50 protein-coding genes, 1 tRNA gene and 1 pseudogene (1 of these 52 running past the window's edge) are annotated in these 57413 nt (G+C 62.4%); 31 read left to right on the top strand and 21 right to left on the bottom strand.

Features of this window, described 5'->3' with window-relative positions; genetic code table 11:
• Window positions 1-1078 carry the 5' portion of a glycolate oxidase subunit GlcE gene (glcE, locus tag L867_RS0109975; protein ID WP_028736746.1) on the bottom strand. Its footprint begins 134 nt before the window's first position, so 1078 of the gene's 1212 nt are visible here — the first part of the coding sequence; the start codon lies at window positions 1076-1078; its stop codon lies beyond the left edge, outside the window.
• Window positions 1079-1394: 316 nt separating this feature from the next.
• Window positions 1395-2834 (bottom strand): FAD-linked oxidase C-terminal domain-containing protein, encoded by a 1440-nt coding sequence (locus L867_RS0109970; RefSeq protein WP_028736745.1) that lies wholly within the window; start codon window positions 2832-2834, stop codon window positions 1395-1397.
• A 141-nt stretch (window positions 2835-2975) separates the two neighbouring features.
• On the opposite strand from L867_RS0109970, the gene L867_RS0109965 reads away from it, so the two are divergent.
• The gene (locus tag L867_RS0109965) at window positions 2976-3872 is read left to right on the top strand and encodes a LysR family transcriptional regulator (protein WP_028736744.1); all 897 of its coding nucleotides are present in this window, start codon (window positions 2976-2978) and stop codon (window positions 3870-3872) included.
• A gap of 9 nt (window positions 3873-3881) precedes the next feature.
• On the opposite strand, the gene L867_RS0109960 is transcribed toward L867_RS0109965, so the two are convergent.
• Entirely contained in the window at window positions 3882-5291 is a 1410-nt protein-coding gene (locus L867_RS0109960; protein ID WP_028736743.1) for a DUF6880 family protein, read from the bottom strand.
• Window positions 5292-5456: 165 nt separating this feature from the next.
• On the opposite strand from L867_RS0109960, the gene L867_RS0109955 reads away from it, so the two are divergent.
• From L867_RS0109955 to L867_RS24985, 4 genes are all read left to right on the top strand, one after another.
• Window positions 5457-5711 carry a type II toxin-antitoxin system HicA family toxin gene (locus tag L867_RS0109955; protein WP_028736742.1) on the top strand — a complete coding sequence of 85 codons (255 nt, stop codon included), beginning with the start codon at window positions 5457-5459 and terminating at the stop codon, window positions 5709-5711.
• On the top strand, window positions 5708-6043 hold the full coding sequence (locus L867_RS0109950; RefSeq protein ID WP_028736741.1) for a type II toxin-antitoxin system HicB family antitoxin: 336 nt from the start codon (window positions 5708-5710) through the stop codon (window positions 6041-6043). Before L867_RS0109955 ends, L867_RS0109950 begins: the two co-directional genes overlap by 4 nt.
• Before the next feature lie 63 nt (window positions 6044-6106).
• Window positions 6107-6364 (top strand): ribbon-helix-helix domain-containing protein, encoded by a 258-nt coding sequence (locus tag L867_RS0109945; protein ID WP_028736740.1) that lies wholly within the window; start codon window positions 6107-6109, stop codon window positions 6362-6364.
• Window positions 6365-6367: 3 nt separating this feature from the next.
• The gene (locus tag L867_RS24985; protein WP_051438914.1) at window positions 6368-6694 is read left to right on the top strand and encodes a type II toxin-antitoxin system RelE/ParE family toxin; all 327 of its coding nucleotides are present in this window, start codon (window positions 6368-6370) and stop codon (window positions 6692-6694) included.
• Here L867_RS24985 and L867_RS0109935 read toward each other — a convergent pair.
• On the bottom strand, window positions 6666-7937 hold the full coding sequence (locus tag L867_RS0109935) for a DUF3422 family protein (protein WP_028736739.1): 1272 nt from the start codon (window positions 7935-7937) through the stop codon (window positions 6666-6668). The two genes, L867_RS24985 and L867_RS0109935, sit on opposite strands and share 29 nt — an antisense overlap.
• 304 nt (window positions 7938-8241) lie before the next feature.
• Between L867_RS0109935 and L867_RS0109930 the strand changes: the two genes are divergently transcribed.
• The 12 genes from L867_RS0109930 (at window position 8242) to L867_RS0109875 (ending at window position 20654) form a co-directional block, all read left to right on the top strand.
• Window positions 8242-8922, top strand: a complete 681-nt coding sequence (locus L867_RS0109930; protein WP_028736738.1) for a hypothetical protein — start codon at window positions 8242-8244, stop codon at window positions 8920-8922.
• A gap of 124 nt (window positions 8923-9046) precedes the next feature.
• Window positions 9047-9889, top strand: coding sequence for a FadR/GntR family transcriptional regulator (locus L867_RS0109925; protein WP_028736737.1), 843 nt, complete (start codon window positions 9047-9049; stop codon window positions 9887-9889).
• Window positions 9886-10659 (top strand): (Fe-S)-binding protein, encoded by a 774-nt coding sequence (locus L867_RS0109920; RefSeq protein ID WP_028736736.1) that lies wholly within the window; start codon window positions 9886-9888, stop codon window positions 10657-10659. The genes L867_RS0109925 and L867_RS0109920 overlap by 4 nt, the downstream gene beginning before the upstream one ends.
• Before the next feature lie 13 nt (window positions 10660-10672).
• A complete protein-coding gene (locus L867_RS0109915) occupies window positions 10673-12103 on the top strand; it encodes a LutB/LldF family L-lactate oxidation iron-sulfur protein (RefSeq protein ID WP_028736735.1) in 1431 nt (476 codons plus the stop codon).
• Between the two features lie 2 nt (window positions 12104-12105).
• Entirely contained in the window at window positions 12106-12789 is a 684-nt protein-coding gene (locus L867_RS0109910) for a LutC/YkgG family protein (protein ID WP_037173064.1), read from the top strand.
• Window positions 12790-12927: 138 nt separating this feature from the next.
• A complete protein-coding gene (locus tag L867_RS0109905; protein ID WP_028736733.1) occupies window positions 12928-14265 on the top strand; it encodes a glycosyltransferase family 4 protein in 1338 nt (445 codons plus the stop codon).
• Window positions 14247-15017, top strand: a complete 771-nt coding sequence (locus L867_RS0109900; protein WP_037173062.1) for an HAD-IIB family hydrolase — start codon at window positions 14247-14249, stop codon at window positions 15015-15017. Before L867_RS0109905 ends, L867_RS0109900 begins: the two co-directional genes overlap by 19 nt.
• Window positions 15018-15163: 146 nt before the next feature.
• Window positions 15164-15673: an NUDIX hydrolase gene (locus tag L867_RS0109895; RefSeq protein WP_181141532.1), complete on the top strand. Its 510-nt coding sequence runs from the start codon at window positions 15164-15166 to the stop codon at window positions 15671-15673.
• A gap of 134 nt (window positions 15674-15807) precedes the next feature.
• A complete protein-coding gene (locus L867_RS0109890; RefSeq protein WP_028736730.1) occupies window positions 15808-17313 on the top strand; it encodes an inorganic phosphate transporter in 1506 nt (501 codons plus the stop codon).
• A gap of 13 nt (window positions 17314-17326) precedes the next feature.
• Window positions 17327-18064 (top strand): 16S rRNA (uracil(1498)-N(3))-methyltransferase, encoded by a 738-nt coding sequence (locus L867_RS0109885; protein ID WP_028736729.1) that lies wholly within the window; start codon window positions 17327-17329, stop codon window positions 18062-18064.
• A gap of 164 nt (window positions 18065-18228) precedes the next feature.
• On the top strand, window positions 18229-19602 hold the full coding sequence (locus tag L867_RS0109880) for a glutamate--cysteine ligase (RefSeq protein ID WP_028736728.1): 1374 nt from the start codon (window positions 18229-18231) through the stop codon (window positions 19600-19602).
• A gap of 149 nt (window positions 19603-19751) precedes the next feature.
• Entirely contained in the window at window positions 19752-20654 is a 903-nt protein-coding gene (locus L867_RS0109875) for a DUF937 domain-containing protein (protein WP_028736727.1), read from the top strand.
• Window positions 20655-20721: 67 nt separating this feature from the next.
• Here the strand turns inward: L867_RS0109875 and L867_RS24980 are convergent, their stop codons facing one another.
• Together L867_RS24980 and L867_RS0109865 are read right to left on the bottom strand one after the other, a co-directional pair.
• Entirely contained in the window at window positions 20722-23199 is a 2478-nt protein-coding gene (locus L867_RS24980) for a methyl-accepting chemotaxis protein (RefSeq protein WP_051438913.1), read from the bottom strand.
• A 211-nt stretch (window positions 23200-23410) separates the two neighbouring features.
• Complete coding sequence (locus tag L867_RS0109865) at window positions 23411-23710, bottom strand: DUF1127 domain-containing protein (protein ID WP_028736726.1); 300 nt, start codon at window positions 23708-23710, stop codon at window positions 23411-23413.
• Between the two features lie 197 nt (window positions 23711-23907).
• Between L867_RS0109865 and L867_RS0109860 the strand changes: the two genes are divergently transcribed.
• A complete protein-coding gene (locus L867_RS0109860; RefSeq protein WP_028736725.1) occupies window positions 23908-24861 on the top strand; it encodes a LysR substrate-binding domain-containing protein in 954 nt (317 codons plus the stop codon).
• A 29-nt stretch (window positions 24862-24890) separates the two neighbouring features.
• Here L867_RS0109860 and L867_RS0109855 read toward each other — a convergent pair whose 3' ends face one another.
• Complete coding sequence (locus L867_RS0109855) at window positions 24891-25517, bottom strand: TetR/AcrR family transcriptional regulator (protein WP_028736724.1); 627 nt, start codon at window positions 25515-25517, stop codon at window positions 24891-24893.
• Between the two features lie 208 nt (window positions 25518-25725).
• Window positions 25726-27897, bottom strand: a complete 2172-nt coding sequence (katG, locus tag L867_RS0109850) for a catalase/peroxidase HPI (protein WP_028736723.1) — start codon at window positions 27895-27897, stop codon at window positions 25726-25728.
• 108 nt (window positions 27898-28005) lie between these two features.
• Between katG and L867_RS24975 the strand changes: the two genes are divergently transcribed.
• Entirely contained in the window at window positions 28006-28950 is a 945-nt protein-coding gene (locus L867_RS24975) for a hydrogen peroxide-inducible genes activator (RefSeq protein ID WP_051438912.1), read from the top strand.
• Window positions 28951-29163: 213 nt separating this feature from the next.
• Here L867_RS24975 and adhP read toward each other — a convergent pair whose 3' ends face one another.
• The 4 genes from adhP to guaB all read right to left on the bottom strand — a co-directional run bounded on the left by adhP (window position 29164) and on the right by guaB (window position 33429).
• Window positions 29164-30189, bottom strand: coding sequence for an alcohol dehydrogenase AdhP (adhP, locus tag L867_RS0109840; RefSeq protein ID WP_028736722.1), 1026 nt, complete (start codon window positions 30187-30189; stop codon window positions 29164-29166).
• A 189-nt stretch (window positions 30190-30378) separates the two neighbouring features.
• Entirely contained in the window at window positions 30379-31254 is an 876-nt protein-coding gene (locus L867_RS0109835) for a dienelactone hydrolase family protein (protein WP_028736721.1), read from the bottom strand.
• 100 nt (window positions 31255-31354) lie between these two features.
• A complete protein-coding gene (locus tag L867_RS0109830) occupies window positions 31355-31912 on the bottom strand; it encodes a hypothetical protein (protein WP_028736720.1) in 558 nt (185 codons plus the stop codon).
• A 26-nt stretch (window positions 31913-31938) separates the two neighbouring features.
• Window positions 31939-33429 (bottom strand): IMP dehydrogenase, encoded by a 1491-nt coding sequence (gene guaB, locus L867_RS0109825; protein WP_028736719.1) that lies wholly within the window; start codon window positions 33427-33429, stop codon window positions 31939-31941.
• A gap of 285 nt (window positions 33430-33714) precedes the next feature.
• On the opposite strand from guaB, the gene L867_RS24970 reads away from it, so the two are divergent.
• Window positions 33715-34026: an ATPase inhibitor subunit zeta gene (locus L867_RS24970; RefSeq protein WP_037173058.1), complete on the top strand. Its 312-nt coding sequence runs from the start codon at window positions 33715-33717 to the stop codon at window positions 34024-34026.
• Between the two features lie 60 nt (window positions 34027-34086).
• On the opposite strand, the gene L867_RS0109815 is transcribed toward L867_RS24970, so the two are convergent.
• Window positions 34087-35070: an MBL fold metallo-hydrolase gene (locus tag L867_RS0109815; protein ID WP_028736718.1), complete on the bottom strand. Its 984-nt coding sequence runs from the start codon at window positions 35068-35070 to the stop codon at window positions 34087-34089.
• A gap of 252 nt (window positions 35071-35322) precedes the next feature.
• On the opposite strand from L867_RS0109815, the gene L867_RS0109810 reads away from it, so the two are divergent.
• Entirely contained in the window at window positions 35323-36732 is a 1410-nt protein-coding gene (locus tag L867_RS0109810) for a DHA2 family efflux MFS transporter permease subunit (protein WP_028736717.1), read from the top strand.
• Between the two features lie 3 nt (window positions 36733-36735).
• On the opposite strand, the gene L867_RS0109805 is transcribed toward L867_RS0109810, so the two are convergent.
• Genes L867_RS0109805 through L867_RS0109795 form a run of 3 tightly spaced genes read right to left on the bottom strand, consistent with a single transcriptional unit; the run spans window position 36736 to window position 39474 of the window.
• Window positions 36736-37119: a VOC family protein gene (locus tag L867_RS0109805; protein ID WP_028736716.1), complete on the bottom strand. Its 384-nt coding sequence runs from the start codon at window positions 37117-37119 to the stop codon at window positions 36736-36738.
• Between the two features lie 25 nt (window positions 37120-37144).
• Window positions 37145-37915: an RlmE family RNA methyltransferase gene (locus L867_RS0109800; protein ID WP_028736715.1), complete on the bottom strand. Its 771-nt coding sequence runs from the start codon at window positions 37913-37915 to the stop codon at window positions 37145-37147.
• Window positions 37916-37917: 2 nt separating this feature from the next.
• A complete protein-coding gene (locus tag L867_RS0109795) occupies window positions 37918-39474 on the bottom strand; it encodes a Ppx/GppA phosphatase family protein (protein ID WP_028736714.1) in 1557 nt (518 codons plus the stop codon).
• Window positions 39475-39790: 316 nt separating this feature from the next.
• Between L867_RS0109795 and L867_RS0109790 the strand changes: the two genes are divergently transcribed.
• A tRNA-Gln gene (locus tag L867_RS0109790) sits at window positions 39791-39864 on the top strand.
• Window positions 39865-40079: 215 nt separating this feature from the next.
• On the opposite strand, the gene L867_RS0109785 is transcribed toward L867_RS0109790, so the two are convergent.
• From L867_RS0109785 to L867_RS0109770, 4 genes are all read right to left on the bottom strand, one after another.
• Window positions 40080-41831: a recombinase family protein gene (locus L867_RS0109785; protein WP_028736713.1), complete on the bottom strand. Its 1752-nt coding sequence runs from the start codon at window positions 41829-41831 to the stop codon at window positions 40080-40082.
• Entirely contained in the window at window positions 41828-42286 is a 459-nt protein-coding gene (locus L867_RS0109780) for a DUF2924 domain-containing protein (protein WP_232363916.1), read from the bottom strand. The genes L867_RS0109785 and L867_RS0109780 overlap by 4 nt, the downstream gene beginning before the upstream one ends.
• Entirely contained in the window at window positions 42283-42633 is a 351-nt protein-coding gene (locus L867_RS24965) for a DUF3489 domain-containing protein (protein WP_084638511.1), read from the bottom strand. The genes L867_RS0109780 and L867_RS24965 overlap by 4 nt, the downstream gene beginning before the upstream one ends.
• Before the next feature lie 301 nt (window positions 42634-42934).
• The gene (locus L867_RS0109770) at window positions 42935-43489 is read right to left on the bottom strand and encodes a hypothetical protein (RefSeq protein WP_028736711.1); all 555 of its coding nucleotides are present in this window, start codon (window positions 43487-43489) and stop codon (window positions 42935-42937) included.
• Window positions 43490-43755: 266 nt separating this feature from the next.
• Between L867_RS0109770 and L867_RS26800 the strand changes: the two genes are divergently transcribed.
• The 9 genes and pseudogenes from L867_RS26800 to L867_RS24955 form a co-directional block, all read left to right on the top strand.
• The gene (locus tag L867_RS26800) at window positions 43756-44202 is read left to right on the top strand and encodes a very short patch repair endonuclease (RefSeq protein WP_332308395.1); all 447 of its coding nucleotides are present in this window, start codon (window positions 43756-43758) and stop codon (window positions 44200-44202) included.
• Window positions 44199-45677 (top strand): DNA cytosine methyltransferase, encoded by a 1479-nt coding sequence (locus L867_RS24960; RefSeq protein ID WP_051438939.1) that lies wholly within the window; start codon window positions 44199-44201, stop codon window positions 45675-45677. The genes L867_RS26800 and L867_RS24960 overlap by 4 nt, the downstream gene beginning before the upstream one ends.
• A 51-nt stretch (window positions 45678-45728) precedes the next feature.
• A complete protein-coding gene (locus L867_RS0109755) occupies window positions 45729-47204 on the top strand; it encodes an ATP-binding protein (protein ID WP_232363914.1) in 1476 nt (491 codons plus the stop codon).
• On the top strand, window positions 47201-49954 hold the full coding sequence (locus tag L867_RS0109750) for a Z1 domain-containing protein (RefSeq protein WP_028736709.1): 2754 nt from the start codon (window positions 47201-47203) through the stop codon (window positions 49952-49954). Before L867_RS0109755 ends, L867_RS0109750 begins: the two co-directional genes overlap by 4 nt.
• Entirely contained in the window at window positions 49951-50925 is a 975-nt protein-coding gene (locus L867_RS0109745; RefSeq protein WP_028736708.1) for a PD-(D/E)XK motif protein, read from the top strand. Before L867_RS0109750 ends, L867_RS0109745 begins: the two co-directional genes overlap by 4 nt.
• Window positions 50925-53021, top strand: coding sequence for an AIPR family protein (locus tag L867_RS0109740; protein ID WP_028736707.1), 2097 nt, complete (start codon window positions 50925-50927; stop codon window positions 53019-53021). The genes L867_RS0109745 and L867_RS0109740 overlap by 1 nt, the downstream gene beginning before the upstream one ends.
• Complete coding sequence (locus L867_RS0109735; RefSeq protein WP_028736706.1) at window positions 53018-53851, top strand: hypothetical protein; 834 nt, start codon at window positions 53018-53020, stop codon at window positions 53849-53851. Before L867_RS0109740 ends, L867_RS0109735 begins: the two co-directional genes overlap by 4 nt.
• Window positions 53848-56583: a hypothetical protein gene (locus L867_RS0109730; RefSeq protein WP_028736705.1), complete on the top strand. Its 2736-nt coding sequence runs from the start codon at window positions 53848-53850 to the stop codon at window positions 56581-56583. Before L867_RS0109735 ends, L867_RS0109730 begins: the two co-directional genes overlap by 4 nt.
• Window positions 56584-56799: 216 nt before the next feature.
• A pseudogene (locus L867_RS24955) lies at window positions 56800-57093 on the top strand (IS21 family transposase); the annotation flags it as partial.
• A gap of 17 nt (window positions 57094-57110) precedes the next feature.
• On the opposite strand, the gene L867_RS26795 reads toward L867_RS24955, so the two are convergent.
• Window positions 57111-57413: integrase core domain-containing protein (locus L867_RS26795; RefSeq protein WP_156951558.1), on the bottom strand; the 303-nt coding region annotated here is incomplete at its 5' end.

The following is a 57413-nucleotide window of genomic DNA, read 5'->3' as shown; positions in this document are numbered from 1 at the left end:
CGTCCGTCGCCCGCACCAGCGTGGCGTGTCCGCCGCCTGCGGCCTTGATGTAACGCCGCAGCAGTTCGGCTTCCGGATCGCCTTCGAGACGCATCCACACCAGTCCGCCCTGCCAGTCGTAGAAAGCGTCGATGCCGGCTTCCAGGCGAAGGGCGGCGACCAGCTTCCAGCCCTCGGACGGGGCGACCGAGACGCGCCAGAGCGGCCGCATCGTGCCGTCGGCGTAAGGGTGGACATCGCGGATCTCGCGCCAGAGCGCCAGCGTGTCGGCGTTTTCCAGCCGGGAGACGGGTCCGAACACCGCCATGGCGGATGCCAGCGTTTCGGAGCGAACGGCAACGGAGGCCTCCAGCCCTTCGAGGCGGAGCACGGTGGCAGAACCGTCCGGCAGGCTTCCACCAAGGAAACGGCCACGCACGCTCTCCGGCAGGTGGGCGGCGCCCGATACCTCGACCGACATCGCCATCGCCGCCGCCATGGCGCGGACCGCCTGCTCGTCCTCGAGTCCGGAGAGCACGATGGTGACCGCCGTCTTCGGCGCCGGCAAGACCTTGAAGGTCACTTCGGTCAGGAAACCGAGCGTGCCGTAGGAGCCGGCCAGGACCTTGACCAGATCGAGGCCGGTGACGTTCTTCATCACCCGCCCGCCAGCCTTGACGATTTCGCCATGGCCGTTGACGAAGCGCACGCCGAGCAGATGATCGCGAGCGGCACCGGCGGCGAAGCGGCGCGGCCCCGACGCGTTGACGGCAAAGAGGCCGCCGATGGTCGGCTCGCCTAATGTGCCCATCATGCCGCGATGATCCGGCGGCTCGAAGGCGAGCGACTGGCCGTTGACGGCCACCGCCGCCGCAATCTCGGCGGCCGGTGTGCCGGCGCGGGCGGTCAGCACCATTTCGGCCGGGTTGTAGGCGACGATGCCGGACAGGCCGGAGGAGTTAAGCGCGGTCGCATTGGCGGTCAGGGCATTGCCGAACCCGGCGCGCGTTCCGCCACCGGAGATGGCAAGCGGCGCGGAGCGTTCCGCGTGATCGCGGATGAGGTCCGCGGCTTCGGCTTCGGTTACCGGGGTCAGCATGTGGCGCCCCCGATTCGAAGGGCGAGTTTGGCGCACCCACCTGCTGCTGTCCGGATACGCCCGGCGTCGCGTGCCTGGATACCCCCCTCTGCCCTGCCGGGCATCTCCCCCTCAAGGGGGGAGATCGGGTGCGTTTGGCCTCTCGCCTTGATTTTCACGTTTCTGACGGACCCTGATTGTGGCGCACTCGTGCGCTTGCCGGAGATCGGGCGATAACCGCTTTTCGATCTCCCCCCTTGAGGGGGAGATGCCCGGCAGGGCAGAGGGGGGTAGGCGACCGTCGTCACGAAGAACATTGGCAGGCTTGCAGAATCTGTCACGCGGCCGTCCTCCCATCGAGCGGAAACACCTTGGAGGGATTCAGCGTCCAATTCGGATCGAAGGCGGCGCGCACCGCCATCTGCTGGGCGAGATCGGCCTCGGCATATTGATGGCGCATCAGGTCGCGCTTCTCGATGCCGACGCCGTGTTCGCCGGTCAGGCAGCCGCCGGCGTCGACGCAGAGCTTGAGGATCTCCATGCCCGCCGCTTCCGCCTTGGCCGCGTCTTCCGGGTCGTTGATGTTGTAGAGGATCAGCGGGTGCATATTGCCGTCGCCGGCGTGGAAGACATTGGCGACGCGCAGGCCGAAGCGGTCGGTGATCTCCGAGGTCTTCTTCAAAACATAGGCCAGCTGGCTCAAGGGCACGGTGCCGTCCATGCAGATATAGTCGGCGATGCGGCCGGTCGCGCCGAAGGCCGATTTTCGGCCCTTCCAGATCAGCGCCGATTCCATCGCCGACTGGCTTTCGCGCACGGTCTTGACGCCATGGCGCTTGGCGATCTCGACGATCGAGGCGAGCATGGCTTCCATCTCGGCCTCGGAGCCCTCGACCTCAATGATGAGCAAGGCTTCGACGTCGAGCGGATAGCCCGCATGGGCAAACGCCTCGCAGATCTCGATCGCCGGCTTGTCCATGAATTCGATGGCGACCGGCACGATGCCGGCGCCAATGACATCGGCGACGCAGGAACCGGCCGATTCAGCGCTGTCGAAGCCGAACAGCACGGGGCGCGCGCCTTCGGGCTTGGCGATCAGGCGCACGGTGGCCTCCGTGATGACGCCGAGCTGGCCTTCGGAACCGCAGACGAGGCCCAGCAGGTCGTAGCCGGCGCTGTCGAGCGCCTTGCCGCCCAGCTCGATCACAGTACCATCCACCAGCACCAGCTTGACGCCGAGCAGGTTGTTGGTGGTGACGCCGTATTTCAGGCAGTGGGCGCCGCCCGAGTTCATGCCGATATTGCCGCCGATCGTGCAGGCGAGCTGCGAGCTGGGATCGGGCGCGTAGAAGAATCCATCGCCGCCTACGGCATCGGAGATGGAGAGGTTGGTAACACCCGCCTGGACGGTGGCGCAGCGATTGGCATAATCAATATCGATGATCTTCGTCATCGCCGAGAGGCCGAGCACGACCGCATCTTCCTGCGGAATGGCGCCGCCCGACAGCGAGGTGCCGGCGCCGCGCGGCACGACCGGGATATTGTACTTGTGACAGTATTTCAGCACTGCCGCGACCTGGGCCGTGGTTTCCGGCAGGACGACCGCGAGCGGCCGACGGCGATAGGCGATGAAGCCGTCGGTTTCGAAGGGAACGAGTTCGATCGGTTCGTGCACCAGCCGCTCGGGCGGCACGAGTTCCGCGAGGTCGGCGACGATCTCCTTGCGGCGCGACAGGATCGCGGCATTCGGCTCCAGAAATTGGATGGCTTCGGACATGGATCCCTCCCCTGGCTCAGGCCATTTCGGCATACACCGCGCAGCCGCCGCCATCAATTGGTATTCTTTCTTTACCACTTCAACCAAAGTCGCGCAAATGCTATGGACTTATGACAAAATCGGAAGGAGTGGATTCGGCCCATGACCAATCTCGGCGACCTCGAAGTCTTTGTGCGGGTGATCGCGGTCGGCAGCATGTCGACGGCGGCGCGGGATCTCGGGCTCTCGCCGGCCGTCGTGTCGAAGCGCATCAAGCGGCTGGAGGACCGGCTCGGCACGCGGCTCCTGCAACGCACCACCCGGCAAATCTCGCTGACCGAAGCCGGACAGGGGTTTCACGAGCGGGTGATTGCCGTTCTTGCCGGGCTGGAAGAGGCGGAAGCCTATGCCTCGGGGCGTTCTTCGGAAGTGGCGGGCACGTTGAAGGTCTCGGCGCCCACCTCTTTCGGCCGGCTGCATATCGCGCCGCATCTGAAGACGTTCATGGAGGCCCATCCGGATCTCACCATCCATCTGGTGCTGTCGGACGAATTCACCGACATTGTCGGCGGCGGCTTCGACCTTGCCATCCGCATTGCCGAACTGATGGATTCGACGCTGGTGGCCCGGCGTCTGGCACCTGTGCGCCGCATCCTCTGCGCCTCGCCGGACTATATCGCCAGCCACGGCGCGCCGGAAACGATCGAGGACCTGAAACGGCATCACTGCCTGCCGGCGCACAACTACGATGCCTGGAAGCTCGAAGGTCCGCAGGGCACACTCAGCGTCCGCCCCGACGGCATGCTGATCACCAATTCGAGCGAGGTCATCCGCGAGGCGGTGATCGCAGGGCTCGGCATCGCGTTGCGCTCGACCTGGGACATCGGCCCTGAACTGAAGACGGGCAAGCTGGTGCAGGTGCTGCCGGCCTATGAGGGCTCGCGCAATGTCTCGCTCTCGGCGGTCTATCCGAGCCGCCAGTTCCTGCCGGCCAAGGTGCGCCTGTTCATCGATTTTCTTGCCGACCTCTACGGTCCCGTTCCCTATTGGGAACGTTGAGCCTGCGGATCACCGCAGGGCTTCAGGCACATTGCTCCAGAAGCCGAACTTCTTCGGATGGGTGCGGCGCAGATCGGCGAGGAAATCGTCATGATGCTGGAGGCGGGCGTCAGCCGGCAGATGCGGCACGAGACGGACCAGTTCGTCGAGGTAGCGCGCCGCATGCGGATAGGCGACGCCGATGCCGCGGCGCAGGATGTCGTTGATCAGCACCCGGTAGAGCACGGTCGCGGCCAGCGGCTGCTGGTCGGCCAGGGCCTCGGCCGCCGGCGCGAGATCCTCGTAGTAGCGGCCTTCCCAATCGTCGCGGTGGCGCAGCACAAGCGCCGCGGCGCGATCGAGCCGCGGCCAGGTCACGAAGAAGTCGAGCGCGCCGTAGATGTCCTCGGCATCCTCGACCAGGGCGAAGGCCCGGTCCATTTCGTCGAATTCGGCGAAATCGTCGAGCTTCGACAGATAGAGCTTGAGGATCGCCGGATCGAGCGTCTCGACAAATTCCCGCCAGCGCAGTTCCTGGGCATCGCCGCGCCGTTTCAGCTTGTCGAGGATTTCGGCTTCCAGCATGCGGCGTTCCCGGGCCCCATATTCCGGGCCGACGGAGGTCAGCTCGCCGCCAACGGCCAAAAGCCGCATGCCGGTCGGGCGGCGGCGCACCCATTCCAGCGCCTCTTCATGGCGGCCGGCGCGCTGGAGCAGAGCCGCGACCGTCAGCGTATCGCGGCGGTTCTCCGCCTTGCCCTCTTCGAGCGCCACATAGGCGTCGACGTCGCCCTGGCGGAGCGCGATCGCCTGGAGGAGATCGAGCGCGCCGAGCTTGCCCGGCTCCTTCGGCATGGCCTCGGCGAGCAAAGCCTTCCACGCCGTCGCGGCGGGGGTGCCGATTACGCCGGTCAGTTCATGCAGGAAGCCCGTGTGCTCGCCATAACGGTCGCGCCGGCGCAGCGTCTCGAACTGCGGCACCAGCGGCACCTGGTCCTGCGCGTTCAGGGAGCGGATCAGCTCGGCCGCCGCCGCTTCGGCGTCGTCGAACACCTTCCACAGGCGGGCATTGTCGGACACCAGCCGCGCCGAGATGGGGAAGCGCAGGGCGAGGAAACGCAGGATGCGCTCCGCGCCGCCCGCCGCATCGACGCCGCCGAGTTCGGAGAGAATGGTGCGCACCATACCGGCGAATTCGATGGCGAGATCCTTGGCGCGGGCATTGTTGATCCGCGTCTTCGCCTGCTCGTGCGTGTCCAGCCGGCGGTCGATCAGCCGCGCCATTTCCGCCGGGCCTGCCTCGCCGGCCAAGGCCGCCTCAAGCCTAGCCTTCAGGGCCTTGTTGGCCGAGGCTTCCTCCAGCAGGATCTCGACCAGCTTGTCGAGGCCAAGGCCGCTCAAGCCTTTCTTGTCGAGTTTCGCACGTTTCTGCCGGGTCATTCCATTTCGCTTGTGCCGTTCATTGCCTTCAGTCGCTTATATCAGGCGGACGGTTACCGCGGGCAAGGGGATTTCGCGCACCCCGTGACCAGATCCCCCATGTGGAGGCGCGTCGCGCTTTTCACGACATTGAAAACAGTACCATATTATGGTATCAACTCGATCATGAAGCGGAAGCACCGCGCCACACTCGAACAGATCTTCTCCCGTCCGGTCAGCGGTTCCATCCGTTGGGCGGACATCGAAGCACTGTTCATTGCGCTCGGCGGCGAAGTCACAGAACGGGAAGGCTCCCGCGTCGGTGTCTTCCTGTTCGACCAGATCCGAGTGTTCCACCGCCCCCATCCCTCGCCCGATACCGACAAGGGCGCGGTGGCCAGTATCCGCAAGTGGCTTGAAGAGAATGGAATTGTACCATGAACAACATCATCGAGATCGAAGGCCTGAAGGCGGTCGTATCGCTCGATCCGGAACTCGGACTGCTGCGGGGCGAATTTCTCGGCCTGAACGGCGGGGCCGATTTCTATGCCGACAGCATCGACAGGCTTCGGCAGGAAGGCGCGACCTCCCTTAAGATATTCTTGGAGATGTGTGCGGAGAAAGGCATTACCCCCTACCGCCAGTTCTCCGGCAAGTTCAATGTCCGCCTCGATCCGAAGCTTCACGAGGCCGCCGTGCTGGCAGCGCGCGCCGAACAGAAGAGCCTCAATGAATGGATCTCCGGCGTCATCGAGGACGCGGCCGGGCACTAAGAACAGCGACGCCATTTGCACTCCGCACGATCTCGCCCTAATCTGCGCGACAGGAGAAAGCCCATGACCGTCACCGTATCGCTGAGCGCTGAACTGGAGGACTTCGTCGCAAAGAAAGTGGCCTCCGGTGAGTTCGCCTCGCCAGGCGACGTCCTTACGGCGGCTCTCGGACTGCTTCAGGAGCGCGACAATCTGGACGCTCTTTCGACGGAAACGCTCAAGCGTGCGTGGACGGAAGGCATTGCCAGCGGAGATTTTCGGCCGCTTGATCTGGCTGCCCTGAAAGCCGAAGCGCGTAGACAGCATCAATCCAAGAGTTAGGCGATGACGCGCATCCTCTGGTCGTCAAAAGCCCGGAGCGATGTGTCGGACATCTGGCTATGGCTTGCCGAAACCGCAAGTCCGGCAATCGCAGATGACAAACTGGACCGGATCGCGGAGCGGGTCTCTGTGCTGGCCACCCATCCGTTGCTCGGCCCGGTCCGCAAGGACATTGCGGATAACGCCCGGATGCTCGTCTGCGACCGCTGGCTCGTTCTCTATCTCATCGCGGACGATGGGAATGTCCACGTCGTCAGGGTTGTCGATGGCGCACGCGATCCGGCGACAAGCAGCGAGGACTTCAATGCCCCTCGCCGTGGCTCTTCCTGATCCGCCTCACCACCCACCAGACGCCCAGCACGGCCAGCGGCACGGATAGCCCGGTGATCACCGCCGGGTCGACCGGCAGGAGGTCGTGGCTGATGGCCTTTGCGCCATAACCGATCAGCCCGACGATGTAATAGGAGATCGCCGCGACCGAGAGGCCCTCGACCGTCTGCTGCAGGCGCAGCTGCATTTCGGCGCGGCGGTTCATGGTCGTGAGCAGGTCGGAATTCTGCCTCTCCAGCTCGACATCGATCCAGCTTCGAACGAGGCCGGTCGCGCGTGACAGCTTGCGCGACAGGTTGGCCAGCCGCTCCTCGACCGACTGGCAGGTGCGCATGGCCGGCGCGAGGCGCCGTTCAAGGAACGACCCCAGCATTTCGTAGCCGGGCTTCGGTGCCTCATCGAGCGCCTTGATGCGCTCGCGCACGATGCCGTCATAGGCGCGGCTTGCGCCGAAACGGTAAAGGCTGAGCGCCGCATTGGCCTCGAGTTCGGCGGCGAGGCGGGTCAGTTCCGCCAACATGGTGTCCGCTTCCGCGCGCGCGTGGGCCTTCATGCGCTGGGTGACGGCCGTCAAGCCGTCCTCGATCCGGCGGATGTCCGGCGAGAGCGTCTGCGCCAGCGGCAGGCCGAGCATGGCGAGCGTGCGATAGGTCTCGATGTCGAGCAGGCGCTGCACCAGTGCGCCCCGCCCTGCCTCGGAAAGACTGCGGTCGACGACGAGAATGCGGGTCAGCCCGTCGCCGTCCTGGCGGAAATCGGTGAGCACGGTCGCCTGGCCGTTCTTGACGTCGCTGTAGCAGAGGCTCGTCAGATCGAAGAGCTGCATCGCCGCCTCGATCTCCGGGCCGTCGCGGCGGATCTCCAGCCGGATGCCCGACATCAGCGGACCCGGCGCGGAAAAGCCGTCGCCGAAGGGGTGAACGAGGATTTCGCCGCCGAAGGTATCCGGCAGCGGGCCGTCCCAGAACCAGGTGGAGAATTCGGTGTGGCGCTCCCAGCGCAGCGTGCCCTGCCCCCAGGGCATGGCATGGTGGCGGGCATTACGATCGGGCACGGCCACGCCGCGGGATCGTGACAGTTCGGCAAGCGCACTGTGATGCACGGCCGACCCGCCGTCCATCATGAAGGCCAGTTGCACGATCACGCGTTCCGATTTCACCAGCGCATAGGGCCGCGCGTGGATCTCCCCCAGCGCCAAAGCCCGCTCCGGCGACACCGGAAATGCGAAACTACCCTTCCCCATCAAGCCAGTCTCCCTTGTACCATGCCTGCCTTCCTAGCAAATGCGCGGAGCGAGCGGCAGGGGGCCAGTTTGATGCAGGGAGCAAAGATGGCAAGCGATTGCGCCACCGCGGAAAAACCAGTGCGCAAAAGTCATACATTAAAACATAGTAATGTATGTATTTATGCGTTGTTGGCGAAGACGAAGTCGACAAGAATGAATCTCGAGCACGCAATCGCCATCGCCCCCGGGGTCGAACGGCGCGTTGGTGCGAACAGCGATATCGGCAGCACCTGTCCCGCCTGCCGAACAATGGAGAGATCCCATGAAGCGACTTGTTCCGGCAACCCTGCTTGCCCTTGCGATCGGCCTGCCCGCCTTTGCCGGCGAGGTCGGCGACTTCGAAACGAAATTGCGCGCCGCCTATGGCGACTACCGCACGGCCCTGTTCACCACCAACATGGGCAAGGCCCCGGAATCGACGGCCTCGCTCGGCAAATTCGCCAAGGCCTGGTCCGCACTTTCCGCCGAGCCCGCGCCGCCGCAATATGCGGATGATGGCAAATACGCCGAAACGCTGGCGGCCGTGAGCAAGATCACCGAAGCCGCGACCGCCGAAGTCGCGGCCGGGGAGCTTCCCAAGGCACATGGTACGCTGGAAGGTATTCGCGACCAGATCGGCGACCTGCATATCCGCAACGACATCTACAGCTTCTCCGACCGGATGAACGCCTATCATGCCCGCATGGAAGAAGTGATCGCGCTCGATCCGGCAGACGCCGCCGGCGTGCATGCAGAATCAGCCGTGCTGAAATACCTGCTCAGCGTCATTGTCGCCCATCCGCCGAAGGAGGCGGATCAGAGCTACAAGGAACTGCTCGGCGCCGTAGAGGCAAGCGTGGCGAAGCTGGAAGACGCCTCCAGGAGCGGCGATGCCGCAGCAATCAAGGCTGCCATCGGCGGGCTGAAGGCTCCCTATTCCAAGCTGTTCCTCAAGTTCGGCTGAACGCGGCGACCGGGGCGGCTTGCCCCGCGCACCGCGCCCGTTTCGCGACTGACGAAACGCAACTGGACAAATTAATTGACCAATCCCTCGGCGACTTGCTAAAAAGCCGCCGAGGGAGAATGTCGTGACGGACAAGGACGAAGGGCTTTTCGCCCAGATCAGCCACAGCCGCACCGCGAGCGAAGTGGTTCAGCAGATCGAAATGCTGATCCTCGACGGGGTCTTGCGCGACGGAGACCGGCTGCCCGGCGAACGCGATCTCGCCCAGGATCTCGACGTATCCCGCCCGATCGTTCGCGAAGCACTCAAGGAACTCGAAGCCCGCGGCCTGCTGGTTTCGCACCATGGGGGCGGCACCTATGTCGCCGACATCATCGGCCAGGTCTTTTCCAAGCCGATCACCGAACTGATTTCCCGCCATGCCCGCGCCACGCGCGACTATCTGGAATATCGCCGCGAACTCGAGGGGCTCACCGCCGAGCTTGCCGCGAAGCGCGCCACCGACACCGACCGGGCACTGCTTTCGCGCATCGTCGACGACATGAAGCGGGCACACGAGAGCGGCAATCCTGAAGAGGAGCTGACGGCCGACGTCGAGTTCCACAATGTGATCGGCGAAGCGGCCCACAACATCATCCTGCTGCACACCATGCGCGCCTGCTATCGCCTTCTGTCGGAAGGCATCTTCTTCAACCGCAAGGCCGTATTCGCGCTTGCCAATGCGCGCGAACGCCTGCTGGAGCAGCATCTGGCCATCCATGCGACGATCCTTTCGGGCGACGGCGATGCGGCCAAGCGTGCCGCCCAGGCGCATATCGATTTCGTCATGCAGGCGGTCGAGGAATCTGCCCGCGCCGACGAATGGGGCCGGGTGGCGAAGCTTCGGCTCATCCGCCGCGACAACAATCCCCAAGGCTCACGAACCTCCCGCGGCAGCGGCCCGGACAAGACGGAGACATCCCGATGACTGCACCTCGATCGCGTCCGCGCGTCGGCCTGTTCGCCACCTGTCTGGTCGATCTGTTCCGCCCGAGCGTCGGATTTTCCGCCGCAAAGCTGATCGAGGATGCGGGCTGCGAGGTGCATGTGCCGATGGCACAGACCTGCTGCGGCCAGCCGGCCTATAATTCCGGCGACCGCAAGGATACCCGCGCACTGGCGATCCAGGTGATCGAACTGTTCGAGGGCTATGACTATGTCGTCGCGCCCTCCGGCTCGTGCGCCGCCATGCTGAAGCACCATTATCCGGAAGTCTTCAAGGGCGACGTCAAATGGGAGGAGCGCTGTCGGCGCTTCTCGGACAAGGTGTTCGAGCTCGTTTCCTTCCTGACCGACGTGATGTTCGTGCCCAAGGTGGACGCGGCCTTCGAAGGCAGCGTCACCTATCACGACAGCTGTTCGGGGCTTCGCGAACTCGGTATCGAGAAGCAGCCGCGCAAGCTGCTGGCGACCGTCGAGGGGCTGGAGCTCAAGGAAATGGCCGGCAGCGACGTCTGCTGCGGTTTCGGCGGCACCTTCTGCGTCAAGTATTCCGATATTTCGGGCACGATCGTTTCCAAGAAGACGGCGAACATCACCGCGACCGGCGCCGACATGCTGCTCGCCGGCGACATGGGCTGTCTGATGAACATGGCCGGCAAGCTGAAGCGCGAAGGTTCGACCGTCGAGGTCCGCCACGTCGCCGAGGTTCTGGCCGGCATGACCGACAGCAAGCCGATCGCCGGCTCGGCCAAGTGAGGGATTGAGAGCCATGCAGTTCACCTCCCCGCAGTTCAAGGTCAACGCCGCCCGCGCACTGCACGACCCGCAGCTGCAGAAGGCCCTGCAGAATGTCGAGAAGGGCTTCATCGCCAAGCGCGCGGCCGCGGCCGCGGCGCTACCGGAATTCGATGCCCTGCGCGACAATGCCCGCGACATCAAGAACCATACGCTCGCCCATCTCGACCTTTATCTGGAAGCCTATGAGCAGAAGGTCACGGCGGCCGGCGGGCATGTGCACTGGGCGGAAAGCGCCGAGGATGCGCGCCGCATCGTCATGGACATCTGCCGCAGGGTGAAGGCGAAGACCGTCACCAAGGGCAAGTCGATGATCACCGAGGAGATCAACCTCAACGAATTCCTCGAAGCCCAGGGCGTGGAGCCGGTCGAGACCGACCTTGGCGAATATATCATCCAGCTGCGCGGCGAGCATCCGAGCCACATCATCGCCCCGGCGGTGCATCTCAACAAAGAACAGGTGGAGGAGGATTTTCGCCGCGTCCACACCCATCTCGACGTCGATCGCGACCTGACGGCACCGGAATCGCTGCTGTCGGAAGCGCGCGAGGTGCTGCGCAAGCGCTATTTCCAGGCCGATGTCGGGATCACCGGCGCCAATTTCCTGATCGCCGAAACCGGCTCCTCGGTGATCGTCACCAACGAGGGCAATGGCGATCTTACCCAGACGCTCGGCAAGGTGCATGTCGTGGTCGCCTCGATCGAAAAGATCGTGCCGACGCTGGAGGACTGTTCGCAGATCCTGCGCCTGCTCGCCCGCTCGGCGACCGGCCAGGACATGTCGGTCTACACCACGTTTTCGACCGGCCCGAAGCGGGTGGAGGATCCGGACGGTCCGGACGAATACCATGTGGTCCTGCTCGACAACGGCCGCACCTCGATGCTCGGCACGGAATTCCAGGAGATGCTGCGCTGCATCCGCTGCGGCGCCTGCATGAACCATTGTCCGGTCTATCACGCGGTCGGCGGCCATGCCTATGGTTCGGTCTATCCGGGGCCGATGGGCGCGGTGCTGACGCCGTCGCTGTTCGGCGTTGAGCAGTCGGCCCACCTGCCGAACGCCTCGACCTTCTGCGGCCGCTGCGAAAGCGTCTGCCCGATGCACATTCCCTTGCCGAAGATGATGCGGCACTGGCGCGAGCGGGAGTTCGAGCGGCACCTGACGCCGGCTTCCGCCCGCTACGGCCTCTCCGTCTGGGCCTTCTTCGCCAGGCGGCCGAAGCTCTACCGCATGGCAACCTCGCTCGCGGCCTCGATGCTGTCGCTGATCGGCGGCGCGAACAAGCGGATCCCGGCGCTGCCGCTCGCCGGCGGCTGGACGAAGTATCGCGACCTGCCGGCGCCCGAAGGCCAGACCTTCACCCAGGCCTGGGCGGCGCGCCAGGCAAAACGGCAGGGAGCATGACCATGGACGGCAGAACCGCTATTCTCTCGAAGATCCGTGCTTCGCTGAAGGCTCCCACCGCCGACGACGAACGACACGCGGCCGTTGCCGCCCGGCTTGCCCAGACGCCCAAGGGCATCATCCCGGCGCGTGGCCAGTTGCCGGCGGAAGAGCGCCTCCAGCTGTTCCGCGCCATGGCGGAGAAATACAACGCGACGACCGAACGGATCGAGGAGATCAACGCCCTGCCCGCCGCGGTGTCCGCTTATCTGATGGGCCGCAATCTGCCGGCCGCGATCCGTATCGGCGCCGATCCCCGCCTGGCCGCAGCGCCGTGGTCGGCGGAGGCGACGCTGGAAATCCGCCACGGTGCATCCGATGGCGAAGATCTCGCCGCGGTCAGCCATGCCTTCGGCGCCGTGGCCGAGACAGGTACGCTCGCGGTGCTCTCCGGCCCCGACAATCCGGTGACACTCAACTTCCTGCCCGAGCACCATATCGTCGTCCTTGCCGCCGACGAGATCGCCGGCGACATGGAGACCATCTGGGCGCGGCTTCGCGCAGCGCAAGGCCCGGCCATGCCGCGCACGGTGAATTTCATCACCGGACCGTCCCGCTCGGCCGACATCGAGCAGACCCTGCTGCTCGGCGCACATGGTCCCAGGGCGCTGCACATCGTCATCGTCGGCGCTGCTCAGACGCATTGACCCCGGCTTCCGGCGGCGCCCCCACGGGCGCCGAACGGCTCTCACATCAACAATGGGGTTCTCCTCTTGGGGAACAATCCCAGTTCCGGCTCGTTTGCCCACAGCACGTCCGGAATGAAATTTGTATTGTGAGAGATTATGACAAGCTACATCGATGTGAACGCGGCGCCGCGGATCGCGCTCGTCTCCACCCATGGCTATGTCGCCGCCCAGCCGCCGCTGGGGGCTGCCGACACCGGCGGTCAGGTCGTCTATGTCATCGAACTGGCAAAGAAACTGGCCCAGCTCGGCCACAAGATCGACATCTATACGCGTCGTTTCGAGGACCAGCCGGAAATCGACGAGGTCGACGCAGACGTTCGGGTCATCCGCATTCCCTGCGGCGGCCGGGACTTCATCCCGAAGGAGTATCTCCATCGGCATCTCAACGAATGGAACGAGAAGGCGCTGCGCTACATCAAGCGCGAAGGTCTCTCCTATCTCTTCATCAACAGCCACTACTGGGACGCCGGCGTCGCCGGACAGCGGCTCTCCGAGGCGCTCAGCATTCCGCATATCCACACGCCGCATTCGCTCGGCCTATGGAAAAAGCGGCAGATGGAGACCGACTATCCCGAGCGCGCCGACAGGTTCGAAGCGGAATTCAACTTCAAGGAACGCATCCAGCACGAGCTGATCGTCTACCGCAGCTGTCAGCTGGTGGTCGCGACGACGCCGATCCAGCTCGACATGCTGATCGACGACTACGGGCTCAGCCGCAATCGCGTGCACATGATCCCGCCCGGCTATGATGACAACCGCTTCTATCCGGTGTCGGAAGCCTCGCGTCAGATGGTGCGCCAGCGGCTGGGCTTCGAGGGCAAGGTGGTGCTGGCGCTCGGCCGGCTTGCCACCAACAAGGGCTACGATCTCTTGATCGACGGCTTTTCCGTGCTGGCCAGCCGCGTGCCCGACGCCCGGTTGCGCCTCGCGCTCGGCGGCGAAAACCTCGACGCGCAGGAACAGGGCATTCTCGACGGGCTGAAGAAGCAGGTGGCCGATCTGGACCTAGCCGATCGCGTCGACTTTACCGGTTTCGTCCCGGACGAGGAACTGCCGGACTATTACCGCGCCGCCGATCTCTTCGTGCTGTCGAGCCGCTACGAACCCTTCGGCATGACGGCGATCGAGGCGATGGCGAGCGGCACGCCGACGATCGTCACCATCCATGGCGGGCTGTTCCGCGCCGTCAGCTACGGACGGCACGCGCTCTATGCCGATCCCTTCGACAAGGAGGATCTGGGCATCACCATGATGAAGCCCTTCCGCCATCCGCGCCTGAGGGACCGACTGTCGCGCATGGGCGCCCACAAGGCGCGCAGCCTGTTCACCTGGACAGGTATCGCCCAGCAGCTGGTGGCGCTGGTCGAGGGCCGGCCGGCGGCACAGGCGCTCGAGGAGGCCGATTGGGCGGAACCATGGAACGACGGCGATTGAAGCCGGTGCGGCTGTTCTCCTCCGACCTCGACGGGACGCTCGCGGGCAATCGCGACGCCTCCCGGCGGTTCGCGGCGTTCTGGCAAGGGCTCGCCCCGGAGACGCGGCCGCTGCTCGTCTATAACAGCGGCCGACTGGTCGACGACATCCTGTCCTTCATCGTCGAGGAAGGCCTACCGCCCGCCGACCTGGTCATCGGTGGGGTCGGCACGATGATGGCCGGCGATGCGCTCGACGGATTGCAGGCGGAATATGCCGATTTCATCGGCGGCAGCTACGACGCGGCGAGCATAGCGAACCTTGTCAGCGACTTTCCCGGGATCGAACCGCAACCGGACCGCTACCAGCACGATCACAAGTCGAGCTGGTATCTGCACAGCGCCACCACGGAGCGGCTTTCGGCGCTGGAACAGCGGATCGCGGGCGGGGAGATGCGGGTCAAGATCGTCTATTCGAGCGATCGCGATCTGGATATTCTCCCGGCCAATGCCGACAAGGGCAATGCCCTCGTCTGGCTCTGCGGCAAGCTCGGCGTGCCGCTGGACGAAGTTGTGGTTGCGGGTGACACGGGCAATGATACGGACATGTTCCTGCTCGACGGGGTGCGCGGCATCATTCCCGCCAACGGCCGTGACGAACTCAGGCGGCGCTTTTCAGAGGATGGCCGGGTCTACCAGGCGAGAGGAAAAGAGGCCGACGGAGTGATCGAAGGCCTGCGCCATTGGCTTGGGAACAGCGCTGGGCCGGCCTGACCAAAATTAGGTGTATCCGTCGAAATGCTTGACGAAAGGGCATGGGCTCACAAAATTGCCGGGAATGCAGCGCTGTCGTGCATAGACTGATTGATTGTCAGCGAATCAGAGTAAGCTTACCCAGAAAGAACGGGGTGTTTCCAACCTTGAGCATGATGAGCCGGATAGCGTCCGACGTACAATTGATGCTGCGGCGCCCGCCCCGCCAGCAATACGCGGCGCTGTGCTTTCGCAAACGCAAGAAGCAGCTCGCACCCGAGGTTCTGCTCGTCACCAGCCGCGACACCGGTCGGTGGGTCATCCCCAAGGGCTGGCCGATGCCCGGCAAGAAGTCGCATGCCGTCGCGGAACGCGAAGCCTACGAGGAGGCCGGCGTGAAGGGCAATGTTTCGCGCGAGCCGCTCGGCTACTACACCTATCACAAGGGACTGAGCGACGGGCTGAAGGTCACCTGCCGCGTTCAGGTCCATGCCCTTGAGGTGAAGGAACTGCTGAAGGACTTCCCGGAAAAGGGAACCCGCCGGCTGGAATGGGTGAGCTGCGAGGAGGCCGCGGCCCGTGTGCAGGAACCGGAACTCAAGGTGCTGTTCCATGCCTTCGCCCAGAAGCTGATGAATGGCTCGGCCACGCCCAGCCCACTGCCCGAATCCCCCTAGTTCCGCGGGACTTCGCGCGCTTCCGTCTTGAATGCCGTGGCCATTGGCCCTAAACGGATTTGGCTTCAACGCCTACCGATGATGAAACCCTTGGCTCGACGGCCGCGCCTGTCGCAGCAGGAGACGCCGCCGTCATGGCAAAACCGCCACCGACCCTCGTCAAGCCGACGCTCGACAAGGACCTGGACAAGATCGCCTATGCCGAGGCCGCGGCGCAGCAGGTCTGGCGCGGAGCGCTTCCGGTCGGCATCGGGCTGATCTTTCTCATCCTGGCAACCCTGTTTGCCGGCTTCTATGTCGTCGACCAGCCAGGCGCCATCGTCATCATCGCGGCTGCGGCGGTCGGCGCCTACATGGCGATGAACATCGGCGCCAACGACGTGACCAACAATGTCGGCGCGGCCGTCGGCGCGCGGGCGATTTCGATGTCCGGCGCGCTGGTGATCGCCGCCATCTTCGAGATCGCCGGGGCGCTGATCGCCGGCGGCGACGTGATCGAGACCATTTCGGAAGGCATCCTCGATCCGGGTATCGCGACCTATCCGGCAGTGTTTTCGCTCGCCATGATGGCGGCGCTGCTCGCCTCGGCGCTCTGGGTCAACTTCGCGACCTGGACCAATTCGCCCGTCTCGACCACCCATTCGATCGTCGGCGCCGTCATGGGTGCCGGCATTGCGGCCGGTGGCCTCTCGTCGGTCAACTGGAGCGTCATGGCCGGCATCACGGTCAGCTGGATGGTATCGCCGCTCCTCGGCGGCGCGGTCGCCGCCCTCATCCTCTATTTCATCAAGGACTTCATCGTCTATCGCGCCGACAAGATCGCCGCCGCGCGGCGTTGGGTACCGGTGCTGATCGCGGTGATGGCCGGCTCCTTTGCCAGCTACCTCACCATGAAGGGCATCGGCCAGGTGTTCGATGTCGGCATGCGGACGGCCATGCTGAGCGGTCTTGCGATCGGGCTCCTGGCCTGGCTCGCGTGCATCCCGCTGATCCGCCGGCAGTCGGAAGGGCTGGAGAACCGCAACCAGTCGCTGCGCATACTGTTTCGTCTTCCGCTCGTCTTTTCGGCCGCGCTGCTGTCCTTTGCCCATGGCGCCAACGACGTCGCCAATGCGATCGGGCCGCTTGCCGCCATCGTGCATGCGGCGCGGGCGGAGACCGTCGGCGCGATGGTCGACGCGCCGAACTGGGTGACCATCATCGGCGCGCTCGGCATTTCCGCCGGCCTCCTGCTGTTCGGCCCCAAGTTGATCCGCCTCGTCGGCTCGCAGATCACCAAGCTCAATCCGATGCGCGCCTTCAGCGTCGCGCTCTCCGCCGCCGTGACCGTGATCATCGCCTCCTGGTTCGGGCTTCCTGTCAGTTCGACCCATATCGCGGTGGGCGCCGTGTTCGGCGTCGGCTTCTTCCGCGAATGGTACACGCGCAATTCGAAGCGGCGCATCGCCTATATGCGCATGAAGGCGGACCACTGGGAGATCGAGGACACGCGCGAGCGCAATCCCGACGAACTGCGCCGCCGCTATCTCGTGCGCCGTTCGCATTTCATGACGATCGTCGCGGCCTGGGTCATAACCGTACCGGCATCGGCAGGGCTTGCAGCGCTGCTCTACTGGGTTATGTATCTGCTCTTCCTCTGAAGCGGACACGGACATGCGCGCGAATTACCGGATGCAAAGGCTTTATGTCGAGGCCGATCTCGGCCTGGAAAAGGGCGTCGAGGCCAGCCCCGAACAGTTCAACTACCTCGCCAACGTGCTGCGTCTCGCAGAGGGTGCGGAAATCCTCGTCTTCAACGGCCGCGACGGCGAGTGGAAGGCGACGCTTACCTTTCCGAGCCGCAAGAAGATCCTGCTGACCCCGGTCGAACTGACGCGCCCGCAGCCGGAGGATTGCGACCTGCAATTCCTGTTCGCCCCGCTCAAGGTCGGCCGGATGGACTATCTCATGCAGAAGGCGGTCGAGATGGGCGCCGGCCTTTTGCAGCCGGTGATGACCCAGCACGTGCAGGGCAAGATCACCAGCCTGGAGCGGCTGCAGGCCAATGCGGTCGAGGCGGCGGAGCAATGCGGCGTGCTGGCGATCCCGAAGGTCGCAACCGCGCAGAAGCTCAGGGACCTGCTCGAAGGCTGGTCCCCGGAGCGGCGCATCATCTTCTGCGACGAGGACAGCGAGACGCAGAACCCACTGCCGGCGCTGTCGCGCATCGAGGAGCGGCGGCTCGCCCTCCTGGTCGGGCCCGAGGGCGGCTTTTCCGACGAGGAACGTCTTCTCTTGCGCTCCCTGCCCTTCGTCACGGCCATCCCGCTCGGACCCCGTATCCTCAGGGCCGACACGGCCGCCGTGGCGGCGCTCGCCGTCGTTCAGGCAGCGATCGGCGACTGGCACTAGAAGCCCCTTCGCGTCCATTGAGACATTGGTCGGAAACTCGCGCAGACGGCATTTTTTTGACCGGCTTTTAAGAGATTTTCACTTGCGCCGCCCCAAAATCCGGTCCAATCACCTTGCCTTATGGGCCGGTGCGCGTGCCGGCGACGCCAAACAAGGTTTGATCCATGGCTCGTGATACCACCGACGATACGCCTCTCGCTTCCGTTTCTCAGATGGCGGACTACCTTGCAGGTGGTTGCAAGCCGAAAGAGGCGTTCCGTATCGGTACCGAGCACGAGAAATTTGCCTTCTTCCGCGCCGACAACAGCCCCGTTCCCTATTTCGGCGAGGCCGGCATCCAGGCACTGCTGCTCGGCATGCAGGTCAGGACCGGCTGGGATCCGATCATGGACGGCGACAACATCATCGGGCTTGCGGAAGCGCACGGCATGGGCGCGATCTCGATCGAACCGGGCGGGCAGTTCGAGCTGTCGGGCGCACCGGTCGAAACGCTGCACGACACCTGCCGGGAATCGAACCAGCATCTGGCAACCGTGCGCGAAGTGGCGGAGCCGATGGGCATCCGCTTCCTCGGCATCGGCGGCAGCCCGAAATGGACGCTCGACGAGACGCCGCGCATGCCGAAATCTCGCTACGAGATCATGACACGCTACATGCCGAAGGTCGGCAGCCATGGCCTCGACATGATGTACCGTACCTGCACGATCCAGGTGAATCTCGACTTCTCCTCCGAGGCCGACATGCGCCGCAAGATGCGGGTCGGCATGAAGCTGCAGCCGCTCGCCACCGCCCTCTTCGCCGCCTCGCCGTTTACCGAGGGCAAGCCGAATGGTCTCCTGTCCTGGCGCGGCGAGATCTGGCGCGACACCGACAATGCCCGTGCGGGCATCCTGCCCTTCACGCTCGACGACGATTTCGGCTTTACCGACTATGTCGAATGGGCGCTCGACGTGCCGATGTATTTCATCGTGCGGGACGGCCGCTATCACGACTGCACCCACGTCACCTTCCGCCAGTTCATGGCGGGTGCGCTGAAGGGCGAGATCGCCGCCTGGGAACCCACGCTCGGCGACTGGACCAACCATCTGTCGACGCTGTTTCCCGACGTCCGGCTGAAGCGCTTCCTCGAAATGCGCGGCGCCGACGGCGGACCGTGGCGGCGCATCTGCGCGCTGCCCGCCTTCTGGGTCGGCCTGCTCTATGACGACGCCGCACTTGAGGCCGCTGATCAGCTGACGCGCGCGTGGAGTTTCGCCGAGGTCAATGCACTTCGCGATGCCGTGCCGGCCAAGGGCCTGAAGGCCGAGATCGCCGGACGAAGCCTGCTCGACGTGGCCCGGGACGTCGTTTCCCTGTCCCGCCAGGGGCTTGTCAGCCGCGCCCGCCTCAATGGAGAAGGTCAGGACGAGAGCGTCTTCCTCGGTCCGCTCGACGAGGTGGTGGCAAAGCGGACGACGCTCGCCGACGATCTGCTTTCGCTCTACCACGGCCGGTGGGACGGCAAGGTCGAGCCGGTCTTCGACGAATACCAGTACTGACAGGCAGCGGCGCCGCTTCGGTCGCGCCGCTGCCGCCTGCTTCTCGTCCGTGGCAACCTGGCATCCTACACGGGAAAAACCGGTTTGCGCCTGCACTTTTCCGGCTATAGTGCGTCGAACTGCTTTGCGAGCACGGGGAAAGGACGCCGATGTTGCCACTTTTTGACATGATGCTGCGGGCACAGAACGGAACGGCCATGGAGGCGATGGCCAGCCAGTTCAACCTGGCGCAGGAACAGGCGACGAAGGCCATGGCCGCGCTGATGCCGGCCTTTTCCTCCGGGTTCAAGCGCAACTCCGCCAACCCTTATGACTTTTCCTCCCTGATCGGCACCATGGCCTCGGGCAGCTACGCCAAGTATTTCGAGGACATGAACAAGGCTTTTACGCCGCAGGGCATTGCCGACGGCAACCAGGTTCTTGAAAAGCTGTTCGGCTCCAAGGAAGTGTCGCGCGCGATTGCCGCCCAGGCTGCCCAGTTCACCGGTGTCGGCCAGGAAGTGCTGAAGCAGATGCTGCCGGTCATGGCCGACGCGATCATGGGCGGGCTGTTCAAGCAGACCACCGGTCAGATGGCCGATGCCAATCCCTTCGCCGGGACGCCGATGGGCGCGATGATGCAGCAGTGGCTGGAAAGCACCGGCTTCCAGCCCAAGCCGGCACCGAAGCAGCCGAACTTCTTCGACAATCCTTTCACCAAGGCCTTCCAGGACATGATGGGCGCCGCCCAGAAGCCGCAGGCGCCGCAAGGTGGCAATCCGCTCTTCGACAATCCCTTCGCCAAGGCCTTCCAGGACATGATGGCCAATACCTATGGCACGCAGGCGGCGGGTGCGCCTGCCGCCGCCAAGGATGCCCCGAAGGCCGAGGCGGACGCCGCGCCGGCGGCCAAGGTGAGCGAACTGATGAACGTCATGTTCGACAGCGGGCTGGAGGTTCAGAAGAACTACCAGAAGAGCATGGAACAGATCTTCGACAGCTACCTGTCCGCCAATGGGCAGAAGAAGACACAGCCGGCACCGGATGCCGCGCCGGAAGAGCCGAAGGCCTGAGCCAAAGCTCAACAGATACAGAAAGGGCGACCCACGGCCGCCCTTTTTCATTCCTGTCGGTGGCTTCTCAGAACTCTTCCCAGTTTTCGTCGCCCTTGGCCTTGGCCGGCGGCGCGGACTTCGAAAAGCCGGTCGACAGCTTGTCGAGCAGGGCCTTGGCCGGAGAGGAGAACGCCCGGTTGCCCGGCCCGGCCGGAGCGACGCGCGGCGGAAGCGGCTTGACCGGCTTTGCCGGAGCGACCGGGGCGAAGGTGCGATCGGCCATGGAGAAGCTCTTGTCGCGCATGTCGGCGAAACGCTCCGTCACCGAGGCCATACCCTTTTCGACGGTGAACTGTCCGACGAGACCGGCCAGCGTCTCCGCATCGTGGGTGAGCGCGGTCATTTCGGCATTGGTCTGCTCGGCCGCGCGGGCGTTCTGCTGCGTCACGTCCTCCATGCGCGCAACCGCCGCGGTGACCTCCTTGAGGCCGGTCGACTGTTCGCGGGCGGCGCCGGCGATCGAGTGGATGTGATCGCCGATCTGCACCACCTGACCGGCGATCGAGGAGAGGACCTCGCCTGTCTGCTTCACGAGACCGACGCCGTTCGCGACTTCCTCGCCGGACTTGGTGATCAGCGACTTGATGTCCTTTGCGGCATTGGCCGAACGTTGGGCCAGTTCGCGCACTTCCTGGGCAACGACGGCAAAACCCTTGCCGGCCTCGCCCGCACGCGCGGCCTCGACACCGGCGTTGAGCGCCAGCAGGTTCGTCTGGAAGGCGATCTCGTCGATCACGTTGATGATCTTGGAAATCTCGCTCGAAGCATTCTCGATCCGTTCCATTGCGTTGACGGCGCCGCCGACGATCTCGCCGGAGCGGTCGGAATTGGTGCGCGCCTCGCGCGCCAGCTGCGATGCGGTCTCCGCTCTCTCGGTCGAATGACGGATGGCATCCATGATCTGCCGGACGGCGGTCGACGTCTGGACCAGCACGGCGGCCTGCTGTTCGGTGCGTTTGGAAAGATCCGAGGTCGAGGAACTGACCTTGCCGCTCTTCTGGTTGATGTCGGAGACACTGCCGTGCACGACCGCGATCGTATGTGACAGGCGCTCGAGCGAGGCATTGAAGTCGACGCGCAGCCGGTCGAGACCGCTGGCGAAAGGCTTGTCGATCGTCGCCGTCAGGTCGCCGCCGGCCAGACGCTGAAGAGCGGCGCCCAGCGTCTCGACGGTTTCGGTGAGGCGTTCCTGCTCGGCGGCCTTCTCGGCGTCGCGCTCGCGGCGCTCGTCCTCGCTGGTCGAACGGCGATGTTCGGTTTCGGCTTCCAGTTCGCGCTTGTCGATCTCGGCGCGGCGGAACACTGCGACGGAGCGCGCCATATCGCCGATTTCGTCCTGGCGAGCCTCGCCCTCGAGCACGATCGCGGTATTGCCTCCGGCCAGTTCTTCCATCGAGTTGACAAGGCGGGAAATCGGCCCGGTCAGCGTGCGCGAATAGACGACGGCAACGGCCGAGCCGAGCACGATCAGCAGCAGGCCAAAGCCCACCGACGTCAACGCGTTGTTGACGAGGTCAGCGTTCACCTCGTCCTCGGCAATCAGAGCGATGACGGCAAACTGGGCTCCGCCGAAGCTCAGCGGCGAAGCTGCGGCAAAGCTCTGCATCTCACGATAGCCGGAAATCTCGCCGAGGGCCTCGCGGCCGGCAATCGCTTCGGCGACCAGCGGCGTGTCGATCCTGACGGCCAGGGCATCGTTCGCGCTTGTATGAACACTGTCATTGACGACCTGGCCGGTGGTGCTGACGAGAATGGTCTCGCCGGTCATGCCCAGGCCCTTCTTGTTCGCATAGAGCGTATTGAAGCGGTCGTTGGGAAGCTGGTAGGCGAGCACGCCGATCGTCCGGCCGTTCTGCATGATCGGCGTGGCGACGAAGGAGGCCGCAGCGCCCTTGGACGGTGCATAGGATTCGAATTCCGACATGGACACTGCGCCGCCTTCGGCCTTCAGTGCCTTCTGGAACACGTTGGCAAGACCGGTGTCCTTGTGAGGGCCGTTCAAGAGATTCGTGCCGTAGTCCCGCTCCTTCATCACCGTATAGACAATGGTGCCGGTCGGGTTGATCAGGAAAACGTCGTAGTAGCCCTGCGCCTGCAGATGCTTGAGAAATGTGGAGTGGTACTGCTTGTGGGCCCGGTCGTAGGCGTCCTTCTTGGCTGTTTCGAGCTTGTACTTCTCGCCCTCGGCATTGGGATTGCCGTCGATGTAGCGTGCGTGCAGTTCCTTGACCGGATCGTCGCCGAGGAAGTTCATGGCACCCGTGAAACCGTAAAGTGCCTGCTGGGTGGTGAAGCTCGATGCCAGCGACGACATGTCGAGCCTGATGCTGTCGAGATAGCCCCTCGCCTCGTTGCGCCGGCCGTCGGCCGTCGCCTCCAGCTTCTGGTAGACCTGGTCGGTCAGGATGCGGCTCTCAAGATAGAAGTTGATCGCCATCGAGGCGCTCAGGGAGACGAAGGCGAAAAGGGCCGCCGCTAGCGGCAGCTTCCTGGAAATGCGCATGTTAAAGGCTCCGCGGAAAATCCGAATGGCTGCTTTGCCCGCCATGGTTCCAGAACAGGGTTAGCATCCCGTTACTGACCCGCAGCTAGCCTGTGGATAGCGATCGATTTCCGACGCCTTGGGCCAAAAAAATGCCCGGCATGGCGGACCATGACCGGGCAAGAGGCAGGGTTTATTGGCTATCACCCTGCGGGGATGGGAAACGTTCGGCTCAATCGAGCGCCAGTCCGCGCAGCGCGCGCCGCGAACGGTTGCGGGCCGAGCGCGACAGATGCAGCGAAGGATCGTCCGCAAAGCCGGAGGACTGCAAGGCCTGATCGACATCGGAACGGCTAAGGCCGATGTCCCTCAGCTGGAAGTCGTCGAGATCGGCAAGGCGGTTCGCGGCACGTCGGTTGCGGATGGCACGCCAGACGGACTTCACGCGCGTGGTCGCGGCAACGAGACGGGTAAGAAGTCCCAGCCGCTGCTCGGCGATATCGAGTTCGATCATCCGTTCGGTCGTGCGCATGGCTTTGTCCTTTCGATTGGCACGAGTCTGAGCTGCCCTTGCCGCATGGCGGAAAGGGGTCAACCGGGTCTGGCCGGCAATGCCCAGGGGCACGGTCGGTGTCTGCTGATTTGCAGCCTCACAATGCGGAAACGGTATTGATCAGTCCAACGAATGTTTCTAATAGTTAGCATCAATCGTTCTTATGGATGTATCTCATGTCGGCGCCCCTCGATATCGATCAGCTCCAGACCTTCGTCGCCATTGTCGACACAGGCAGTTTCACCAAAGCCGCCGGACGGGTGTTCAAAACCCAGTCGGCCGTGTCGATGCAGATGCGAAGGCTGGAAGAACGCATCGGCAAGCAGCTGTTCATCAAGGACGGCCGCGGCAACCGCCTGTCGGCCGAGGGCGACAAGCTGCTCAACTACGCGCGGCGCATCATCCGGTTGAATTCGGAGGCGATCGCCGCCTTTGACGACAACCGCCTGGAAGGCACGCTCAGGATCGGCACGCCGGACGACTATGCCGACCGTTATATGCCGGAGATCATCGGCCGCTTCGCCAAGACCCACCCGAATGTCGAACTCTATATCGTCTGCGAACCGTCGGTCGACCTGGCGGAAAAGATGGCGAAGGGCGAACTCGACATTGCGCTGGTCACCCACAATCCGCAGCTCCGAACCTCGGACGTGGTGCGCACTGAGCCGCTCTGCTGGGTCGGCTCCGCCAACCATCCGCTGAAGGATGACGCGCCGGTGCCGCTTGCGGTCGGCCGCAGGGATTGCCAATGGCGCCAGATGGCCTGTTCGGCGCTCGACGCCGACGGACGCGACTACCAGATCCTGTTCACCAGCTGGTCGTCGACGGTCGTCGCGGCCGCCGTGCTCGCCGGCATGGCCGTCTCGGTCCTGCCGGAATCGGCGCTGAGGACCGGCATGAAGGTGCTGACGCAGAATGACGGCTTCCCGCCGTTGCCGCCGGTGCAGATCGGGCTGATGAAGCGTCCGGGGCTTTCCACCTCGCTGATGAACGCGATCACTGACCATATTTCGGCCTGCCTCGACAACATCACGCCGAACACCGTCGAAGACGACCTGGAGAACGACGTGAAGACCCTGCCGCGCTATTATCCGCGCATGCGGGCCGGCAACATGATGCCGGGCTGGTAGACGTTGGAGAATGTCGCGGAACGCGGCGCTCAGTCGGTGAACATCGTCTTCTGCACGTTCTTCTTCCATTCATCGAGTATCCGGCGCGCAGTCGCCTCGTCCTCGATCATGGCGCGCCGGACCACCGCCCCGGTCAGGTAGACAAAGAGCATCACACGGCGCTCGAGGTCGATCGTGCTGCCCTTGGGCAGCAGCGGGCGGAAGATTGCGCACAGGACCGATGTCAGTCTGTTCTGGTGATCGATGTTGAGACGCTGCAGGTCCGGGTCGGAGATCGCGGCCAGCCAGACCGGCAGATAGATCGGATCGTTGCGGAAGGTGGTATAGAACGTGTCGACGGCCATGCCCAGCAGGGCCTCGGCCTCCGCAAGGGAGGTAGCGGCAGAAAACACGCGCAGCGCACCGCTTTCGACGCGTTCGGTGTGGCGATCGTGAAGCGCCCTGACAACGGCGGCGCGCTCGGGGAAGAACTGATAGAGCGATCCGATCGGTACGCCGGCTCGCGCGGCTAGATCCGTCATCTTCAGATTGCCGACGCCGTCCTGGGCAATCAGCTCGACAGCGGCTTCCATGATTGCATCCAGACGCTGAATGCTCCGTTCCTGCTGCGGCTTCTTGCGCAATTGCAGGCGCCCATTCGACTTCTTGGTACTCATAACACCCGTCCCAGGCTTTGGTAAAAGCCTTCAGTGCACCGACTCGGTACATCTAGACGCTGTTTTAGTTCCTTTGTTTTAAAAGGAAAGATCGTCTTTTAACGATACCTGAAAAAGCCGGGAGGGACCGGAACGTGAGCATCGTTCCGGTCCCTCCCGTCACATCGTTTGGTCGGAGATCCATCGAGCTGGATCGCCCCGGCCCTGTTCAGGCGATGTCGAAGCGGTCTGCGTTCATGACCTTGGTCCAGGCAGCAACGAAATCCTTCACGAACTTTTCCTTGCTGTCGTCCTGGGCGTAGACTTCCGCATAGGCACGCAGGATCGAGTTCGAACCGAGTACAAGATCGACGCGGGTCGCCGTATACTTGGTCGCTCCGCTCTTGCGGTCGCGGATGTCGTAGCTGTTGCTGCCGGTCGGGACCCAAGAATAGGCCATGTCCGTGAGTGTGGCGAAGAAGTCGTTGGTCAGCGCCCCGACACGGTCGGTAAACACGCCGTGCGCTGTGCCGCCGTAGTTGGTGCCCAGCACGCGCATGCCGCCGATGAGGACGGTCAGTTCCGGAGCGGTGAGCCCCATCAGCTGAGCGCGGTCGAGCAGCATTTCCTCGGGGCTGACGACATAGTCCTTCTTCTGCCAGTTGCGGAAACCGTCGGCGAGCGGCTCGAGCACGGCAAAGCTGTCCGCGTCGGTCTGCTCGGCGGTGGCGTCGCCACGGCCCGGGGCGAAGGGCACGGCGATATCGAAACCCGCGGCCTTCGCCGCCAGTTCGACGCCGACATTGCCGGCCAGGACGATGACGTCGGCAAGACTTGCGCCGGTTTCTGAGGCAATGCCTTGAAGAACCGTCAGAACCTTGGCGAGGCGGGCGGGCTCATTGCCTTCCCAGTCCTTCTGCGGGGCGAGGCGAATGCGGGCACCGTTTGCACCGCCGCGCTTGTCGGAACCGCGGAAGGTGCGGGCGCTGTCCCAGGCGGTTGCCACCATCTCGCCGGTGGTCAGGCCGCTGTTGATGATCTTGGCCTTGACCGCGACGACGTCGTAGTCGGTGCGGCCGGCAGGGATCGGATCCTGCCAGATCAGGTCCTCGGCCGGAACGTCCGGGCCGAAATAGCGGGACTTCGGGCCGACGTCGCGATGGGTCAGCTTGAACCAGGCGCGGGCGAAGGCATCCGAGAAAGCGTTAAAGTCGTCCTTGAACTTCAGCGAAATCTCACGGTAGATCGGGTCGACCTTCAATGCCATGTCCGCATCGGTCATCATCGGCATGACGCGGATCGAGGCATCCTCGACATCGACCGGCTTGTCCTCCTCGGCGATGGTGATCGGCGCCCACTGGGACGCCCCGGCAGGGCTGTGGGTCAGCGTCCATTCATGCTTGAACAGCATCTCGAAGAAGCCGTTGTCCCACTTGGTCGGCTCCGCGGTCCAGGCGCCCTCGATGCCGGAGACGACGGTGTCGCGGCCGATGCCCCGACCCTTGGTGTTCATCCAGCCGAGACCCTGGAATTCCGGGGCTGCAGCCTCAGGGTCGGCGCTGAGATTGGCAGCGCTGCCATTGCCGTGGGATTTGCCGATGGTGTGGCCGCCGGCGGTGAGCGCCACGGTTTCCTCGTCGTTCATGCCCATGCGGGCGAAGGTTTCACGCATCTGGGCAGCCGTTGCCAGCGGATCGGACTTGCCGTTGACGCCTTCCGGGTTGACGTAGATCAGACCCATCTGCACGGCAGCGAGCGGGTTTTCCAGCGTGTCCGGCTTGGTCACGTCACCGTAGCGGCCGTCACTCGGCGCCAGCCATTCCTTTTCGTCACCCCAATAGGTGTCCTTTTCCGGGTGCCAGATATCCTCGCGCCCGAAGGCGAAGCCGAAGGTCTTCAGGCCGGCGACGTCGTAGGCCATGGTGCCGGCGAGCGCGATCAGGTCGGCCCAGGAGATCTTGTTGCCGTACTTCTTCTTGATCGGCCACAGCAGACGGCGGCCCTTGTCGGTGTTGACATTGTCCGGCCAGGAATTGAGCGGCGCGAAACGCTGGTTGCCGGAATTGGCGCCGCCACGGCCGTCGGTGACGCGGTAGGAACCAGCGGCGTGCCAGGTGACGCGGGCCATCATGCCGACATAGGAACCCCAGTCGGCGGGCCACCATTCCTGGCTGTCGAGCATCAGCGCGCGAAGATCGGCCTTTAGCGCCACGACGTCGAGCTTCTTCAGCTCTTCACGGTAGTTGAAGTTCGGGCCCAGCGGGTTCGTCTTGGTGTCATGCTGATGCAGGATGTCGAGGTTCAGCGCATTCGGCCACCAATCCATGACAGACTTGCCCATGGCGGTATTGCCACCGTGCATTACCGGACATTTGCCGGTCGATTTCACGTGCTCATTCATACTGACCTCCTGTTTTTCGTAAAAACGAGTGAACTGGCGCCACCATCGGCCATAAGGTCCATAATTTCCAATTGTATTTAATTGGATTATCGATAGGCTAAGCCTATCATGATTAGCATCCGTCAACTGCGTTATTTCGAGGCGCTCGCCACCACGCTGCACTTCGGCAAGGCGGCCGAAATGGTGCATATCAGCCAGCCCGCGCTCTCCGCGCAGATCATGGAAATGGAGAAACATCTCGGCGTGAGGCTGGTCGAACGCACCCGCTCCAGCACGCTCCTGACCGACAAGGGCCAGGAAGTGTTGAGCCACGCGCGCACCGTTCTGGCCGCGGTGGATCGGCTGGAGGAAGCGGCCCGGCGGTCGTCCGGTACTCTGGAGGGGCTGCTGAGGCTCGGCATCATTCCCACCGTCGCGCCCTATCTCGTGCCGAAGATGGTGCCGTATCTGAGGCGCGAACATCCGCTGATCGAGATCGAGTTGAAGGAAGCCGTGACCGACCGGCTGCTCGGCGACCTGGCCGAGGGGCGGCTTGATGCGATCATCGCAGCCATCCCGATCGAAATGGACAGCGTCGTGGCGAAGAGCCTGTTCGTCGACCGCTTCTACATGGCGATGTCGGCCAATGACAGCGATGTGCTGCTCTCCCCGATGACGGAGACAGAGGTCGACCCCGACCGGCTGCTGCTGCTGGAGGAGGGCCATTGCCTGCGCGAGCAGGCGCTTTCCGTCTGCAAGACGGCGAGCAAGCGGAGCCTGGTCAATTTCGGCGCCACCTCGATGACCACGCTTCTGCAGATGGTGTCGAACGACATGGGCATGACGCTGATCCCCGAACTGGCGATCGAGACGGAAACGGCGCGCACGCCGATCCGTATCGTCCCCTTCGCCGACCCCGCGCCGTCCCGCGAGATCGGCCTCGTCTGGCGCCGGTCCAGCCCGCGGCGGGCGGATATGGAGGCGCTGGCGGAAGCGATCATCGCCAGCCGCGAAAGGGCAAGCGCGCGCCAACCTGCGGACCAGTTAACAAGAGCAGCCGCATCCAGCCTTTAAAGCCCCGGAGGAAGGTCGCCGGGTCGCCTTCAAAGGCGCGTTCAGCGCGAGAAATCCGGCAATGCCTGTTATAAGAATTTCGCGGTTTTCTTATAACGCGGCGAGCGTTTATCCGCCCACCTGGACCGAGGACCAGCCTTGAGGCACTAAAATACCAAAGGGCGGCGCGGAAATCCGCGCCGCCCTTTGTCCTTGATGGGACGATCCTGTCGATCAGGCCAGATCAAGCACGATGCGGCCGTCGATCTTGCCCTCTTCCATGCGATGGAAGATGGCGTTGATGTTCTCGATCTTGTCCCAGGAGAAGTGCGCGGCGACCTTGCCTTCGCCGGCGAAGACGAGCGATTCCTCGAGATCCTGGCGGGTGCCGACGATCGAGCCACGCACCGTGATGCGCTTCAGCACGGTCTCGAACACCGGCAGCGAGATGAAGCCCGGCGGCAGGCCGACCAGAGCCATGGTGCCCTTGGAGCGCAGGAAACCATAGGCCTGTTCCATCGCCTTCGGCGAGACAGCGGTGACGAGCGCGCCATGCACGCCGCCGGTCGCCTTCTGCACCTGTTCGATGGCGTCCTTGGCGGTGCCGTTGACGACCATGTCGGCGCCGAGATCCGTGGCGAGCTTCAGCTTGTCTTCATGGATGTCGGCGGCAACCACGTGCATGCCCATGGCCTTGGCATACTGCACGGCCATGTGGCCGAGACCGCCGATGCCGGAGATGACCACCCATTCGCCGGGGCGCACTTCGGTTTCCTTCAGGCCCTTGTAGACCGTGACGCCGGCGCAGAGCACGGGAGCCGCGGCGCCGAATTCCAGATTGTCCGGCAGGCGGCCGACGAAATCGGGATCGGCAAGGCCATACTGGGCAAAGGTGCCATTGACCGAATAGCCGGTGTTCTGCTGGCTGCCGCAAAGCGTTTCCCAGCCGGTGCGGCAGGGCGAGCAGCAGCCGCAGGCGGTGTGCAGCCACGGAACGCCGACACGGTCGCCTTCCTTGATGCGCGAGACGCCGGCGCCGAGCTTGGCGACGTAGCCGACGCCCTCATGGCCGGGGATGAAGGGTGGGTTGGGCTTAACCGGCCAGTCGCCGTTGGCGGCGTGCAGGTCGGTGTGGCAGACGCCGGTCGCCTCATACTTGACCAGGATCTGGCCCGGACCCGGCTCCGGGATAGCCCATTCCTCGATGGTGAGCGGCTTGCCGAATTCCCGGACGACGGCAGCTTTCATCATTTCAGCCATTCTGATCTCCTCTGCTGATCCCAAAACGCAAGGCGACGGGTGCAACCCCAAAACCGCCGGTTTCGCGCGCAGAATACACACGAAGGACGAAGTGGATTTGACGCGCATCAATTCCAGAAACGCTATACGTCGACTGGCGTCGCAGTATTGCGACACCTCACAGGGGCGGAACGTGCTGCGCTGCGGCGCTCAGCCGAGGTTTTTCTTGAGGAATGCGACGGTGCGCGACCAGGCGAGATCGGCGGCCGCCTTGTCGTAGCGGGCAGCCGATGTATCGTTGTTGAAGGCATGATTGACGCCGTCATAAACGAAGATCTCGAAGGTCTTGCCGTTCTTTTCCAGTGCTGCCTTGTAGGCGTCGATGCCGGCATTGATGCGCTCGTCGAGGCCGGCATAGTGCAGCAGCAGCGGCGCCTTGATCTTCGGCACATCCTCGGCGGGCACCTGGGAGCCATAGTAGGCGACGCCGGCGCCAAGCTCCGGCGAGGCGACCGCCATGCGGTTGACCATGCCGCCGCCCCAGCAGAAGCCGATCGCGCCGACGTTGCCGTTGACCTTCTCATGGGCGGCCAGGAAGACCCGCGTCGCCTCGCCGTTGGCAACCGTCGCGCCCATGTCGAGGGTCGAGAACATTTCGCGCGCCTTGTCCTCATTTTCGGGCGTACCGCCCTGCGGCGAGAGGAAATCGGGCGCGAGCGCCGCGAAGCCTTCCAGCGCCATGCGCCGCGCAACGTCGCGGATATGCGGATTGAGACCGCGGTTCTCGTGGATGACGATCACGCCGGGCAGCTTTCCCGCCCCATCCTTCGGCACCACGAGATAGCCCTTCATCTCGCCGCCCGCACCCGGATAGGTGATGTCCCCGGCCGCCAGCCGCGCATCCATTTCCTCGACCACGGCGGCCCTGGCGCTGCTGGCCGCCAGCATCGGCGCGATCACAGCGGCAGCCGCGCCGGAGCCGGCCAGCAGGCTGAGTTTTTCCATGAAGCGACGCCGATCGAGCGTCAGATGGGTGTATTCGTCATAGGCGTTGATCATCGCCTGGGTGATCTTCGGCGTTTCCATGATGACCTCCATTCCGCAACACGACGCCCACCGCATGCTCGCGGGGGCAACCGTCAGGAAAGATAGGCCAACTTGCCGTGCGCACGGCAACACAAGTCCGTTATCCGCGCGTGACCGGCGGTTTGAACAGGGCAAGCCGGAGCACGAGGATGACGGAAACGGCGAGGAACAGGAGCTTAACGCGCGTCATCCAGGGAAGAAGCTCGGGAAGCAGCGCCGACAGCGTCGGTCCGGGTGTCGCCGGCGGGAAGTAGAGAAGAAAGCTTGCATTCTCGGCATAGTCGACGATGCCATAGGCGATCGGCAAGAGGCAGAGCAGCCGCGCATGGCGGACCTCGAGGCGCCGGCCATAGAGCACGGCGCCGGGCGCGTAACCACGAAAGAGCAGGCAGAGCGAAAGCGTCAGCACGAACGGCAGGACGAGGTCCGGGCCGAGATACATCAGCTGGAGAAGGTCGCGGGCATCGGCCCGCGCCGGATCGGCGAGCGCCGCCTGAAGGCCCAGCACCGCATCGGTCTCATAGCCGGACAGCCGGGCATCGAGGAAGCTCCCTGCCCCGCTTAAGCGCTGGAACTCCGGATCGAGCCCGAGGAACATCCAGGCGAGAAGGGCGCCCGAGAGGGCGAGCAGCAGCAAGATCACCTTGTTCGTTCCCATGTGCCGCTCCCCCGCATCGGCCTATCTCATGCACCGCCCGGATAGTTCGGGCTTTCGCGGGTGATCGTCACGCCATGCGGATGGCTTTCGCGCAGGCCCGCGCCGGAAATGCGCACGAAGGTCGCCTTTTCCTGGAAGTCCTTGATGTCCTTGCCGCCAACATAACCCATGGCGGCCTTGAGACCGCCGGCGAGCTGGTGCAGCACCGACGAGACGGGCCCCTTGTAGGGAACCTGGCCTTCGATGCCTTCCGGCACGAGCTTCAGGGTATCGCGCACTTCCGCCTGGAAGTAGCGGTCCGCCGAGCCGCGCGCCATCGCGCCGACCGAGCCCATGCCGCGATAGGCCTTGAAGGACCGGCCCTGGTAGAGATAGACCTCGCCCGGGCTTTCGTCGGTGCCGGCCAGCAGCGAGCCGACCATGACGGCTGATGCGCCGGCTGCAATCGCCTTGGCCACGTCGCCGGAAAATTTAAGCCCGCCATCGGCGATGACAGGGATGCCGTGCTTGTTGGCTTCCTCGACGGCTGCCATGACGGCTGCGAGCTGCGGAACGCCGACGCCGGCGACGATGCGGGTGGTGCAGATGGAGCCCGGGCCGATACCGACCTTGACGCAGTCCGCACCGGCATCGATCAGGGCGCGGGTGCCTTCACCGGTTGCGACATTGCCGGCGATGATGCGAACCGCGTTCGACATCTTCTTCACCTCTGCCACCGCATCGAGCACTTTCTGGCTATGGCCATGGGCGGTATCGACGACGATGACGTCGACACCCGCCTCGATCAGGCGCTCGGCGCGTTCGCGGCCATCATCGCCGGTCGAGATGGCGGCGGCGACCCGCAGGCGGCCCTGGGCATCCTTGGCGGCATGCGGATTGAGCTGCGATTTTTCGATGTCCTTGACGGTGATCAGGCCGACGCAACGGCCTTCATTGTCAACGACCACCAGCTTCTCGATGCGATGCGAATGCAGCAGCCGCTTGGCTTCCTGCTGATCGACGCCGTCCCTGACCGTGATCAGGTTTTCGCGCGTCATCAGTTCGTAGATCTTCTGGCCCGGATCGGAGGCAAAACGGACGTCGCGGTTGGTGAGAATGCCGACGAGACGGCCGGGGCGGCTGGCGCCCTCGACCACCGGAATGCCGGAAATGCCATGGGCGCTCATCAGGGCCTTGGCTTCGGCGAGCGTCGCTTCCGGGCCGATGGTGACCGGATTGACGACCATGCCGCTTTCGAACTTCTTGACCTGGCGGACTTCCTCGGCCTGCTCGATCGGGGTGAGGTTGCGATGGATGACGCCCATGCCGCCCGCCTGCGCCATGGCGATCGCCAGGCGGCTCTCGGTGACCGTGTCCATGGCGGACGACAGGATCGGCAGCGAAAGGTCGATATCCTTGGCGATGCGGGTGGAGATATTGGTCTGACCCGGCATGATTTCCGAGTGTCCCGGCTGAAGCAGAACATCGTCGAAGGTGAGCGCTTCCGCGCCGGTTGCCGAGATTACGATCCGTGCCATTGCCAATTTCCTTCGGTTGAATAGGCAGAATCCGCCGGCAAAAGGAAAACTCTCCCCGGACGCTCCTGCATGAAATGCTTGGAAGTTGGCGAGGGCAGGTAACACGTTCATGACAGGAAGGGAATAGAAAAACGTTCGCCCTCAACGATCACGACCCGAGAACCGAAAATGCAGGTTCGTTCAAATTTTAACGAGCCCCTACACGATGCTTGAAAAGCTCCCGTGTATGTTCGGTTTTGCTCCATGGGGAACAGGAGCGCCAAAAACAAAAAAAGGGGGACGTCGATGACCGCACTTAGAAAAAGAGCTCAGGCCCTGGAAACCCAGTTCGCTCGGCAGGCAGAACTGCAGTTCAAGGTGAACGCACGCCTCAACAGGATGGCCGGTCGATGGGCCGGCTACACGATGGGACTGGACGACGTCGAAGCCTATGCCCAGACGCTCGCCATCCGCCAGGTGGTAGAGCCCCATCGCCTTCTCGACCTGTTACGCCAGGAATTCTGCAAGGCAGGGGTCAAGGTGAGCGACGCCGATATCGACCAGCGCATCCACGTATTGTCCGAACAGGCCTCCGCCGAACTCTACTCGATTGCCTGACTGACGCATGACTTGGACGGTGGATCGGAGGGGCTGCGATATTCCACAGCCCCGCCTGGCTCACAGATCGAACTGGTAGGCCTTCGGCACGTAGCGATAGCCGGTATCGACCTTTTCGACATAGCCGACGGCCGGGAACGGCATGTGGTAGCCGAGGAAGGCGAGCTTGTCGGTGGCGATCATGTCGAACACTCGCTTGCGGGTCGCAGCAGCCGCGGCCTTGTCCATGTCGAACTTCACCTCCCAATCCGGCCGCTGGAGCGACAGGACGAAGTGGTTCGCCGTGTCGGCGGCGAGCACCAGCTCGCGCCCCTCGGATTCCAGCCGATAGATCATGTGGCCCAGCGAGTGACCGAAGGCGGCCATTGCCGTGACACCGGTCACCACGTCGGCGCCGTCGGCGATGAAGGTCGTCTTTTCCGCCAGCGGCTTCACATTGGCCAGAACGCCCTTCTGGCCGTTTTCGGCCGGGGTGCCGGCATGCGCGGGATCGACCCAGAAATCATACTCCGCCTGTCCCGCCACATAGCGCGCGTTCGGAAAGGCCGGCTTGCCGCCTTCCATGAGGCCGCCGATATGGTCGCCATGCATGTGGGTGAGGACGACGATCGACACGTCCTCGCGCTTGTAGCCGGCGGCCGTCAGCCCCTCGACCAGGCGCCCCATTCCATTGACACGCGCAGCCTCGCCGAGCCCGGTGTCGAACAGGATCACCTCGGAGCCGGTGTCGACCAGAACCGGGGCAAAGCTGTTGACGAACTGGTCGGCCGGCAGAAAATTCGCCTGCAGCAGATCGGCCACGGTTTCGGGCGTCTGGTTCGTGCCGAAGGTCTCCTGCGGCTTGCCCGAGGCGCGGGCGCCGTCCTTGACCACCACGACCTGGAAGCCGCCCAGCTTGAAGCGATGGGTCTCCGGCGGCATGGCGTGGTCGATATCCATGCTCTTGTCGGCGGTCTGGGCGAAGGCGGCTCTCGTCATCAGCGATGGCGCCGCCAGCGCCGCCACCCCGCCGCCGAGCAGCAATCTTCTGTTCAATGTGATCATCTCATCCTCCTGCAAAAAACAGCGGCACTTTTCGAGCCCACACGCGTTGCAGATAGAAAGCCGGAGACGAATGGAAAGCGGCTTCACGCAGCCGTGATCATTCGCAGGATCGCCTGTATCGTTGCCAATGACCGTTTCATTTCGTCCGCATGACATTTTCGCGATGGGCGAAATCCGCATTGGCAGCGCCAAAGCACGTCGCTAGAAGGGGCACAGTCTCTGCGTCCCCTTCGCACGGAAACAAGCCTTCCGATGAATCGCATCGTTCCGCTCATCCTCGCCGTCGCGCTCTTCATGGAGCAGATGGATTCGACCGTGATCGCCACCGCCCTGCCGGCCATTGCCGCGGACCTCGGCGTCGGTCCGATCACGCTCAAGCTGGCGCTCACCTCCTATATGGTGGCACTCGCCATCTTCATTCCGGTGAGCGGCTGGATGGCCGACCGTTACGGCGCCAAGAAAATCTTCCGCATCGCAATCCTGGTGTTTGTCGCCGGTTCGATCCTCTGCGCGATCTCAGGCTCGCTCGTCGCCTTCGTCACGGCCCGCTTCCTGCAGGGCATGGGCGGCGCGATGATGACGCCGGTCGGTCGCCTGGTGCTCCTACGCACCACCAAACGCAGCGAACTCGTCTCGGCGATGGCGCTCCTGACCATACCGGCGCTGGTCGGGCCGCTCACCGGACCGCCGGTCGGCGGCTTCATCACCACCTATTTCTCCTGGCACTGGATCTTCCTGATCAATGTGCCGATCGGCTTCATCGGCGTCTGGCTCTCGACGATCTACCTGCCCGACGTGCCGTCCATCTCCACCGCGCCGATCGATCTCAAGGGTTTTTTCTACACCGCCATCGCCGCCTCCGGCGTGGTGTTCGGCCTGTCGGTGATGAGCCTGCCGGCGCTGCCGATCGAGATCGGCATCGGCGCGACCGTGATCGGGATGCTTGCGACGATCCTCTACCTGATCCATGCGCGGCGCCATCCGGCACCGCTGCTTGACCTCGCGCTCTTTCGCGATGTCGCCTTTCGCACCTCGGCGCTCAGCGGCTCGATCTTCCGTATCGCTGCCGGCGCCATCCCCTTCCTCATGCCCCTGATGCTGCAGCTCGGCTTCGGCATGACGCCGTTCGAATCCGGCCTCATCACCTTCATCGGGGCGATCGGCGCGATCACCACCAAGATGCTGGCCCGCCGGGTGTTCGCCGCCGCAGGCTTTCGCAGCGTGCTGATCATCGCGGCGATCAGCGGCGCCGCGACGACCGCGGCCAACGCCTTCTTCACCCCGGCGACACCCGTCATCCTCATCATGGGCTTCCTGCTCGCCGCCGGCTTCTGCCGCTCGTTCTTCTTCACCGGCATCAACTCGCTCGGCTATTCGGAAATCGACGACAGCCAGGCGAGCCAGGCAACCTCGATGAGCTCCGTCCTGCAGCAGATCAGCCTGGCGCTCGGCGTGGCGGTCGCGGCCGCCATTCTCGAGAGCAGCACCGCCTTTCACGGTCGTGCGCTGGCACTCGCAGACTTCCACCTCGCCTTCGCGGTGGTGGCAGGGCTTTCGCTGGTTGCCGTCATTCCGTTTCTCGGCCTCGCGCACGATACGGGCTCTGCCGTGTCGGGGCATGGCCGGCGCGCCGAGATCGCCGAGGACATCGCGGTGAAGTAACGACTACTCGGGCCTTTCGCAGACCGCCGACAGCTTGTTGCCATCCGGATCGCGAACGTACGCCGCATAGAAATGGGCGTGAAAGGGTCTGAGGCCCGGCGCCCCTTCGTCCGAGCCGCCATGGGCAAGGGCAGCCTGATGGAAGGCGTCGACCGCGACGCGGCTCGGCGCCTCGATCGCCGTCATCGATCCGTTGCCGAAGGTCGCCGCATTGCCATCGAAGGGCCTGGTCACCCAGAGCCGGCAACGGACATCGCCATCGGCACCATAGCCGGCTTCCACGGGTTCCGTGCACTGGCGCTTCAGACCCAGCGGCAGAAGCGCCGCGTCATAGAAGGCAATGGAACGCGGCAGATCGTTGGTGCCAAGCGTCACGTAAAGCAGCATATCGGTCGATCCCCCAAGACCCGGCCTATTCGTCGCCGGCCTCGATCTCGTCGAACTCAACTTCCGCATCGGCGGCGTCTTCGACGTCCACGGAGGCGCCCGGCTTGCGTCCCTTGAAACCCTTGGCGAGCAGGAACATTTCCACCGATTCGGCGCGCGACGAGCCGGGCTTGATGTGCACCACCTGGCGGAAATTTTGCTTCAGCAGGTTGAGCAGGTCGCGCTCCGTGCCGCCCTGGAAGGTCTTGGCGAGGAAATGGCCGCCCTCGGCCAGCACCTCGATGGCGAAATGGGCCGCCACTTCGCAGAGATGCATGGTGCGGATATGGTCGGTCTTCTGGTGGCCGGTGGTGGGGGCCGCCATGTCGGAGATCACCACGTCGGGCGTGCCGCCGACCGCCTCGATCAGCAGGCGCGGCGCGTCCGGATCGAGGAAGTCGAGCTGCAGGATCTTGACCCCCGGCAGCTGCGTCATCTCCAGGAAGTCGATCGCCGCGACACGGATGTCGTCGTCGGTCGAACCGGTGACATTGGCGGCGATCTGCGACCAGCTGCCCGGGGCAGCACCCAAGTCGATGATACGTTTCGCGCCCTTCAGGATGTGATGCTTCTCGTCGATTTCCAAGAGCTTGAAGGCGGCGCGCGCGCGATAGCCCTCGAGCCTTGCCCGCTGGACATAAGGGTCGTTGATATGGCGCTCGAGCCAGCGCCGCGACGACGCCTTGAGCTTGCCCTTCTTGACCTTCTGGCCGAGCTTGCGCCCGGTGCGGTTGCCTCCGATCGGTGGCTTGGTCATGGTCAGCGCTCCCTGTCGTGCGACGGGCGGCGGCGGCCACGCCGCCAGACCCCGTCGTCGGCCATCATGTCGGTCAATAGTCCCTCGCGCAGTCCCCGGTCGGCGACGCGCATGCGGTTCGACGGCCAGCGGCGGCGGATCGCCTCGAGGATCGCGCAGCCGGCGAGAACGAGGTCCGCGCGGTCCGGCCCGATGCACGGATTGGCGGCGCGCCCGGCAAAATCCCAGGAGAGGAGCTTCGCCTGCATGGCCGAGACCTCCGCATCGCTCAGCCAGAGACCGTCCACCTTGCGGCGGTCATAACGCGGCAGGTCGAGATGCACGCCGGCCAGCGTCGTCACCGTGCCCGACGTGCCGATCAGATGGAAATCCTCAGGGGGGCGTCCGCTCAGGTCCGTCAGCGGCGGGCAGTCGAAACGGGCGAGCATGCCCTCCACTTCCTGCGTCATCGCCTCGAAGATCTCGGGCGTCACATGCTGGCCGCCATGGCGCTCCGAGAGCGTGACGACGCCGACCGGCAGCGAGGTCCAGTGGGTGATGTGGTTGGCAAGCCGGCTCGAGCGGTTCTCGCCGATCGAGATCACGGCGATCTCGGACGAGCCGCCGCCGATGTCGAACAGCACGACGGAGCGCGCCTCGCGCCCGACCAGCGACGAGCAGCCGGAAACGGCCAGCCGCGCCTCGGTCTCGCGATTGATGATCTCCAGCTCCAGCCCCGTTTCGACCAGCACGCGCGACAGGAATTCCTCGCCATTGTCGGCGGCACGGCAGGCCTCGGTGGCGATCAGCCGCATGCGGCGGATGTCGCGGCCGGAAAGCTTGGCAGCGCAAACCTTCAGTGCCTCGACGGCGCGGTCCATCGCCTCGGCCGAGAGGCGGCCCTGGGTGCCGAGCCCCTCGCCGAGCCTGACGATGCGCGAGAAGGCATCGACCACGCGAAACTGGCCCGGACGGGTCGGCTGGGCAATCAGCAGGCGGCAGTTATTGGTGCCGAGGTCGAGCGCGGCATAGAGATCGTCCGGCCAGGGCTCGGCGCCCGGCGGTGCACGGAAGCGGTCGTTTGCGGCCGGGCCGCGCCTGGGACCCTGCGCATGATGGGTATTGTGGCCGGACGGCACCGGAGCGGGCGCCGTTGCAGACCGCGCGGCCTGGCTCGGAGCCGCAGGCGCGAGCGGTCGGCCCTGCGGCCCACGTCCGCCGCGATTGCGCCGGCGCTTCTTGCCGGGCTTGGCATCGCCGGGCGTGGCGGCAGGAGCGGCCGCGTCAGGCTGCAGCCGCAAGGTCGGCGAAGCAATCTCCGGGGAAACAGATGGAGCCTGGGTCGACCGGCTGCGCCGCCGCCGCTTGCGCTTGCGGACCGGGCCTTCGGCCTCCTCGATATCGGGACGTCGCGACGCGTGCGGCTGTGCCGCCACCGCTTCCAAAGCCGAATCTGCGACGCCCGAAGTCTTCGGAGCGCCCTTTCTGGCCTTGCCGCGCCGGCGGGAACCCCCGCCTTTGCGTTTACCCGTCGACGCCCCCTCGCTTGACGGCTTGGAGCCGCGATCGGGGTCTGTCACTGAACTTTTCCGTTGCACCGCGCAAGGCCCGGTGAGGGCATGCCGCTGGCGCCATGTTCGATTTTCGTTGGGAAAATAATATCAGTGCCGGGCGTTTTAGCCAAACTGTTTTTCCACAGCCATAAAACCGCTGTTTTCAAGCCCTCCCGGCCCCTGCCGGCCACCGCCCGGCCTGCTCCGCAACGCGCTCGCGCCGGCCCGCACACGGCCCATTCGCGCGCGCATGATTTTTTTTCAAAACAGCTATTTGCAAGTCGCCGGCTTTTGTTTATAAGCCCGCCTCACCGACGGGTCGCACGCTTGCGCGGCCCACTGCTGGGGAATAGTTCAACGGTAGAACGACGGACTCTGACTCCGTTAATCTTGGTTCGAATCCAGGTTCCCCAGCCAATCTCCGCAGCACGTCACATAAGCTGACAGAACGCCGGGAAAATTCTCAATAATTCAAACGCTTGCGCTACGTCCAAGTTTGAGCAGACCGCCAAAGGCCGCGGAACGCCGCCATCTTGAGCCTTGAGTCTGCCCTCGCCATTTCCAGATTTACAGTTTGAGAATGGCGCATCCGACGCGGACCGTGGAGCATCGAATCTGCGGAGCAGTGCGGCTCACAGCGTGGTCATGATTTGGCGCTGGGCGAGCCAATCCGATGGCATCGGATTGTTCGACAACCACTTGGTGGTTAGACCCATCGGCTGTTCACCGGTTACGATCGACTGTACGATCGTCGGCGCCAGGAAGGCCAGGTCGATGATCTGCATCACCCGGCGCGTGGAAAGACCTTCGGTTTTGGCGATCTCTTCGAAGCTTTGACCCTGCTTGATAGCATCGTAATATTGCTGCGCCTTGGCGACGTTGCGGATCAGAACTTCGTCGCGGGATTTGACGGGGCCGGCACCAATGATCAGTTTTGTTTCCACACCCCGCTTCCGGTATTGGAAACCTGTGGTGAAGGCCAGAGCATCCGGGTTGATCCAGTCAAGATGCACGTCAAGCATCTCAGCAATCCACTGGTCGATCAGCATCACATCGATCTTGCCCTGGGTTATCGTCGCTCGCTCGATCGATTTTAGAAGCGCAGGCAGATGGTGTTCGGTGTCGGATGCCAGTGCTTCAAGCCGACGCTGCACCTGTTCGATCTCACCCACAGACGGGGAAACAGACAGGTCGATCGGCAGCCGATCGTTGAGGTGCCGCACGACGGCATTGCCAAGCTGGCTTTCCAGCATCCGCGCCGGAAGCCGCCATCCCCGATCGATTGTCGCTTCATCCTGCTTCTTTCCGCTAATCAGACGGTTGGAGATGTAATAGCGCAGACGCGCGCCATTCTTGTTGGAATGACTCGGTGTGAAGCGGTCGCCGGTGTCGTCGATCAGTTTTCCGGCCAAGGGCGAGATCTTGGCACAATTGCTGACACCGCGTTGACGGGCCGCCGATGCCGCAAGCTGTTCCTGCACCAGATCCCACGTCGCAGAATCGATGATCGCCGGGTGGTTTCCTTCATGGGTTAGAGCGCGGTGACGAATGCGCCCTGCATAAACCGGGTTGGTCAGGATGTAATAGATATTGGTGGCCCCGAATGGCGCCGGGCCGATGACTGACGGCGAGGCGCCGTCTTCAGCATTTTGGGATACACCCGTGCCATCAGGTCGACCTCGGCCTCCCTTGGCGCTGCTTTTTCTGCCATTGCTATACTTCTTCGCCCCCAATCTCGGACGGCCTTTGGTGCGCAAGCCAAGGTCACTGGCTGCCTGCCGCACCTCATAGATCGACCCGAGTTGCAGGTAGAGGGCGAAGATGCGCCTCACCGTCTCAGCCTCGTCCTCGACGATCTTCAACGAGCGGCCATCCGGTTCGTAGCCAAGCGGCACCTGACCACCCATCCAGAGCCCCTTCCGCTTCGAGGCAGCGATCTTATCGCGGATACGTTCCGCCGTGACTTCCCGCTCGAACTGCGCAAAGGATAGCAGGACGTTCAGAGTAAGCCGTCCCATGCTGGTTGCCGTGTTGAAGGATTGGGTGACCGAGACGAAGGAGGCATTTGCCTTATCCAGACGCTCCACCAGTTTGGCGAAGTCCGCCAGCGACCTCGTCAGCCGATCGATCTTGTAAACGACGATCTGATCGACCGTCCCGGAGTCGATGTCTTTCAGCAGGCGCTTCAGCCCCGCCCGCTCCAGGGTACCACCGGAGATGCCCCCGTCATCGTAATATTCTGGCACCAGCACCCAACCCTCATGCTTCTGGCTGGCGATATAGGATGCGCAGGCCTCCCGCTGCGCATCGAGTGAGTTGAACTCCTGGCCTAATCCCTCCTCCGAAGATTTCCTGGTGTAGATGGCGCAGCGGACGATCTTCATGTTCTGGCCAGCCCAAAGAACCGAGGCCCCGACCAGACCGTGCCGGTGATCTTCTGCGCGATCGCCGACAGCGACCCATAGGCCTTGCCGTCCATCAGAAAGCCATTGTCCGTCACCTCGACCCTATATGGTCGACCGTTCCACTCGCGCAGAAGATAGGTGCCGGGCCGCAGCGTCACGGGAGATGGCACTGGCTTTGAAGCATCCTTTGGCTTTCCCGTTTCGACCTCCTTCAAAATCGACCTGAGGACATGTCGAACCGCTCTCGAATGGCCGCCATAGATCTTGACCTGCGCCTCGAAGGTCAACACGCGGCGCATGAATTCCACCGACACGTATCGCGGAGGCTCGTGACCAAATTGTTTGCGCCAGCGCTTGAGGCAGGCCTCACGGTCGAGACCCTCAAACTTGGTCATAGGAGCAGACGTGACAGGCACCGTCGCGACTATGTTCACGACGCCACCTCCTCCGGCGCAGTCACACTGGTTTGCATCGGCGTCATCAGCCGATAGACCGCCTCCCCCGTCTTCGGCGATTTGGATGCAAGGATCTGATGGCCCTGCTTGCGCAATCCCGAAAGCGCTGCCCGCACCGTATGCGGCTGCCAGCCAAGTCGCTCGACAAGGATCGTGATACGCACGCCATCGGGCTTCGAGATCATCGCGGCAAGCTGATCCTTCTTGGATTTCTTGCCGGAGCGCGCTTGATTACCGGCCTTCGCCGTGACTGGCTGGACGGGCGACTTCGGTGACGTTGCCGCGGCGGCCTCGGAAGTGGTCTGGTCTATCGATGATGTCATCATGGTCTCCACGCGGTTGGACCCGGATATCGGGTCTTGCACCGCGTGAAGCCCGACGCTCGGGCTCGGGCATCCGCCGACCAGTGGCTTGCCTCAATGCACTACTGCTTCCTTGCCAACAGAAGTCCAGTCGCAAAGCGACGGGTCAAAATTGTTCGCTAACAATGATCGCCTTGAAGGGATTCGAACCGGCGACCCGTTGATCATTTATAGCAAGGCTTTGACTGCTCACAGGAAGCGGTATCCACTGACGACAATACCTGTGCTCAAGATTGATCAATGACTTGCGGCCATGCCAAACAAATCATTTGCTTGGTATCTTTATTGTCTTCACCGCCAGCGCCTTATCGGCTGCATTTTTTTTGGCAGCTTGGCTTTGCAGCAAGAGAGCGTTGTAGCTGTCCGCGTTGCCGACCTTCCCGATGAGTTTCGGCACGATGAGCGAGTCGATGCGAACCACTGCGATATCCGCCATCTCTGCGTCGCGGCGTGCATAGCGATATTGGCCGATCTTTCCATCATAGAGACCGGCTTGAGTAAGATAAGCGAACTCCTCCTTCTGAGTTTTGAAAGAAGGTAAGGGGTATTCGGAAAGGATACTGTTGAGATAGTCCGATATCGAGTTCATGGATTTCTCATAAGCCTTTTCCGCTTCCCTCGACGCGTTACGAGACGCGCGCTCGACAAGCTCACTGCCGCCATAACTGACTTGCCAGCTTTTTTCGCAGATAGTGCAACTGATCTCTACGCTTTCATGAGAAGACGACCACGGGTTGTCCGGCGAGTGGTGCTCGCGCGCAATCTTGCCTTGGCCGCATGGGCAATCGGCGATATCGTGTGTGTAGATTTCCCATCCCATGCGGCGAATCTCCTCCATAAGGGAAGGGAAATCTAGGTCGACTTGCCAAACACAGCAAGTGAACAGAAAGAGCCTCGCCAGCGCCTCAACGGTGTGTGCCCATGGTCTTGTTGTGATCCGGCGGTAAAATATCACCTCTGGCTCGCCTGAGTTGCAAGGAGGCCAGAACTTGACATGTCCAGAGTTCGGGCTCTTTTCTGTAACGATTGTCGATTTTGCCGCGAATTTCTTGCAACTTTCACTAGCGTCAGCGTGCTGATTTAGCTATGTATTCTTGGAATAAGCGAGGAGTTTCGATGGACATTCTGACAAGTGCCGAGCGGTCCGCTCACATGTCGCGGATACGTGCACGGAATACACAGCCAGAAATGATTGTGCGTCAAGCCGCGCACGCCCTCGGACTGCGATATCGACTGCATCGCAAGGATCTCCCTGGCTCTCCAGATCTTGTTTTTCCAGGTCGCCGGCGCGCAATATTCGTTCACGGCTGCTATTGGCACCGCCATTCCGGCTGCCGCCTAGCCTATACGCCAAAATCCAATACAACATTCTGGGAGGCGAAATTCGAGCGCAACGTCGCACGTGACAAAGAAGCGCTTGCCGCTCTAGAGGCGGACGGATGGCGCACGGCCGTAATCTGGGAATGCGAAACCAGAAGGCCCGACGGAATTTCAGAGCGTCTCCGGTCGTTTCTCTGCAAAGGTGCTGCATGAACGGCGTGCGTCTTGGGAAGATCACCCGAGCGACGACCGGATCCAGGCTCCGTGTGCTCGAGCTTTGCTCCGGATGCGGTGGAATGTCGCTTGGCTTGCAGTCAGCAGGCTTAGAACTTCTTGGACATGTCGAGCAGGACGAGCCAGCTGCAGCAACTTATGCTCTAAATTTCTCTGCGCCCCCGGGGATCTCGGCCGAAAGCTGGCGCAAGGCCCGCGACATGGAAAAATGCGGGCCAGAAGAGCTCGCCGTCGAGCTCGGCATTTCGAACGTCGCCGAAGGTTTCGACGTGCTTGCGGCCGGGTTGCCTTGTCAGGCCTTCGCCAGGATCGGCCGTTCAAAGTTAAGGTCCGTGACGGGCGACGAAGATGCTTACCGCAACGATCCTCGCGCGAAGCTCTATCGGCGATTTCTCGAGTATGTCGAGGCGGTTCAGCCTATCGCCATGGTCATCGAGAATGTTCCAGATATCCTCAATTTCGGCGGACACAATATTCCTGAGGAGATCTGCGAGACGCTGGATGTCATGGGTTATACATGCAGCTATACGCTACTGAACGCCGCCTTTTACGGTGTGCCCCAGATGCGGGAGCGGCTGTTTCTGGTTGCGTACGACAAAGCGCTGGGTCTGACCCCGACCTTTCCTTCTCCCAGCCATTCTGCCGAGCTGCCTTCGGGCTACGAGGCTGCGCGCACGGTCGCCCTGAAGTATATTCCTGAAATCGGTGCGCACTTCATTCCTATTCCGGTTGCAGTTGACGGACTTCCTAGCGCCGTATCTGTCGAGGCGGCACTTGGTGACCTTCCAGCCATAAATGAGCATTGGCGGGACCCTGTGACGATGCGGCGGCGCAAGGTGCAGGACCAAATCGACTACCGCGCGAATCGTGATCTATCAGCTTATGCAGAGCTCATGCGCAAGTGGGAGCGGTTCACGACAGAGGGTTCGACTGATGGTCATGTCGTTCGCTTAACGCCACGCGACTTCCCTATCTTCCGGCGTATGGCAGCAGGAGACGATTACCCGCGTGCATTGCGGATCGCGGAGGAAATGTTCACGGCTGCGCTCGAACGAATGTCGCAGCGTCCCGATCCTGAAAGCGTAAGCTGGCTGGCGGCCAGAAAATCGTTCGTACCGCCGTACGATCCCGGCAAGTTTCCTAATAAGTGGTGGAAGCTTGACCCAAAGGCTCCGTCTCGGACGCTTACGGCACATCTCGGGAAGGACAGCTATTCCCACATTCATTGGGACAGCGACCAGCAGCGCATGATCTCGGTGCGAGAGGCCGCGCGGCTGCAGTCCTTTCCCGACGGTTTTCGGTTCGCTGGCGCCATGAATGCGGCCTTCCGGCAGATTGGTAACGCGGTCCCCCCCCTGCTGGCAAAAGCCGTAGGTGAACACCTTCGGGGCGAGATTGTCAGTGCAGCGACAAGTAGAATGAAGCTCGATCGCGCTCGCAGGAGGGCAGCCTAAGCGGCTGTCGGGGCAATCGGAGAGGTGGCGGGGGAGGATCAGCTGGAAACATTGGAAATCGCGCCGACGGCTGCGGCGCTTTTGAAATCATTGCGAGGTCTGGGGTACACGCCAGAGACGGCACTTGCAGACCTCGTGGACAACAGTATCGCCGCCGGCGCCAGAACAATTTCTCTCAGTATCGACTGGAATGACGGTGACCCTCGCATCGCCGTCCGCGATGACGGCCGGGGTATGTCTCGCGACCAGCTGATGGAGGCCATGCGCTTTGGCGGGGAAGGCCCCGAGGCCGAGAGAGCCCCCGACGATCTCGGGCGATTTGGCCTCGGGATGAAGACAGCCACTTTGTCCCAGTGCCGTCGAATGGCTGTGGTGAGTGCGCAGGGTGGTTCTCTGTCTAGCCTTAGCTGGGACATCGGCGTGGTGGCGAAGGCGAGGAAGTGGGCTGTAGTCATCGACCCCGAACTCCCGGAGTTCGAGCACGTGACGAAGCCCCACACCGGGGAACACGGCACCCTTGTCGCGCTTCAGGTGATGGATGAGATGGGCGGCCTTCATGGGCTGGACAGCGAACGCTTTTTCGCCAAGCTCGCTGACATCCGGGCGCATTTCAGCATGGTCTTCCACCGCTTCCTGTCGGGAGATGCACGCCGCATCCGTATCTTAATAAATGGCCGCGATATTCCACCGTGGGATCCAATGCTCCGGACGCACGCTGCCACGCGCAAGCTCGGGAGTTCGCCGATTGGCATCGGACAACAGGCGATCAAGGTTACATCCTATGTTCTGCCCCACCGGGACATGTTCGCTAACGAACAGGAGTTCCAGACGGCCGGTGGCCCAGGCGGATGGGCCGAACGGCAGGGCTTCTATGTCTACCGGGGCGACCGGCTTGTAGTTGCCGGAAGCTGGCTCGGCCTCGGCGAACGGCGCGAATGGACCAAAGACGAGAGCAGTCGGCTTGCGCGGATCGCGGTTGATCTTCCAACGGCGTGCGACCCAGCCTGGAGGATAGACGTGATCAAGGCGCGGGCGCGCCCGCCAGCCAGCCTGCGCTCCCGTCTGGTTAGGGTTGGTCTAGAATGCCGTGACCGAGCAAGGGAGGTATTTGCGTGGCGAGGCGGGCAGGTCCGCACGCCGACGGAGGTTCGCCAGACTTCTCCACTCTGGCAGCAGGAGCACGTCTCAGGCCGACGCCGCTATCGCGTGAATCGAGAGCACCCGATCATCCTGGCTCTCCTTGAGCAGGGAAGTGAGACGGCGCGTCTTGCGCGTTCGGCGATCAGCCTCATCGAGCGCACGGTGCCGGTGGAGCGAATCTGGCTCGACGTGTCGGAAGATGTCGAGATGCCAAGCAGCGGCGTCGATAAAGGCGCCGAACTGGTTGAAGATCTAGTCACCGCAATTCGGAAATCGAGCTCTGATCTCCCTCCCGAGGAAATTCTCGACCTCCTGCTGCGCAGCATGCGGATCGCGGATCCGGTACTTCGCGACACCATACTTGCTGCCTTGGGAGGAGATGAATGAGCTTCACTCCTGGGCAGACCATGCTCAACATGGCCCGGCAGTTGCTGACCTCAACCGACGACCGAGGAGTCGATCGGAGCGCAATCCGCGAAGTCGTCGAGACGGTGATGCCGATGGTTCAACGGCGAACCGGCTACGTATTCTCGGAACTGGAGATCGAAGACGTGGTCCGCCAGCTCGAACTTGCCTACGTCGTTCAGCAAGGCCCGGCCATCGCAATCGTCGACCGTGACGTGCCACCCGACTGGTATGTCGGCGATCTTCGGCGACCCGGATCATTTATGGGCCGCTACCTGCAGAAGCTTGCGGAAGACGGCTGGCCAGTCCGCTCCGTCGATGAACTTCGCGACAGCACCGCCCGCGTACTCGAACTCCTCGACAATCCTGCTCGGGAAGGCCCGTGGAACTGGCGCGGCCTAGTTGTTGGCGATGTCCAGTCGGGCAAGACTGCTCACTATGCCGGCGTCATCAACCGAGCGGTTGATGCTGGATATCGCGTCATCATCGTTCTGGCGGGGATGCATAATCTTTTGCGCCTGCAGACTCAGCAGCGTCTCGAATCGGACTTTCTCGGCTTCGACACTTCCCCGGAGCGTCAGGATCTCGGGCAGATGCGTGCGATCGGGGTAGGCAGCATCCCACCTCCCCTCAACGTCGGAAGTCTTACACTGGCTTCGCCGACTGGCGACTTCAGTGTCGCATTCGCCAGACAGGCGAACTTCGCGCCTCTCGACACGCCCTGCCTGTTCGTTGTCAAGAAGAATGCAACTATCCTGCGCAATCTAAACGCCTGGATTGGCAAGCTGCCCAAGGAGTTCCGTGCCGCACCACTGCTGGTGATCGACGACGAAGCTGACCAGGCATCGATCGACACGAAGGATCAGCCGGTACTGTCAGATGGTAGTTTCGATGAAGATTACGATCCGACACGTATCAACGGCGAGATCCGCAAGCTCCTGCAGTCATTCGCGCGGTCGGCTTATGTCGCTTATACCGCAACCCCATTTGCAAACATTCTCATACATGACGAACGGGGCGCTGCGAATTATGGGTCTGACCTATTCCCGTCGACATTCATCTTCTCGCTGACGCCTCCCGACGACTACTTCGGCCCGGCAGCCGTCTTTGGAACGACTTCGGAAGGTCCATCCGGAGGCCTTCCAGTAATCCGGCATGTGCCGCGCGACGAAGAAGCGTGGGTGCCCGAAACTCATGATAAGACGCTGAAGCCGCGGTTCAGAGCAAAAGATGAACTGCCGCCGTCGATGAAGGAAGCGATCCGTGCGTTCCTTATCGGTTGTGCAGTTCGCGCCGCCCGCGGCCAACTGACTGCTCACAACTCCATGCTCGTCCACGTGTCGCGCTTTGTCGATGTTCATGACAGCGTCCACGGCCAAGTGGAACGCTATCTGGATGACCTGCGTGCGCGCATCTCCGGGGGCGATGCAGCGACGCTCTCGCTGCTGAAGGCGATGTGGGACAGCGATTTCGTGCCGACTCATCGCGATATCCTCGGTACGGTGTTCGCACGTGGAATCAAAGACGTCTCGTGGAACCAAGTCCTTTCTGAGCTGGCCGACAGCAGCGATCGCGTCCAGGTCGTCGTGTCGAACGGGCGGTCGAAGACCGGTCTTGATTACGACCGTTATCGCGAAACAGGCCTGTCAGTGATCGCGATCGGCGGTGACAAGCTGTCACGCGGTCTAACCCTTGAAGGGCTGATCGTGAGCTATTTCCTGCGCGTATCCAAACAATACGACAGCCTGCTGCAGATGGGACGCTGGTTTGGCTATCGCCGCGGGTTCGCCGACGTCTGCCGGCTGTACACGACCGCAGAAATGGAAGTCTGGTTTCGGCATGTCGCGACTGCGAGCCAAGATCTCCGAGCCGAACTGGCGCGCATGCGGATCATGCTTCAGACGCCTAAGGATTATGGACTGCGGGTGGAGGCCCACAGTGTTATGGGGGTTACTGCAGGGAACAAGCGGCGCCATGCCATCGAGCGGCGGACAGGATTTGCCGGCGAAGGCAAGGTGCAGACCGTAATGCATACCGCCCGAGGTCCTCTTGAACAGAATGCAGGCGCGACTGAACAGTTTCTCGACCTTCTTGGCGCCCCCGCAGTTGATCCGCCTCGGCCCGGCGGTGCTGGACGCGCGACGGGGCTCCTCTGGGAAGGCGTTGAAGGACGGCATGTCGCAGACTTTCTCGGAGGACTCAGCTATCCACCTGAAAACGTCGAAATCGAAGCAGCTGCGCTTGCCGCCTATATTCGAGATCAGATCGCGCACGGTGAACTTACATCCTGGACAGTCTTTCTTGCAACCGGCGACGGCCATAAGGTCGACATCGGAACTCGCCAGATCCAGAGCGTCATTCGGCGCCCTCTCGCCAAGCAGCGTGAGGCCGGCCGCTACGTCGTGAAATCGATTCTGAATCCACCAGACGAGGCGATTGACCTCACAGACATCGAATATGCTGACGCGATGCGCCGTACAGCGGAAGCGCGAACCCTTGCAGGCGAACCGCCACCCGATAGACCATCAGGAGTCGACATCCGATCCGTGCGGGGTCGAAGGCCTCATAGCGGTCTGCTGATCCTATACCCTCTTGACCCAAAGACCGACGGACTTCTCGACTGGTCGGGCGCCGTCATCGGTACTGTTATAAGCTTTCCAGACAGCATCACCGCCAACCGCCGCATCTTCCTTGAGAACACGGTTCTTCAGAGGGAGCGCGCAAGAAGATGACAAGCAGCTCCCAGCTTGATGATCTCTGGATGCGGCTCTCCTCCATGGCCGGCGGCCAGCGCCAGTTCCGAAGCATGCGTGCTCCTGATGCAGGCGCACTTGATGTTCATGTCGCAATCCGCACCACAGACGGCGCAAGATGCCTGCTTTTCGATCTTCCAGATCCGGAACGAACCGATGCGGGCTTCGAGGCCGGCGGCCTGCGGCTGACTCGTGTGACTCTGGAGAATGGACTGGGGATTGCCCTTTTGCTCGAAGATGCCACACGCAGCGACCTCTTTACGACCATCTGCTCGGATGTGATTGGCTTTGCCAATGCCGCAGATCCTATCCACGCACTGCGCCTTGTGATGGAGCGCCTCGAAGCATGGCGTCAGTTTCTGCGGTCCGTTTCAGGAGGCTTGAAGCGCGAAGATGCTATCGGGCTCATCGGCGAGCTGATTGTCCTGGAGGCCCTTCTTGCTCGCGACCCGGGCCTACTTCGAACCTGGCGCGCACCTGAGAATGGTTTGCATGATTTCGAAAATGCTGGCCACGCCATCGAAGTAAAGACAACGCTTGGTCCTGGCTGGCGCGTAACTGTCTCAACTCTTGATCAGCTCGATGTCACGGGGCTTGAACAGCTCGACCTACTTCTGGTGCGCCTCTTCGAAACAGCAGCCGGCGAAACGCTCGGCCGGCTGATCGAACGTGTAGCAAGCCTTCTTACCGAGGAAACGGACAAGCGTGCATTGTCCAATGCACTTCTGCAGCGAGGGCTGGCACCAGACGACACCCACGCTCGTGGCAGTCTGTGCGTTGCTGTACAGCAAATGACCGCCTATCCAGTCGTCGCTGACTTCCCCCGGCTTCGGCGCCACGACCTTCCCAAAGCCATCATCGATGCTCGTTACGTGCTGGATCTTGCACAGCTTCACGAGATCGCTCGGCCGGCCGGACCAACAATTGAGAGTTTCGGAGGCAGAGCCTGATGAGCGAACCGCGTGATATTTTTGCTCAAGAACTCGCGGCGGACGTCGAGGAGGCCGTGGCCAGTCCCGATGCCGCCACAGTACATTCGAGCGTCATGTTCACACACGTCGTTCTGGAACGTCTCGAAGAGGCCGGGCGAATCGAGGGCGCCTTTGACCTGTTCCAGGAGGGTTTTGCTGGCCGCGCCATGTACCGCATCGACGGCTACAGCATTGATGAGGAGCGAGGTTCGCTGGAACTCTTCACAACCATACATACGGGTGAACTTCCACCGCGAAAACTGACGGCTGCGGAAGTAAGAACCGCCTATGAGCGCGCTTTGCGTTTTGCCAAGGCGTCGGTGGAAGGCCTTGCTGACAAGCTCGAGCCTTCGAACACTGACGCGAGTGATCTCGCTCGACGGATCGAACGAGAAGCGGATCGGATTACGACCATCCGACTGACGCTGCTGACCGACGCGATGACCCCGACCGCGCTTCCGTCGGACGACAGCTGGTCGGACCGGCTGATCGAACACGATGCGTTTGACATCGAACGGCTCTACCGGGTTCTGGGCGAAGGCGAGACCCGTTCCGACATTAGCGTCGACCTGAGGCAGATGACAGGAAGCTCACTGCCATGCCTTCATCTTAAGCCGGCCAGCGGCGGGTACCAAGCCTACCTTGCTGTCGTGCCGGGCGATCTTCTGTCGCGCATCTATCAGCGTTACGGTGTAAGGCTACTTGAGCTTAACGTCCGCGCCTTTCTAGGCATCCAGGGCCGCAAGAGCGTCAACGCGGAGCTGCGTCGCACGATCGCCGAGCAGCCGTCGATGTTTCTGGCCTTCAACAACGGCATCGTTGCTACCGTTGACGACATCGTCCTCGAGAAGGATGCGCTTGGAAGGGACATGATTTCGGCGCTTCGGGGACTTCAGATTGTCAACGGCGGTCAGACCACGGCTTCCCTGCACCGTGCGCGCTTCAAGGAAAGCATCAAACTGGATGCGGTCGAGGTACCAATCAAAATAATCCACGTGACTGACGGCGATCTGGCAACGATGGTGAGTTCAGTGTCGCGTGCCGCCAATCGACAGAATACGGTCCAGCAGGCCGATTTCTCGGCGAATGATCCCTTTCATCAGGCGGTTGAGGAGCTGGCCAACAACAGCTGGCTCGACAGCGGTAAGGGCAGATGGTTCTATGAACGCGCCCGCGGCTCCTACCTCGCCGCCGAGCAGAAGGCGTCATACCGCGCGTCCGACACGCAGAGCTTCAGGCTGCAGACACCGAAAACTCGTCGCCTGAGCAAGCTGGACCTCGCCCGATATCTCAATAGCTGGAGCGGCCTGCCTTATCGGGTGTGCCTTGGCGGTCAGAAGAATTTTCAGCATTTCATGCAGAGAATGAAGGAGACGCCGCCGCCGCCGCCAGACGAAAAGTGGTTCAGAAAGCTCGTCTCGATCGGCCTCGTCTTTCGAGCCACGGAGCGGATAGTTCGACAGATGGGATTTCCCGCCTTCCGAGCTCAGATTGCGGCATATCTGGTTGCTGCACTTGCGCAGCGAACCGGTGGCCGCATCGATTTTGAGATGATCTGGAAGAGGCAGGTGATTTCCAGTGAACTCGAGTTATTGCTACGAGCTTGGGCGCCGGAAATTGACCGCCTGCTTCGAACGACAGCAGGCCAGAGAAACCCCGGAGAGTGGTTCAAGAAGGAGGACTGCTGGAAGGAATTACGTCTCCACCTCCCTCCTCTTTCCGATCCGCTTCCTCCCGAAATTGCCGGCGCCGGCACGCCGTCGTCAACTGGCGAAACAGCAGACTCCGTGCCATCCCAGCTCTCCGTGGACGACTTTAACCGGATCGCCCGGTGCATGGAGATAAACAGCAGTGAATGGCTGAGGGCTGCTGAGATCGGACAGAGCAGGCGTCTTCTTCATCGGACTCTAGTTGGGATCTGTCGAACGCTGGCCGGTTATGCTGCAACCGAATGGGAGCGCCGACCTTCGCCTAGCCAAGCCCGTTACGGGCTTGAGGCGCTCGCAACTATGCGATCATCCGGGGCCCTCGACAACAGCGAGGAACGCCTCTTACCCGCGGATGATCCGGCATGAGCAAGACTCCTCGAAAGATGCGGCGCCGCAATGGCTTGGCACCACAACGGCAACTGAGGGCCCGTGCCAATCGTGGGACGCTGCCTGAAAAGCTTCCGCTGGTGCATGTGACCGCAACGGGGTTCGCGCGCGAGATCGTTGAAAGCGGGAATTTCGAGGTACGTCACTGTAAAGTATTCAACAAGGATCTCGCCTACTTTTTTGTCCTCAGACCCGCGTATCGCCGAAAGGACGGTGATGCAAAGTCCGATCTCATTAACCGATTTCCGTTTGTGTTCATTATTTCTCCCGATGCCGTGGTGCCCTACCACGTCTACCCGTTCGACACCGGCGGAGCAGAAGCAGGCGTATTTGCCGATCAAGCCGACGAATTCGTCTGCTTGGAAGATTACGAGCTGGAACCGACGCACACCGCGGCGGCTGGCCAGATCGGCTGGGCATTCGGCTCACTCGAGGCCTATTACGAAGGCGACCTTCGAAATGGACTCGTCGCCGGGATCCCAGCCCATGAAACGGTGACTCTCGGTTATCATGCTATCGCCGGTATGGCCCGCGCCGGGAGCAATCAACCAGACAAGCGCGCTTCTGCAATCGAAATTGCGACGGCACGCAACGTCCCACTAAAGGGCAACGTTCTCCTGGCTGTGATCCCCAGGCAGTATCTGGACGATGACGGACAGGAAAACACAGCCTTCATCAAACAGCTGCAGGATCGCGGTATAGAATGGCGCACATATGAGTGGCAGCCCAACACGGCACCCAATGAACTTCAGGAAGAGATCGCTGTGATCGTGCGAAACTATTTCCGAAATTCAAGGCTGCTGCCATGACAAACGATGTCGTCGAAGACCTGCTTCTCGCCGGATTCGTACCATTGCGGTCACAGGGCCTGGCGCTGCCCTGCTATGCGTCAAGCCCCAACTCTAACGCCTGGTATTGTGCGGTCTGCTCCACCGACGGCGACCATTCCGGCAGGATAACCTCCTTCGAACCTTTCGAGGCGGACGGCATCATTCGTCTTGAGGCAGGATCATCTCGTTCGGTGTCAGTGGGTGATCTATGGCACGATGTGCTCCTCTGGAAGGATCAGCTGTATGTCGGCACAGCCGCAATCATAGTCGCGCAACTAGGGGACCTTACTGCAGAGCTTGCTGCCGGGGCGCCGCTCACCCTCCTTGACTTAGCAATGGCAACGGACGAGTTGGACACAGCCGCGCTTGCGAAGAACGCTTATGTCCACGTTCAATCGCAGTGGGGTACCGATCAGGCCGACCACTGGCAATCCGACATTTTCATGCGCCACCAGCTGATGATCGAGGCGCGAAGGTTGGCGGGAGCGGCCGGTGTTTCGGATGCGGCCGCCGCGATCCGGGAGTTGGAGGTTATCCGCCAAGAAGACTCGCTGGTATTCAAAATGCCCGGCCGACTGAGCGAAATCTTCCGTAAACATGACATTCTCCAGGATTTTTTCGAAAGCGCATTAAAGCTGTCAGATCGAACCGGATTTGCGCTTAGGCCGATCAGTGCCCAGCCTCATGGTGTGCGCTCGCTTGAAACCGAAGCACTGCTAACGCCCGCCAATGGGTCAAAACACCATATCAATCCTCGCTTTGAAGTAAGCTCAGCGCATGTGCTTGTTATCGCCTCCGGTAGTCGTGCCCGACAACTGTTGCGGTATATTCGAACACCTGACTGGTATCCGGACTGGGATGATGAAACGCGTCCTGGCGAATCTGTAGCACCGGCCTCACCTTTGTCACCGAACGAGCTGGTACAGCGATCAAAGATTGACGTCATAGACGACAGCATGGGGCTGCCAGAACTGGATCCTTATGACGTTGTCATATGGCTTGCAGATGAGGAGGCTTTCGCTGGCGAGCGCAGCAGCATGGTTATTGCCCAGGTCGAACGAAACCCTCCGCGAGGCAACGCACCGCTTTGCATCTTAGCGCCGACGCTGCCTGCCCAGATGCCGGCCGCGCTCCTCGCGGACACCTCGCGCTTCGCCGACTTGTCGCTGTTCAATACCATACTAGATACCTCGACGGTCCGCTCACCGTTCTGGGCGGGCAATCCGAGACGTTCCATCGACCGCCGTATCGCTGATCTCGTTTCGGCTGTTGCGCAGTTGCTCGATGCGGAGTCGCCGCTCTATGCTTGGCTTACAACAGAGCGTCCTCGCTACGAACCGCTTCTGCTGTCCGTCGCCTCTGGCATTCGTGCCGACCGAAGTCAGGCCGCGCTGGCGTCAGAGGTCTCGTCAGCCGGCCTAAGCGTTGAGTATTCGAAAGAACGTGAATTGGAGCGATTTTTCTGGGGTGAAAATCCGATGGGTCGCGAGCGAACCCAGCGCCTTCATGGCCTAGCGACAGTCCGTCGTCACGACCCTGATTTCCGCAACTTTGTAGAAGCGGCGGTCCAGCGTGGGGCCGTCGGCAACCGCCTTACACCGGATTATCGCATCGTAGGCGAAGTGCCCATCTCTATCGCCGAGGGACTGCGATATCCGCACTTAAGCGCAGCATTCCGACCAGAAAGCGTGCGGAGCGATACCATTTGCGTTGTTACCGCAGAAGCTCCCAGTCCACAGGCGCTACGCGCTGCGGCTCGCACGGGATGGAGTATTATGCGCTTTTCAGACGAAGAAGGTCTCCGGTCCATTGGAACAAGCAGACGGAAGCGCGTGCTTCCGCTTCCTTCGGATATCTTGATGCCAGAGCTAAACAGATTGGGACGCAATCGAGGCCTTGCAGTTCGAGGAGTAGATCCACGGGATGTCATCCGGATGCCGGCGGCGGCTTACGACGATTGGTCAGAACGGTTCAGGGGTTCGGAGCTGGTCACAGCTGTTCGTTGGTACCGGAGCGGCATCAACCGCTTTAATGAATTGGACACGTCGCCCGGCGTTGCAGCTATCCCGGCCTCGCTGTTTCTTCAAGCGGAAAGGCAAGGCGATGAGGCCGCACACTTTCTGCGGGACGCAGATCAAGTAGATACGCCAACCACAGGAGCTCTAGCAAAACGGACAGCCGATCTGAGGGCATCATGGAGCGAACCTGCCGATGGTGCATGGCGGATAATGCTGGAAGATGGAAAGCTCCCTGTCCGAGTAGGCCCGGTGGCACGCGAGGAAGTCGCCGCTCAGAAATTTTTCACTATCGATGGCGATGTAAGCGCCGCACTGTTGTTCTCATCGCGCCTTTTCTATGTATGGGCGCGGGCAACACTTACGCGTTCGCCCAGTTGGTCGTCACGCTTTTCGATCACACGCACTTTCGAGACTTTCCCACTGCCGGAACAGTTTCTAGTGTCGAGCGATGGCGATGGCGGTCGCTCCAGTCTTAGAGCCCCCCCCAACTCACGGGAATTTAAGTCCCTGCTAGAAAGATTTGACGAGTACCAGCCTGGATTTGGTAGCAGCACGGATCGCAAGGATGTCGCTAGCGACTACGTGCGAGACACCGAAGAGGTCTTATTGAGGATGATTGGCCTGACTTCTGAGGCGACAGATCTCGATTTGCTTGAGCGCCTCATTGAAATGAATAGGACCTCTGGTACGTAATATCGCAGACGTAGACGTTGCCACGCTGTAGCCAGCTGATTTTCTCCGACTCGCGTTGGCGACTGACGGTTTCTAATACCATTTTTAATCAAAGTATCCCCCACTGTTGGTTTCCACGCAGAACTGAGCCGGTTAGGCGCATAATTTCCATTGAGAATTGAGCCATGTGAACCTTCCCCCAACGCGGTGAGCGACGGGGGCAACGGAGTGATCCACATGGGACTTTTAAACATCATCCGTCGGATGGCACTGCGAGAGAAGCAGTCGATCCGCGAGATCAGCCGGCGCACTGGGCTGTCACGCAACACGATCGCGAAGTATTTGAGCGCTGGTACGATCGAGCCGACGTTCACGGTACCGGAACGACCGAGCAAGCTTGATCCTTTTGCCGACAAACTTGCTGGCTGGCTGAAGACCGAGGCCGGGAGGTCACGCAAGCAGCGCCGAACGCTGAAGCAGCTTCACGCCGATCCGGTGGCGCTCGGCTTTACAGGCTCCTATGGTCGCATTGACCTTGCCCCCAAGTTTTATCCAGTTTTGAGTTCGCTCCGGCGGTTTTGTGTTGCTGTATTAGGGGCGGTAGCGGCGGGTTGCGGTGCGGCGCCGTTCCGGCTGCGCAGTACCGCATCACGTCGCGGGTTGATGGTCTGAGCAAACTCGGCTGGTGTGAGCCAGCCGAGGCCGGAGTGTGGTCGATGATCGTTGTAGTCGTTGCACCAGGTTGAGAGCGTTGATCGGGCCTGGTTCAAGGACGAGAAGAGCGTCTCGTTCAGGAGCTCATCCCGCAGTCTGCCATTGAAGCTTTCGATGAAGGCGTTCTGGATCGGCTT

This window comes from Paenirhizobium selenitireducens ATCC BAA-1503, from assembly GCF_000518785.1.
In the GTDB taxonomy this organism is placed as follows: domain Bacteria; phylum Pseudomonadota; class Alphaproteobacteria; order Rhizobiales; family Rhizobiaceae; genus Allorhizobium; species Allorhizobium selenitireducens.
This window is presented reverse-complemented; position numbering and strand designations above follow the sequence as displayed.

What these genes read in the sequence shown, in the direction of transcription:
- L867_RS0109970 (WP_028736745.1), bottom strand. Translation starts at nt 2,834, where the DNA reads ATGTCCGAAGCCATCCAATTTCTGGAGCCGAATGCCGCGATCCTGTCG.
- L867_RS0109965 (WP_028736744.1), top strand. Translation starts at nt 2,976, where the DNA reads ATGACCAATCTCGGCGACCTCGAAGTCTTTGTGCGGGTGATCGCGGTC.
- L867_RS0109960 (WP_028736743.1), bottom strand. Translation starts at nt 5,291, where the DNA reads ATGACCCGGCAGAAACGTGCGAAACTCGACAAGAAAGGCTTGAGCGGC.
- L867_RS0109955 (WP_028736742.1), top strand. Translation starts at nt 5,457, where the DNA reads ATGAAGCGGAAGCACCGCGCCACACTCGAACAGATCTTCTCCCGTCCG.
- L867_RS0109950 (WP_028736741.1), top strand. Translation starts at nt 5,708, where the DNA reads ATGAACAACATCATCGAGATCGAAGGCCTGAAGGCGGTCGTATCGCTC.
- L867_RS0109945 (WP_028736740.1), top strand. Translation starts at nt 6,107, where the DNA reads ATGACCGTCACCGTATCGCTGAGCGCTGAACTGGAGGACTTCGTCGCA.
- L867_RS24985 (WP_051438914.1), top strand. Translation starts at nt 6,368, where the DNA reads ATGACGCGCATCCTCTGGTCGTCAAAAGCCCGGAGCGATGTGTCGGAC.
- L867_RS0109935 (WP_028736739.1), bottom strand. Translation starts at nt 7,937, where the DNA reads ATGGGGAAGGGTAGTTTCGCATTTCCGGTGTCGCCGGAGCGGGCTTTG.
- L867_RS0109930 (WP_028736738.1), top strand. Translation starts at nt 8,242, where the DNA reads ATGAAGCGACTTGTTCCGGCAACCCTGCTTGCCCTTGCGATCGGCCTG.
- L867_RS0109920 (WP_028736736.1), top strand. Translation starts at nt 9,886, where the DNA reads ATGACTGCACCTCGATCGCGTCCGCGCGTCGGCCTGTTCGCCACCTGT.
- L867_RS0109915 (WP_028736735.1), top strand. Translation starts at nt 10,673, where the DNA reads ATGCAGTTCACCTCCCCGCAGTTCAAGGTCAACGCCGCCCGCGCACTG.
- L867_RS0109910 (WP_037173064.1), top strand. Translation starts at nt 12,106, where the DNA reads ATGGACGGCAGAACCGCTATTCTCTCGAAGATCCGTGCTTCGCTGAAG.
- L867_RS0109905 (WP_028736733.1), top strand. Translation starts at nt 12,928, where the DNA reads ATGACAAGCTACATCGATGTGAACGCGGCGCCGCGGATCGCGCTCGTC.
- L867_RS0109900 (WP_037173062.1), top strand. Translation starts at nt 14,247, where the DNA reads ATGGAACGACGGCGATTGAAGCCGGTGCGGCTGTTCTCCTCCGACCTC.
- L867_RS0109890 (WP_028736730.1), top strand. Translation starts at nt 15,808, where the DNA reads ATGGCAAAACCGCCACCGACCCTCGTCAAGCCGACGCTCGACAAGGAC.
- L867_RS0109885 (WP_028736729.1), top strand. Translation starts at nt 17,327, where the DNA reads ATGCGCGCGAATTACCGGATGCAAAGGCTTTATGTCGAGGCCGATCTC.
- L867_RS0109880 (WP_028736728.1), top strand. Translation starts at nt 18,229, where the DNA reads ATGGCTCGTGATACCACCGACGATACGCCTCTCGCTTCCGTTTCTCAG.
- L867_RS0109875 (WP_028736727.1), top strand. Translation starts at nt 19,752, where the DNA reads ATGTTGCCACTTTTTGACATGATGCTGCGGGCACAGAACGGAACGGCC.
- L867_RS24980 (WP_051438913.1), bottom strand. Translation starts at nt 23,199, where the DNA reads ATGCGCATTTCCAGGAAGCTGCCGCTAGCGGCGGCCCTTTTCGCCTTC.
- L867_RS0109865 (WP_028736726.1), bottom strand. Translation starts at nt 23,710, where the DNA reads ATGCGCACGACCGAACGGATGATCGAACTCGATATCGCCGAGCAGCGG.
- L867_RS0109860 (WP_028736725.1), top strand. Translation starts at nt 23,908, where the DNA reads ATGTCGGCGCCCCTCGATATCGATCAGCTCCAGACCTTCGTCGCCATT.
- L867_RS0109855 (WP_028736724.1), bottom strand. Translation starts at nt 25,517, where the DNA reads ATGAGTACCAAGAAGTCGAATGGGCGCCTGCAATTGCGCAAGAAGCCG.
- katG (WP_028736723.1), bottom strand. Translation starts at nt 27,897, where the DNA reads ATGAATGAGCACGTGAAATCGACCGGCAAATGTCCGGTAATGCACGGT.
- L867_RS24975 (WP_051438912.1), top strand. Translation starts at nt 28,006, where the DNA reads ATGATTAGCATCCGTCAACTGCGTTATTTCGAGGCGCTCGCCACCACG.
- adhP (WP_028736722.1), bottom strand. Translation starts at nt 30,189, where the DNA reads ATGGCTGAAATGATGAAAGCTGCCGTCGTCCGGGAATTCGGCAAGCCG.
- L867_RS0109835 (WP_028736721.1), bottom strand. Translation starts at nt 31,254, where the DNA reads ATGGAAACGCCGAAGATCACCCAGGCGATGATCAACGCCTATGACGAA.
- L867_RS0109830 (WP_028736720.1), bottom strand. Translation starts at nt 31,912, where the DNA reads ATGGGAACGAACAAGGTGATCTTGCTGCTGCTCGCCCTCTCGGGCGCC.
- guaB (WP_028736719.1), bottom strand. Translation starts at nt 33,429, where the DNA reads ATGGCACGGATCGTAATCTCGGCAACCGGCGCGGAAGCGCTCACCTTC.
- L867_RS24970 (WP_037173058.1), top strand. Translation starts at nt 33,715, where the DNA reads ATGACCGCACTTAGAAAAAGAGCTCAGGCCCTGGAAACCCAGTTCGCT.
- L867_RS0109815 (WP_028736718.1), bottom strand. Translation starts at nt 35,070, where the DNA reads ATGATCACATTGAACAGAAGATTGCTGCTCGGCGGCGGGGTGGCGGCG.
- L867_RS0109810 (WP_028736717.1), top strand. Translation starts at nt 35,323, where the DNA reads ATGAATCGCATCGTTCCGCTCATCCTCGCCGTCGCGCTCTTCATGGAG.
- L867_RS0109805 (WP_028736716.1), bottom strand. Translation starts at nt 37,119, where the DNA reads ATGCTGCTTTACGTGACGCTTGGCACCAACGATCTGCCGCGTTCCATT.
- L867_RS0109800 (WP_028736715.1), bottom strand. Translation starts at nt 37,915, where the DNA reads ATGACCAAGCCACCGATCGGAGGCAACCGCACCGGGCGCAAGCTCGGC.
- L867_RS0109785 (WP_028736713.1), bottom strand. Translation starts at nt 41,831, where the DNA reads ATGAAGATCGTCCGCTGCGCCATCTACACCAGGAAATCTTCGGAGGAG.
- L867_RS24965 (WP_084638511.1), bottom strand. Translation starts at nt 42,633, where the DNA reads ATGATGACATCATCGATAGACCAGACCACTTCCGAGGCCGCCGCGGCA.
- L867_RS0109770 (WP_028736711.1), bottom strand. Translation starts at nt 43,489, where the DNA reads ATGGGATGGGAAATCTACACACACGATATCGCCGATTGCCCATGCGGC.
- L867_RS26800 (WP_332308395.1), top strand. Translation starts at nt 43,756, where the DNA reads ATGTATTCTTGGAATAAGCGAGGAGTTTCGATGGACATTCTGACAAGT.
- L867_RS24960 (WP_051438939.1), top strand. Translation starts at nt 44,199, where the DNA reads ATGAACGGCGTGCGTCTTGGGAAGATCACCCGAGCGACGACCGGATCC.
- L867_RS0109750 (WP_028736709.1), top strand. Translation starts at nt 47,201, where the DNA reads ATGAGCTTCACTCCTGGGCAGACCATGCTCAACATGGCCCGGCAGTTG.
- L867_RS0109745 (WP_028736708.1), top strand. Translation starts at nt 49,951, where the DNA reads ATGACAAGCAGCTCCCAGCTTGATGATCTCTGGATGCGGCTCTCCTCC.
- L867_RS0109740 (WP_028736707.1), top strand. Translation starts at nt 50,925, where the DNA reads ATGAGCGAACCGCGTGATATTTTTGCTCAAGAACTCGCGGCGGACGTC.
- L867_RS0109735 (WP_028736706.1), top strand. Translation starts at nt 53,018, where the DNA reads ATGAGCAAGACTCCTCGAAAGATGCGGCGCCGCAATGGCTTGGCACCA.
- L867_RS0109730 (WP_028736705.1), top strand. Translation starts at nt 53,848, where the DNA reads ATGACAAACGATGTCGTCGAAGACCTGCTTCTCGCCGGATTCGTACCA.